Here is a 57,671-nt window from a genome sequence, read left to right as displayed (position 1 = left end):
GATCTGTGATCGTGGTAATTCCCACAAAAAAAGCCTGGTATGAAAACCGGGCTTTTTAAATTTTTTATTCAAAGCCATTCGTAGGTATCATCTGCGACTGGTGTGCCTTGAGTCACATGCATGATCATGGCATGGGCAATACTGCCTTTAAATGGAATTTCCGGCAGCTGATCAAATTTGAAGAATTTCGCGTCGCTAATTTCTTCTTCCTGCAATTGCAGCTCACCACCCGCATATTCTGCTTTAAATGCAATCATCAGATTACTCGGGAAGGGCCACGGCTGACTAGCCAGATACTGAATATTTTTCACTTTCAAGCCGACTTCTTCTAGCGTCTCGCGGCGTACCGCTTCTTCAAGCGTTTCCCCAACTTCGACAAATCCGGCAATCAGGCCATACATCTGGCTTTTGGTATTGCGTGCATTTTTAGCTAGCAAAATTTCATCTTCAGCACGGGTAATCACGGTAATCACACAAGGCTGAACCCTTGGATACTGACGATAATGGCAAACTGGGCAAACCATGGCGTATTCAACAGCATGGGCTTCAGTCGGGGTGCCGCAGTGGCTACAGAACTTGTGATTCCGGCGCCATTCTAATAGTTGCACAGCACGGCTGGCCTGTTCAAATTGCTGAACATTCCAAAACTGTAATAATTGACGGATTGGAACCAGTTGCAAGCCTTCAGGAATTGGCTCATCTGGAAGAAGATCACGGGCAATCACCTGATCACCCGGATTCAGCAGCAAATCGCTTGCCAGAGCTTCAACTTGAGGCAGTTGAAAGTGTTGATCGACCAGCAGCTGTTGCTGCTGGAAAATATAAGCAAGTGATAATTTTTTAGACATTAGGCAACGATTTTCAGTTTCTCACTACTGTCTAATGCTACCTTAAACATGGACTGTAATACAGGCTGTTTGTTCTTTAAGTTGTCGATCATCATGTCGGCACTAGCCAATGCATCCAGCGCATGATGAATTTCTGCCGGTGTTAATGCAACCGACTGTTCAATACGGTTTTTGATAAACAGGGCAGTTGTATTGAATGCAGCTTTCACATGTTCAGCATTCAGGAACAGCATAGCACCGCCAATTTCACAGAACTGGATTGGTACAGGTTCGAGTTTGGCCAGGTCCTGATCCTGCAGATAATCAGTCAGAATCTGGCTAGATAATTCAATCAGTGCCTTGGTTTCATTCAACAAAGCGTTATGTGCTTCGTCCAGACGATCCAGCGAGATATTCATGTTATTCACACGTAGCTGCAAGCGGCTCGAAGTATGATGGCGCTCCAATACACCAATCGAGTTCATCGCGGATAGAATTACATTCATCAATTGTTGGGCAAAAGACTCATCTTTCAGAATATCTGCCTGGCTGAGTGAAGCTGCCTGACGGTTTAAGTCATGATAGGCTTCATTCAGATTCAGAACCTTGAAGATATTGGCCAAGCTATTCAGCTGAGTCTGGAGTTCCTGTGTCTTTTCAGGTGTCATGTGCTGATAGTTGTATTCGATATCATTGCGGATCTGGGTCATTTCCGCAGTCACCAGTTCGCTAATGGTATGCATGGTTTCGAAGTCCGGACCATATAAGTGACGGCTGAACACCTGAAGTTGCATATCTGTCAGTAGATCATCACCAATATTCAGCTGGCTACGGATTTGCTGTGCAGTTGCATCTTCCTGACTGATACATAGGCTTAATACATTTGCCAGATCAGATAGAGAGGCTTTGAAGCTCTCGGCTGAACTAAAGTACTGCGCCATGTTGCGTTCAATACTGATTAAAGTACGTAAACGTGGTTCATTGATGAGCAGGTGATCAATATTATCAAAAGCAACATGCACCAGATGCCAGTATTGCTTGCTTGGATGACTTGCTGAAAGGCCTGCCAGATAAGTACCGACCAGTTTGATCGCTTGCAGGTCCATCTCGCTTTCTTCCTGTTTTAGCAGTTTGTTAAGAGACAGCTTGTACAGGCGTTGCACATATTTGGATTTTTCCAGACCTGGTACTTGGGGTAACTGGAAGTCTGGGGTAATCAGGTCAAGCAAAGGTTCAAGATGCTGACCTTCAGTGGTTAATGGTTTACCAAGCGCAAGTTCCAGACGGTTCAGGGTATCGAGCAGGAACTGCGGAATTTTCACTTCACGTAAGCAGATAAATTCGATATAGCGTTTTAGCATGGTGGTGCCTTCACTCAATGCAATTACATCCTGAGTGTTGACCTGCGCCGGATCCCCCATAATCTTGCGCATCAGTTCTGCTGAATATTGTGCAATTTGTGCCAGATTCGGCATATCAATCAGTGCCAGTACCTGTGCACATTGTTCGAACTGATTTAATGCATCGTCAATGCCAAAAGGTAAAGTCTGATCTTCTACCAAGGTGCTTACTGCTGATTCGACTAACTTGATCGAGTTATCAACCTCATTTTTTATTATCAGTAAAGCTGTTGGATCAAAATGTATAGAGGTTTGGTAAGACATGGATCTGCACCTTTCCTTGAGTATTATCTATATATGAGCCCCGCTTTATCGGACGGGGCCTCTTTGGAATTACTATAACTGAAGAACTGTATTTTAAAAGCGAAATTACTGCTTGAAATTTAGATTTTATTTGGCAAAAAGGCAAGGCGTTCCATGCTTTTCTTCAAATTGTTTGACCCATTTCTCATGTTCGGCAAGTTCTTCATCTGATGGAAGAATCACAGGTAATTCAATTTCGATTTTTACAGTGCCTGAACTGCCGCCTTGTTCTTCGGTATGTGACAGGGCATCCATATCAAAAGAGACTTGTCCACCGGTCATGGTCAGATAAACATCGGACAGAATTTCCGCATCGAGCAAGGCACCGTGGAAGGTACGGTCACGCTGTGGAATTTCATAACGACGCACGAGGGCATCCAGGGAGTTTTTCTGTCCCGGATGCTTGGACTTGGCCATTGCCAGAGTATCGGTCACTTCACAAACTTCAGAAAGCGCGACAAAGCCTGCACGCTTGAACTCCATATCCAGGAAGTTCATATCGAAGGTCGCGTTATGCGCAATAATTTCGGCACCTTGCAGATAGTCAAACAGTACCTGTGAGATTTCTTCAAACAGCGGCTTGTCTTGCAGGAACTCGTCGGTAATACCGTGTACATTCACCGAATCGCCAACCGGTTTTTTCGGATTGATATAAATATGGATTGAGCTGCCGGTAAGTTTCCGGTTAATCATCTCAATCGCACCTACCTCAATGATCCGGTCACCATCCTGATAATAGAAACCGGTGGTTTCAGTATCCAGAATCAATTGACGAGGGCCATGCAGCTCTAAGGTCGGCGGTGTAATCACAATTTGCGGATGTAGTTCGGTTGAATCTGAAGTGACTGAAGTAAACTCATCGGTATTTTCAGTTGTTTCTAAATTTTCAGTCTGTTCCATTTCTTCTTCGGCCATTTCCATGCTCTCTTCGAGTTCTTCTTCACTATCGACAAGATCCAGCCCGAAAGGGTCGTCTAGAAGCCAGTCAGGTTCAGATTTTTTTTTATTTTCAGTGATTGCAGTAACTGATTTGGATTTTTTTAAGGTTTCATCTGCGCCCTGATTGGCCAGTTGATCGGCCATTTCATTGCCAGGATGTCCAGCATGGCCTTTTACCCAGTGCCATTCAATATCGCGGCCTTGGCAGGTGGCATCCAGTTTTTGCCATAGATCTGGATTTTTAACGTCTTTCCAGTTTTTCTTTTTCCAGCCATGAATCCATTCGGTAATGCCTTGTTTGACGTAATTGGAATCGGTATAAATGACCAGCTTGGCATCTTTTGGACAGTACTGAATGCCTTCGATCGCTGCGGTCAGCTCCATGCGATTATTGGTTGTATGATCTTCGCCACCGCAAATTTTGTGTTCCTGCTGTTCGGTAATTATGTACGCACCCCAACCGCCTAAACCCGGGTTGCCGCGACAAGCGCCATCAACATATAGCGTGATAGTGTGAGACATAAATTAAAATCCGATCAAAAAAGAACTTGCTGAAGCGGATATTGTATAACGCAAATACGCTTGATGCGTCTAGATGCACCAGTTTTTTTAATTTCTTGTAACATTTAACGTGAAATCGGGGTAAATTAATGCCTTGTGTCCACGACATGCTTCACTACAATGGCATATCTAAAAAATAAATTTATATACGAATTGTTTGGATTTCTTTATGTATAAACCAACCGCAATTTTGTGGCAGCCTGCATTACCAACATTTTTAAAATTTTCTGTACTTGGAACGGCACTCGCTTCCTTGGGACTGACGGGCTGTTCTTCTACACAAAGTGCGACCCAAAAAGCGTCAAGCAAGCAGGTTGGCTCACAATATCTAGATGCAAGCAGTTTGGATGGGCTGGAAGATTTACTTTCTGCAACGGATATGCGTGCGGTTGAAGGTGACCGTTTACTGATTTTGAAGCATGGTGATATCTGGAAACGGATGACCGTTGGTTTCAAGATGGATCTGAATACCTGGAATCCGCGTATTGATGCACAGCGTGGCTGGTTTATTTCCCGTCAGCCGTATCTGGACCGCCTGAGTGCCCGTGCATCGCGTTATCTCTATTATACGGTGAAAGAAGCAGAGCGCCGTGGCATGCCTACAGAGCTGGCTTTATTACCGATTATTGAAAGTTCTTATGACCCGGCGGCGACCAGTAGTGCAGCAGCGGCAGGTTTATGGCAGTTTATTCCGAGTACCGGCCGTATTTATGGTTTGAAACAAACCTCACTTTACGATGGCCGTCGTGATGTGGTGGAATCGACCCGTGCGGCTTATGAATTCTTGGGTAGCTTATATAACCAGTTTGGTTCGTGGGAATTGGCTTTGGCCTCTTATAATGCCGGTCCAGGCCGTATCCAGCAGGCAATTAACCGTAATAAGGCTGCAGGCTTGCCTACCGATTACTGGTCCTTGAAACTGCCTCAGGAAACCATGAACTATGTACCGCGCTTCCTGGCAGTTGCACAGATTGTGAAAAATCCGGGTACTTATGGCGTGAGTTTGCCACCAATTGCCAACCGTCCTCACTTCCGTGAAGTGACTGTGGGTGCAGCCAATTTAAATGAGATTGCATCGATTACGGGTTTAAGCCGTGCTGAACTGTATCAGCTTAACCCGGGACATCGTGGTGACCGTATTGATCCTGAAAGTCCACGCCGTATTTTGATTCCGGCTGACTTAAGTCCATCGATTGATGAAAAACTGAAAAAACTGCAGTCGAGCTCAAGCGGCTTATGGGCAGGTACTGTCAGTAACTCGCCTAAAACGACCACTACAGTAGCTCCAAAGCCAGCTGTAGCACCAGCATCAACCAGTACCACCATCGTACCTGCCAAGCAGACACCACCGGTGCTTGCCACTACGACTGCTAAGACTGCAACAGCGACCAAAGCTCCAACTACGACAACAACATCTAAACCAACTACGACTACACCAGCAGCAATTTCTACCACGACGACACCAAATTTAACTGCACAAACCACCAAACGGGTCAGCACACCACGTGGTTCCGAAGCACTTGCTGAATTTGCTGCAAAAAGTGAATTGCCTATTCCAAGCGCGCCACGTATTCCGGTTGCTGTGACGCCAGTTGCTTCGGTGAAGCCTATCCAGGTCGAGCCACCAATTACCGCAGCTGAACGTCAGCAAATCCAGAAAGTGGTGTCAGCAGAAGAAATTAATAAAACTGTGGATGAGCTTTTACAACCTGTAGCGACTGCGGCTGAACAGGCACAGGTCATTGAAGAGCTGAAAGCACTGGCACCTGCAGGCACAGAAATTGTTGACCCTTATGATGGCAAGATCAAACTGACTGCAATTCAGACCAGTCAGTCTATTGCCGAGCAGCAGGGTAAGGAGCTGACCAAAGGATTCTCGTATCCGAAAGAAGTCGCTGTAAACACCAGTGCAGATTCAGTTGAAGCTCGACTCAATCAGGGCAAAAACTATGTAAAAACTGATTCAGAAGTCGTGGTTGTGGCACCGAAAGGTAAGCGCAGTACCTATAAGGTTTTACCGGGTGATAACCTGGCATTGATTGCAGCCAAAAATGGCGTGAACTGGCGTGATGTCGCGAAATGGAACCAGATTGATCCAAACTCTACATTATATGTGGGCACCACAATTTATCTCTATGATGCCAAGCCCGTGCAGGAAGCACCGAAAGCTAAAGAGAAACCGGAAAGCTATGTGGTTCAGGCCAATGATTCTTTGACCAGCGTTGCCAGCCAGTTCGGCCTGAGCGTTAAACAGTTGGCTGATTATAATGATCTGAGTACGACCAGCGGTTTATTTGTTGGGCAAAAGCTTTCCCTGAAAGAAAGTGCCAGCAAAGCGAAAGCTGAAGACAGTAAAAAAGCCGAAACTGCCAAAGTTCAGACCAAGTCCTATACCGTTAAACGTGGTGAGTATCTGAAACTGATTGCAGATCGCTACGCATTGTCGAATGCAGAACTTGCTGCACTAACTCCGGGTTTAACTGCGGGTAGCAGTTTGATGGTCGGACAGAAGATTAATGTTCCTCTTAATGAAGTTGAAGAACTGACTGCGAGCAGTAAGAAAACCGAAAAAGTCGAACAGAAGTTTGAGAACGTTAAGGTTGATCATACGCCAACAGAAAACTATCAGGTCAAACGTGGTGAAACCCTGTACAGCATTGCCAATCAAAGTAAATTGACGGTATCTGAACTGGCTGCGTTAAATGGCCTGTCTGCAAACAGCGGCTTACGCATTGGTCAAACCATCAAGATTCCAGCTGGTAGTCAGGTTCCTGACAGTTATACGGTTCAATCGGGTGATACACTGACCGGGATTGCAGCAAAATATAATCTGTCGATGGATCAAATTGCTAACCTGAACAATATTTCCCGTAGTGCCAATCTGCGTGTGGGTCAGCATCTAAAATTATCTGGCAGTCCTGAACCTGTGCAGGAAGTGGTCACCGAGACTCAGGAAAAGAATGTTAAATCAGATACTCACATCGTGAAATCTGGTGAAACCTTAAGCTCGATTGCCCGCCAATATCATCTGCAATTACGTTATCTGGCAGACTTGAATGGTTTGAATACCAATAGCAATGTGCGGATTGGACAGCGTTTAAAAATTAATGAAGATATTCAGATCGCCAAAAAAGAGCCGGTAGTGAAAGTCGCAACAAAATCTGCATCTTCTAAGGCGACAGAATCCTATACGGTAAAATCCGGGGAATCTCTGATTGCGATTGCCAATCGTGTAGGAGTACCCGTTACTGATCTGGCGAGCCTGAACAATCTTAGTCCACGTGCCGGTTTACGTGTGGGCCAAACGCTTCAGCTTCCAAAACTTGTCACTGAATACAAGGTGAAGCGTGGCGATACCTTGATCGGCCTGGCATCCCGTTATGGTATGGCAACCAATGAACTGGCAGAAATGAATGAACTGAAACCCAATACTCAATTGCGTATTGGTGATGTGATTAAGGTTCCAAACTAATTTCTGGATCGTGAAATTGTTTAATCCCGTCCATATCTTATGGATTCTTGCTGCCCCCTGGATCATCAGTTCCAGCGGGGCAGCAGTCATTACGACGCCTTATATTGCACTGCATAGTGTACCCAAATATGCACAGGCTAAATCTCTGCCTTATGCCAATCCGCAAGCGCCCAAAGGTGGTGTCCTGATTCAAGCAGCCGATGGCAGTTTTGATAATCTGAACAGTATGAATGGTAAGGGGAATGTCACTGAAGGGGTTAATTATATTTTTGACAGCCTCATGTCAAAATCCCTGGATGAACCCGGCGTCTATTATCCTTTGCTGGCGGAGAAAGTCAGTTTTGACCCAAAGCAGACCGCTTATATTATTTTCCATTTAAATCCTAAAGCCAGATTCAGTAATGGTCAGCCAGTGACGGCTAAGGATGTGAAATACAGTTTTGATCTGTACCAGACCCAGTCTAATTTCGGCTTGCAGATGTATCTGGCAGATATTAAAAAAACCGAAGTCCTCTCACCTTCAAAAGTTAAGATTAGTTTTAAATCTCGCCATAATCCGGAAATGGCGATGATTGTGACGCAAATGCCGATCTATTCTCAGCAGGAGTGGCAAAAGCGCAACTTCAAGGACATTAACCTGAAACCGATCTTGGGTTCTGGGCCCTATGTGATTGAACGTATTGATGCAGGACGCAGTATTTCCTATAAACGTAATCCGCATTATTGGGGTAAAGACCTGCTGGTCAATCGTGGGCGTTATAATTTTGATCGCATACAGTATCGCTATTATCGTAGTCCGGAAATTAAGTTTGAGGCTTTTAAATCGGGACAGTTTACGCTGCATGAAGAAAAACAGGTCAACCGCTGGGTAAGCGATTATCGGTTTCCTGCGGTACAGCAAGGCCAAATCAAAACCTATCGTTTTCAGCATCACAATCCGATTCCTACACAAAGCCTGATTTTTAATACGCGACGTCAGCCCTTTGCTGATATCCGCTTCCGGCAAGCTTTAACTCTGGCCTATGATTTTGAATGGCTAAATAAAGCCTTGTTTCATGGAGAATATCAGCGTCTGAACAGCTTTTTTACTAATAGTGAACTGGCATCTACAGGCAAGCCGAGTGCTCAGGAGCTGGAAATATTACAGCCAAATTTATCTAAATTGCATCCGGTGCAACGTCAGGCGGTATTACAGGATTGGCATTATCCGCAATCAGATGCCTCCGGATTTAACCGCAAAAATTTATTACAGGCGCGACAAATTTTATTGAATGCCGGTTACCGTTACCAGCAGGGGAAACTGGTGACTGCTCAAGGTCAACCTGTACAGATTGAATTTCTACTGCATCAGGCTGAACAGCAACGTCATCTGATGCCTTATTTACGGCATTTGAAACGTTTAGGAATTCAGGCGCACATTCGGATGGTGGAAACGGCTCAATATTATGAGCGACTAAGAAATTATCAGTTTGATATGATTGTGGATACTATGCCGCAATCGCTGACACCGGGGCAGGAACAGAAACAGTTTTGGGGCAGTCAGGCGGCACGTCAGCCTGGCAATTATAATTATGCCGGTATTCAAAATCCGGTGATTGATCGGGTGATTGATCAGGTAGTTCAGGCACAAAGCCGGGAGCAGCTGATTTATAGTACCCGAGCTTTAGATCGTTTGTTACGGGCTGGTTATTATCATATTCCGACCTATGGTACGGGTGAATACTGGTATGCTTACTGGAATATGTATCGGCAGCCCAACATCAAGCCCAAGCTTTCAGCGGGTATTGATTACTGGTGGGTGGATACAGCTAAAGCCAGACAAGTGGCACCGTACTTAAAATATCGCTAGGTTTTCAGCTTCGGGGAGTGCCATGAGCACTTATATCGTCAAACGTTTGCTTCTTATGATTCCGACATTATTGATGGTTTTACTGATCAATTTTGTGGTGATTCAGCTTGCACCGGGTGGTCCAGTGGAACAGGCTATCTATCAGTCACAGCATGCAAATAATTTGGCGATCGGTGGCTTGCAATATCAGGGACAGCAAGGCCTGACCCCTGAAATGCTGGAACAGATCAAGATTCAATATGGATTTGATCAGCCGGTTCATTTACGGTTCTGGGAAATGTTAAAAAGCTATGCTCAGTTTGATTTGGGCCAGAGCTTTTTTAAAGGCCAAGCTGTGACTGAACTGATCTGGGAAAAACTGCCAGTTTCACTGTCTCTAGGTTTCTGGAGTACCTTGCTCATTTATCTGGTCTCTATTCCTCTTGGCATCCAGAAAGCCAAAAAGCATGGCAGTCTGTTTGATCAAACTACGTCTTTGCTGCTGGCTGTGGGCTATGCCATTCCAGCCTTTATCTTTGCCATTTTGCTGATTGTATTTTTTGCAGGTGGTTCCTATCTGCAATGGTTTCCTTTACAAGGCTTAAGCTCGGAAAATTTTGCTGAATTATCCTTTTTTGAGAAAATTCAGGATTATTTCTGGCATATGGCTTTACCATTGCTGGCGATGGTGCTCGGCGGTTTTGCACGGCTGACTTATCTGGTGAAATTTTCCTTTATGGAAGAACTCAGTAAACACTATGTACTGGCAGCAAAAGCGAAGGGATTACAGGACAGAGCAGTGCTTTACCGGCATGTACTGCGCAATGCTGTACTGGTGTTGATCGCTGGATTGCCAGAAGCTTTGCTCGGTATTTTATTTGTCGGAAACCTTTTTATTGAAATCATCTTTAATCTGGATGGTCTGGGCATGCTGGGATTTGAAGCGATTCTGCAGCGGGATTATCCGGTCATTTTTGGAACCTTGTTTATTTTTACCTTATTGGGTTTAGTGTTGCGTTTGATCAGTGATGTGCTGTATCGGGTGATTGATCCCCGGATTCATTTTGATTCACGAGGGTCAAAATAATGTCACCAATGCTACGCGCCAGCCTGCAACGTTTTAAAAATAATAAAACCGGACTTGCCTGCTTCATTGCCTTTATCATTATTTTTATCTTGTCACTTGGTGCTGAGCTGATCGCTAACGATAAGCCTTTACTGGTCAAGTATGAGGATTCCTATTATGTGCCAGTAATAAAGTCATATCCTGAAACGACTTTCGGAGGTGTCTTTGAAACTGAAGCCGAGTATCAGGATCCTGCGGTACAGCAGTTGATTAATGCCAAAGGCTGGGCAATCTGGCCGGTGATCCGCTTCGGCTATGACACACCCAATTTGGCACTCGATATTCCAGTACCTTCACCTCCAAGCGGGCAAAACTGGCTGGGGACCGATGATCAAGGACGTGATGTGCTAGCACGGATTTTATATGGTCTGCGTATTTCCTTGCTGTTTGGCTTTGCACTGACTTTGCTGTCGGCAGGATTAGGTGTGCTGGTCGGTGCAGTTCAAGGCTATTATGGTGGCTGGATTGACCTGATCGGACAACGTGCACTTGAGGTCTGGAGCAGCCTGCCGATGCTGTTTATGGTGATGATTCTGGTCAGCGTATTTAGTCCAAATATTTACTGGCTATTTGTAATCATGCTATTTTTTGGCTGGACGACACTGGTGTCGATGGTGCGCGCCGAATTTTTACGGGCCAGAAATCTGGAATATGTCTGGGCAGCGAGAAGCATTGGAGCAGGGCATGGTCGAATCATGTTCAGGCATATTTTACCCAATGTAATGAGTTCCAGCCTGTCACAACTACCTTTTATGCTGACCGCCAACATCAGCGCACTAACTGCACTGGACTTTTTAGGTTATGGTTTGCCGCCTGAAACCGCTTCTCTAGGTGAATTATTGCTACAGGGCAAAAATAACTTGAATGCGCCGTGGTTGGCCTTATCCGGTTTTCTGACTTTAGCCATTGTCTTGTCTTTACTCATCTATATCGGTGAAGCCATCCGAGATGCCTTCGATCCTAAAATTTAAAATGATTTTTTAAGACTGACTTAATATCTACAAATAAAATTTGTATCCATTTGACAATATGAATTGTCAATTATGGCAAGTTAGGTTATAACACATACAAAATAAGATAAACATTTCAGGAAAGTACATGACACAATTGGCCGATTCCATCCAGATCCGTAATACCCAATTTAAAAACCGTATCATTAAAGGTGCCATGAGTGAGGCATTGGCCAATGATGCAGGCCAACCCAATCAGGCCCATTTAAATTTATATGAAGCTTGGGCCAAAGGTGGTTTAGGCTGTGCGATTACGGGTAATGTCATGGTGGATTTTCGTGCCAAGAATGAACCGGGTGTGGTCGTGGTAGAAACTGAACGTGATCTGGAAAAGTTAAAAGCTTGGGCGAATGTCGGCAAACGTCATGGCATGGTGCAACTGGTACAGTTGTCTCATCCTGGACGTCAGTGCCCGAAAGGCTTGAATAAAGAAACCGTAGCGCCTTCAGCTGTGCCTTTTAGTCCGGCACTGGCGATGAGTTTCGGTACGCCACGTGAACTGCGTGAAGATGAAATTTTAGATATTATCCAGCGCTTTGCGACTTCAGCTGCCATTTGTGAAAAGGCGGGATTTGAAGGCGTCCAGTTACATGGTGCACATGGTTATCTAATTAGCCAGTTTTTATCGCCCCTGACCAATAAACGTCAAGACCAGTGGGGTGGCAGTATTGAAAACCGCAGCCGATTTTTGCTAGAAGCCTATAAGGCGGTACGTGCAGCAACTTCAGAGAATTTTATCATTTCAGTGAAATTAAACTCGGCAGACTTTCAGCGCGGTGGCATTAGTGAAGAAGACGTTATTTATGTCTTTAAGGCGATGGATGCAGTCGGGATCGATATGATTGAAGTTTCTGGCGGAACCTATGAAGCACCCGCAATGGCCGGAGTAAAAGCAGAGAAACGTAAAGCATCAACGGTTGCCCGCGAAGCCTATTTCCTCGATTTTGCCGAAAAGATCCGTCAGGAAGTTAATTGTTATTTAATGGTGACGGGGGGCTTTCGTACCGCAGTGGGTATGAATGCAGCCCTTGACAGCGGCGCATGTGATTTTGTCGGTATTGCACGTCCATTTGCGGTCGAGCCTGATCTGGGTAACCGTCTGGTGGCTGGACAGGATGTACGTTATGCAGTTGAGAAAATTAAAACTGGTATTCCAATGATCGATAAGATGGCGATTATGGAAATCATCTGGTATGCCGCGCAATTTAAAGAAATTGCCAAAGGTAATCGACCAAATCCAAAACTGTCGCCTTTAAAGGTATTTTTAAATTACGTAAAAGGCAATGTGAAGGCTGTGATTAAAGGTCAGATCAATTCACGTAAATCGGCTTAATTTGCATAATGCATTGAAGCAAAAACAGGGCATATTTAATGCCCTGTTTTTTATGAATGATCTTTCTAAGAATAAGTCATGGCTTGAGTCTGAAAAGGGAAGAGCAACTGAGAAAGCTGACGTGTTGCCCACAAGCCCACTTCCTGATGATGCATATGCGGTGCCACGTAAGGAATCAATAAATCAATCTTTTGTTCGGCAGCAGCGCAGCGATTCAGACGGCTTTTCAGCTGATGGATCTGTTGCTGGTCAATACGGTTCAATACCGGTTCCATCTGGTTATGAACTTGAGATCTGCTACGTGATGACAGACGAGCAGCAAAAGTCTCACCTTGAATCCAGTCTTTAATAATCTGTTTTTCAGTCGCATTAAATACACCAAACATTTTGCCATCTGGATCATCAATCATTTTCCAGAACCGGCTTTGTTCTACAGGTGCATCTTTTACAATCCAGCCTTTTTCAATCATGACTTTCAAGAAGTCTGCAATCTGTGCCGGATCGGATAACCACTCATTAATGGTCTTGCCACTAAACTGGCATTTCTGGTTATGGATATATTGTCCAATCAGCGCTTTGTTCTGAAATACTTTCAAAGCCAGTTTTTCAGTATCCAGTTGCTTGATGATCTGGGAAGAACTTTTACCAATGTCATTCAGCACATAACCTTTTTTAATCAGGTCTAGATACTGGGCAGGATCTTCAGCGAGTGCATACTGATCTAAATACGCTTGCAGCGATTTTTGTGCATGACCGTTGTGAGCATTATCAATGGTAATGTGTACATTGAAATAATGTGGATCAATACCGAGTTCAGACAGCTCATAATTGGTAATTAACAGATGTAATGGCAGCTGCTCATAACCCAGATTGAAACCAATTACTAACGGCAGATATTCTGGCGGCGCATAGGCCAAAGCCAGCTGCACGGCTGCTTGTTCATAATAGCTGGCATCCAGTTGCTCAGCATAGCTGTTCAGCTCATAATGATTCAGCAAGTCCTGATACATGGTGACATGATTGGCACGGGTATGACCCATGCCTAGTTCTTCTAGATAGATATAAATCAGGTCTTTGGTTTCCGGACGATTCCAGTTTTGCACAGTTGAATACAGCCATGAGCCGTCTACCAGTTTTACAGGTGCGACTTTGGCCAGGAACTCAAATGCATGTGACACAGTCGGGAAGTATTCACGTCCTTGCTGCTGTCTACGCCGCTCTACATAAGACTGGAAAATTGCGCAGGTTTGGTGGTGCTGTTCCAGAAAATGTTGCTCTACATGTCTGGGTTGATCCAGCCATTCCAATCCAGCCACATCAACTTGCTGGATTAAATCTCTTAAATAGTTCTCAGCCTGTTCGGTCTTTACTGCCGTCGAAATCTGTTGATCTTGAAAGAAGTTGACCCAATCTTTAAAGTTATTAAATTGATGATTATGATTTTTAATAGATGATTCAGGCGAACTTAACTTTGTACTGACGAACATAATCTGATCCTTGCAGATATATTATGCTTTCTACCTTAACGGCATGCTTATACCACGGGTGTTGATTTTTTGTTCGGATTTATAGTGCGATTGCTGTAAATGAAAATGAATAGATAACGAGTTGAAGAGAAATGTAAAAGAATAAGATTTTTGAATGAATTATTTATAAACAAATAAAATTACAATCGAGAAAATTTGATCAAATGTTAAAAACAGGAATGAAGGAACAAGCAAAAAAACAAGCAATAAAAAAGCCCAAGTCATCATGCTTGGGCTTTTTTATGAAAAGTTAATTAAATTAACTTTCTCGAATATGGCGTCCCTACGGGGATTCGAACCCCGGTTACCGCCGTGAAAGGGCGATGTCCTAGGCCTCTAGACGATAGGGACAGTGTAGAAGTGGTATTTTAAACCAGAACTTTTGATTTGAAGTAATGGCGTCCCTACGGGGATTCGAACCCCGGTTACCGCCGTGAAAGGGCGATGTCCTAGGCCTCTAGACGATAGGGACTTAATAAAATATTACTTCTGAAATTGGCGTCCCTACGGGGATTCGAACCCCGGTTACCGCCGTGAAAGGGCGATGTCCTAGGCCTCTAGACGATAGGGACGTTTCAGAGGTGGGCGTATATTAGGGTGAAAACAGGGGGGTGTCAAACGCTTTTCCAGAGTTTTTTGGAAATTTTCTTTTGAGTGCATAAATTTAAAACAATATTGGCAGAATACTTGAAAAATGTGGGATTTAGGCCGGATTTTTAAGCAATTCCAGAATAGCTTCAACGACCTGAGGATGCAGTAAATAGCCGGTAATGTCATGTGGACGGTGAATATGGGTACGAATGCCATGATTGATGATTTCAGGTTCAAACTTGAATGGCGGTTCGGTAAGCGGAATGGCGGTGAGATAATCATCCGTTGAATAGAAATTGATCCAGTCACCTTTAATTGCCTTAGGTCGTACCACCGGCTGTGCCAGGCTGGATTGAATCACCTGAAAGGCTAATGGCGAACCTAAAGTAATAAAACGCTGTACATTCAGTTCAGGGTGCTGGATGAGATGATTATAGGCAATCACACTTCCTAAAGAATGGGCAATGACAATGCAGGGTTTGCGACCACTCAATTGTCGGGCAATCCGTTCATGCACTTTCCTCATGAAATCAGGGTTATCGAGATAAAGATAAGTTTCAATCAGAAATCTCTGCAACAGAGTGCGATGCAGAGTGGGAAAATAATTGAGTAATAAGGCAAAATCCCGAAGCGCCACATTCCTGCCGAGGGCGGTAAAATAATTGAATTTCTGCCTGAAATCCATGGTGTCACTTGAACTGGGTTGGGCGAAATCGGTAATTGTGGGCCTACGCCAACCAGGACGTGGAACAGGGGCGGGAAGCTGAGGTTGAGTAGGCTTGCGAAAAGGAAAGCTAGGCCATTCCTGGGGCATCAGGGTGCCAGCTTCTAGAATATTGCGGACGTTATAACGTGAAAGCAGATCGCCATAAAATGGAATACGAATGTGACGTTTTAAATAACTAAATCTGGCATCTTGTTGATGTTTACGCATCCCTTTTTGAAGTATATGTAGCCAGCGCTGCCGGATGGAGGCAGCGCTATGATGTTGCTGATTCATTCCATGAATAAAAATAACTTTCATCGACACCCCACTGAGTTCGATAGAATTATATTTACAGTATAGAAAATATTAACGTAGCAAAAGCAGCGCTTTTTGTGGTGTTAATGTGTAAATTATCTTTGATAAAACAATAATTAACAGACATATGTATATTTATAAAAGAGTCATAAATAAACCAGAAAATGAGTAGGTATGGATAAAGAATTTTACTCAGCAGAAAAATAGTGCATAGGAAATATTAAAATTAAATCTGTAAATTAAGATGCTTTTTAGAGTAATTCTAGCAAGGCTTTGATGACTTCCGGATGCTGGACATAGCCATCAATATCATGCGGATGATAAATCGAAGTACGAATCTCCCGATTGATAATTGCCGGCTGAAACTGAAAAGGCGGTTCTGATAATGGAAAGGCAGTCAGAAAGTCATCGCTGCAATAAAAATTAATCCAGTCACCTTTAATAGCTTCTGGTCGATGAACAGGCTGTGGCAAATGTTCCTGAATGACCCGGAAAGCCATTGGTGATCCCATGCTGATAAAACGCTGTACATTTAGTTTTGGGTGTAGAAGCAGATAATGATAGGCGATCACACTTCCTAAGGAATGAGCTATCAGGATACAGGGTTGATCGCTATGCAGCTGCTGGCCAATTCGCTGATGCACCTGCTGCATGAATGTGAAATTTGCCAGATAAGAATAGGTTTCAATCAGAAATTTTTTGATCAGCGTATCATGCAGGCGAGGGAAATGATTCAGTAAGATCACAAAATCCCGTAATAGAGTATTCCGGCTCAAAGTACTAATAAACTTCAGCTTCTGGTTAAAGGTCATGGCATCCTCAACCTTTAGCTCGGGAATTTCACAAATTTCAGATGAATATTGATTGAGATGGGGTGGTGGCTGGGATTTAACTGGAGACTGGAAAGGAAAGCGAGGCCAGTCTTGCGGCATCAAGGTGCTGGCATTTAGCACATTATGTAAATGATGACGGGACAGTAAGTCGCCATAGAAAGGGATACGGATATGCCGTTTGAGGTAGGCAAAACGTGCTTGTTGATGTGACTGTTCCAGACCATGTTTTAGCAGACTCAGCCAGCGTTGACGCAGGGACGCAGAGCTGAATTTCTGCTTATTCATGCCATGAATATAAATAATTTTCATCGACACACCACGCTGGCTGCCTAGAACATTTTCAGTATAAATAAAAAAGAGCAGCCGAAGCTGCTCTTTTAGTCATTTTAATGTTTAAGCATTTTTGTGATAGAACTTATAGTAGCTGGCATAACACAGTGCGATAAACAGCAAGCAGCCAAAGAAACTGATACGCATGCTCGGATCAAACACCATACTGATACAGGTAATCAGACAGAACAGAAAACCCAGAATCGGTACGATCGGGAATAATGGCGCAGCAAAATCAAGATCCTTCGCTGTTTTACCCTGTTTGTACCATTCGCGGCGGAAGTTGAACATGCTCAGACAGATGCTCATCCAGACCACTACCATGGTAAATGCTGCAATACCTAACAAGTTAGTAAAGATGGTTTCCGGTGCGAACTGTTCAGACAGCAAACCAGGCATACCGCCAATCATGGTGACAATGACTGCAATATAAGGTACACCACGCGCATTTAAGCGGGAAAATACCGCTGGTAACTGTTTGCTGTAAGACAATGACCACATCATACGGGATGCAGCGAATAGACCTGAGTTAGCAGCAGACAGTAGTGCTGTGATAATCACAAAACGGATAATATCTTCGGCATAAGAAATACCGATGTGCTGGAATACTGTCACGAAAGGACTACTACTGACACCTTCAGCTGCCAGACCTGCTTCCTGATGCGGAAGAAGGGAGGTCACCACAATAATCGTACCTACAAAGAAAATCAGTAAGCGGAAAATTGCAGTATTAATCGCTTTCGGTACATTTTTGGCCGGATCTTTTGTTTCACCCGCAGCCACACCAATCAATTCAGTTCCAGAGAAAGCAAAGTTTACAATCAGCATGGTTGTGAAGATTGGGAACAGACCTTCGGGGAACCAGCCTTGAGCTGTCAGGTTACTGAACAGCGGGGCAGCTTCCTGTCCTTGATAGCTTACTACACCAAAGATAGCGAGTAGGCCAAGCAGGATAAAGGTTACGACAGTAACGACTTTCACCAGTGCCAGCCAGAACTCGGACTCTGCAAACCAGCGAGTGGAAATCATATTCAGTGCGAATACGAAAGCACCAAAAATCAGTGTCCACATCCACATGGAGCTATTCGGGAACCATTCCTGCATTAATAAAGCTGCAGCGGTAAATTCAGTTCCCAAGGTCACTGACCAGGTCAGCCAGTATAGCCAGGTAATGGTGTAGCCAGTCCCTGGTCCAATATAGCGTTTGGCATAGGCGCCAAATGAGCCAGATTCGGGCATATGAACGGCAAGTTCACCCAAACATAGCATAACCATGTAAGCGATGATCCCGCCAAGGAGATAAGCAAGAATGGCACCTACAGGCCCCGTTTGTGCAATGACTTCACCCGAACCTAGAAATAGGCCTGTTCCGATTGCGCCACCAAGCGAAATCATGACCAGATGTCGAGTACTCATAGCGCGTTTTAAAGGCGCAGAATTGCCCTGATGCGTAGCATCATTCGGAGATGAGTGCATAGGAGTCAAAAAATAAAAGAATGAAGCGGGTTATTGTAGTGAAAAACTACAAATCTGCAACGTATTAATATTGATTATGTATAAGACTTGATCGTGTGCGATCAGATAATGGCGTCCCTACGGGGATTCGAACCCCGGTTACCGCCGTGAAAGGGCGATGTCCTAGGCCTCTAGACGATAGGGACGTTGCGAGGTGATGGCTATATTAAGGACTAAGCCGGACTTTGTCAAAAGAGTTTTTACTAAAATGTATTTAACAGTTTAAACATTAGGCAAAACAAAAACTTTATTTTATTAAGATATTATTTTCTGAACGGATTTACCTGATATGAAAAAATAAACCCAATCGGAATTGGGTTTAATAAAGAAATTATTTCAGTTCAAAAGTTTAGAATTTAAGCTTTTTGATGATAAAGCCAATAGTAACTTGCATAACATGCTGCCATAAACAATAAACAGCCAATAAAACCAGAGAGCATTTCAGGGTCAGCTGCCATACTCAGACCGGTTGCAGTACAAGTTACAAAACCTAGAATGGGAACTAAAGGGAACCATGGTGTACGGAATTTTAGTTCAGAGACACTATGACCAGACTTCAGCCATTGGCGACGGAAATTAAACTGGCTCCAGCAGATACTCATCCAGACAATCACCATGGTAAAAGCGGCCACGCCCATTAGGTTTTTAAAGATGACATCTGCACCAAACTGCTCAGAGAGCAGACCAGGCAAACCGCCAATCATGGTGACCCAGACTGCTACATAAGGCACGCCGGATTTACTGACTTTAGCAAACAGTCGCGGTAACTGGTTTTGTGAAGACAATGCCCACATCATACGTGAAGCTGCATAAAGGCCAGAGTTTGCAGTCGACAGCAGTGCAGTGATAATTACGAAACGGATAAAGTCTTCCGCATATGTAATACCCATTTGGGTAAACACGGATACAAACGGACTGCTGCTTAAGCCCCCATGACCACCGACCTGTAAACCCGCATCGGTATAAGTCAGCAGCGAGCTAATCACGATAATGGTCCCGACAAAGAAAATCATTAGACGCCATACCGCAGCATGAATCGCTTTCGGTACATTTTTCTCAGGATTTTCGGTTTCACCGGCAGCGATCCCGATCATCTCGGTACCGTTAAAGGCAAAATTCACGATTAGTAATGTGGTGAATAACGGAATTAAACCATTTGGCAGCCAGCCATGTTCAGTCAGATTGCTGAACAGCGGTGCGGATTCATAACCTTGGAATGGAATAAAGCCAAAGATACAGCCAAAGCCCAGAATAATGAAAATCAGTACAGTCGCAACTTTAACCAGTGACAGCCAGAATTCTGATTCAGCAAAGGTACGGGTTGAGCTTAAATTGGAGAGCAGTACACCTGCAGCAAAGATCAATGTCCATAACCAGATCGAAGTTTGGGGAAACCATTCCTGCATCAGAATCGCAGCGGCAGTAAATTCGGTACCCAAGGTGGCTGACCAGCCGAGCCAGTACATCCAGGACACCATATAGCCTGTACCCGGCCCAATATAATGGGTTGCAAAGGCACCAAAAGAACCAGACACGGGTAAATGTACGGCCAGTTCACCGAGGCAGAGCATGACCATATAGGCGATCAAGCCACCAATAATATAGGCCAGTACTGCGCCCAAAGGTCCAGCTTGTGAAATCACTTCACCGGAACCCATAAACAGGCCGGTACCAATAGCGCCACCAAGGGAAAGCATGATCAGATGACGTGTGCCCATGGCACGTTTTAACGACGGAGTTTGACCCTCAACAGACGAATGCTGTGAAGGTGGAGAGGGAGATTGCATAGCTCAATTAAAAGGAGAGATTTAAAAAAAGTATTTTAGTTTTAATTATGTGAAATATCACATAAATTGGAATTTCCTCATAAAGTTCTTCTTTTAATTTAAAAAATAAATATTTGCAAAGCCTCTTAAAAACTAGTGATCGGGAGTTTGGTATTGCTCAGTCGGTGTTTTTTCAGCAGGCGTAGTTTCTGCTCGGTTCTCAGCAGTTTTATCATCGCGACTGATCACATAAATATAAAGCGCTGAAGGTGCCAGAATAAGTAAAACAAGCAGGATTTTCTTTAGCATGGGAAAATTGATCAAAACCTAACATCAACTTGATTATAGCCTAAGCAAACGAGAAAGGGCACCAAACTCAGTCATGCGAAATTTATAACAATAGTATTGAAAGCAATAATAAGAAAAAGAGTTTTCTTGGAAAAAATGAAAGAAGAAGGGGATAAATAAGATGGCGTCCCTACGGGGATTCGAACCCCGGTTACCGCCGTGAAAGGGCGATGTCCTAGGCCTCTAGACGATAGGGACGTTTAGAAGATGGCGGTATCTTATTGATCCGCCACCAAAGTGTCAAGCAGGTGAGGTGCGAGTTTGTTTAAAATATAGCAAAACAGTTCCGCAGTCTTTTGCGTATCGTATAACGCAGAGTGTGCTTCTTTGCCATCAAACTCAATACCGGCCTGAATACAAGATTTAGCCAGAACCGTTTGACCAAACATCACCGCACTTAAAGTCACGGTATCAAACACAGAAAAACTGTGAAACGGATTCTGGTTTTTGGTTCCGGTACGGGCAATTGCTGCCTGTACAAAGCCCAAATCAAAATGCGCATTGTGACCGACCAAAACGGCATGCGTACAATTTTGCTGACGACGCACTTCATTGACCGATTTAAAAATACGTTTTAACGCGGTTTTTTCATCTTCAGCCATTGCGATCCGCATCGGATTTGACGGGTCAATCCCGATAAATTCCAAAGAGCGGCGATCCAGGTTGGCACCTTCGAAAGGATTGATATGTGCGTGGTAAGCTTCACCGGGCACAAACTGGCCATCTTCATTATAAACAATAGGAATGGCCGCAATTTCTAACAAGGCATCAGTCTGTGCATTAAAGCCTGCTGTTTCAACATCGACAACAACAGGCAAAAATCCACGGAAACGCTGACCAATGACTGGAAGAGTTTCATTTGTCACATTTTTCTCCATTGAATGGTTTTTCCTGCATATAGCGGAACGATTTGTTCACCATCCAAGTAGTCTAGACTTTCAGGAATAACTTGATCTTCTTTGACCAGCGTAATGGTTTTGGTATTACGTGGGAGGCCGTAGAAATCTGCACCAAAGTGGCTGGCAAAACCTTCTAGGCGGTCGATTTTACCTACTTGATCAAAGGCCTGAGCATATAACTCAATTGCAGTCGGAGCACTATAGCATCCTGCGCAGCCACACGCATTTTCTTTGGCATTTTTTGAGTGCGGTGCACTGTCGGTGCCTAAGAAAAATTTAGGATTACCGCTCGTTGCCACTTCAAGCAACGTTTGCTGATGCGTCTGACGTTTTAAAATTGGCAGACAATAGAAGTGCGGCTTGATCCCACCAACCAGCATATCATTACGGTTAAACAGTAAATGCTGTGGGGTAATAGTCGCAGCCACATTACGATCCTGTTCCAGTACGAAATTAGCTGCCTCGCTGGTAGTAATGTGTTCCAGAACCAGTTTCAGTTTCGAGAACTGTTTTAGTAATGGTGCTAAGACTTCATCAAGGAAACGTTTTTCACGGTCAAAAATATCGACATGATTATGCGTCACTTCACCGTGCAGCAATAAAGGCACCTGATGCTCTTCAAGCTGTTCAATGACTGAATATACTTTACGAATGTCGCTTACACCGCTATCCGAGTTGGTGGTTGCGCCAGCAGGGTAAAGTTTAATAGCATTGACATGCTCAGAATCTTTAATCTTTTTGACTTCACTTGGAGAGGTATTATCTGTGAAATACAGCACCATGCGTGGATCAAAATCGCTACCTTCAGGAACATGCGCCATAATACGTTCACGGTAGCTTAATGCTTCTTCCACAGTTTTAACCGGTGGAACAAGGTTCGGCATACAGATGGCGCGGGAAAACTGTTTAGCTAGATCAGGAACGGTGCGTTGCAGAGCGTGACCATCACGCAGGTGGGCATGCCAGTCGTCTGGCTGGAGAAGGGTAATCGTATTCAAGGCGAATTCAATCGGAGAAATAAAACAAATGATAATGCATCTATGCCTAAAATGGTAACGAGAAATATATACAAAATAAGGGATATCTATAAATTAATTTATAAAAGTATGATATTTTAAAATTAATAAAAAAATTACATAAATACTTGGCAATGGAATACAAGTACAATCTAGCAAAATTGCAAGATAAAAAAGAAAAAATAGAAGAATTAATCACACGGCAAAGTCAGCGTGTAGGCTCGGTTTTCCCTCAGAATCTGGAACAGGAGTTCTGGAGCAAAAACCTGGAGCGAGCACGTAAACATGTCGAAAAGTATGTCTGGGCAGGTGTACTGACCTATTTTATTTTTCTGCTGGTCATGATTCCGACCGACTACTGGATTATCGATTCACAATATTTCGTGCAAGATTTTGTGCGCTGCATGCTGGGGCTGATCAATGGTAGTCTCGCTTTACTTGCTTTTTATTTCTTCTCCTGTCTACCTAAAATCAAACGCTTTTTTCCGCAGGCTTCCATGCTGCTGATGTTCTGGATGATAGTCTCGACCTCCTATCTGACCATGTCCATTCAAACAGTAAGCTTGCAACATCAGTCGATGGCGATCATCACGATTATCTACATTCTGGGTTATATTCTGACCGGAGTAAAACCTTTACAGATGTTAATCACGGGGTTATTTGCTGCACTTTGTACGGTCTGGCTGTTATCCGTGTTATCGATCGACTTTAATGCGCTGGTCTTGGGTCGGATTCTAATTGGCAGTAGCCTATTGGGATGTGTGATTAGTTATATGCTTTTTGCCCGTGAGCGCATGATTTTTCTATATACCATGCGGGCTAGAATCAGTGAGAAAATTCAGCGGATTCATACCACAGAATTGTTGCATTTAAGCCAGCATGATGAGCTGACCAAAATCTCTAATCGACGAACTTTCGATGAAACACTGGATATTTTCTTTGAACGTTCTCGCCGTAATCAGCATGCTTTGGCGATTTTGTTTATTGATGTAGATCACTTTAAAAACTATAACGATTTTTATGGACATCAAAAAGGGGACGATGTCATTTCCAGTATTGCCTTTACCATTAAAAATGCGATCCGGCATATGGACTTTGTGGCCCGTTATGGTGGCGAAGAGTTTGTGGTACTGCTTCCGGAAACTGATGCGCATGGTGCTTATGCAGTCGCTTCCAATATCTTTAATGCGATTGAGCGTCTGGAAATTCCGCATGAGAAATCTGGTGTGGCTGATCACATCACCATCAGTTTGGGCATCACTGTGTATCGTGGTGAAGACTTTATTGATAAGGATGTCTTATTGGGAATTGCCGATCAGGCGTTGTATCGGGCCAAACAGCTAGGACGGAATCAGATTTATTATCAGTCGATCCGCACTGCAAATCCAAACAGTGTGAACACCTAAATCGAATCTATAAAAAAACCGCTCAATTGAGCGGTTTTTTTGACGTTAAAACAAACTTATTTGTTTTTGTCTTTTAATTGAGGTACTGCAGAACCTGTACCTACTGCAAGTAAGCCAGAATCTGTATAGATACCCAGTTTTGCACGTGTATCTGTGATGTCCAGGTTACGCATAGTCAACTGACCGATACGATCCGCTGGAGAGAACATAGAATCACCTTTCTCCATAGTCAAACGCTCAGCTTCATAAGTGAGGTTAGGAGATTCAGTGTTCATGATGGTGTAGTCATTACCACGACGCAGTTCTAAAGTCACAGTACCAGTGATAGCTTTAGCTACCCAACGCTGTGCAGTTTCACGAAGCATCAATGCTTGAGAATCGAACCAGCGACCTTGGTACAGAAGACGACCCAAACGAAGACCGTTGATACGGTATTGTTCGATGGTATCTTCGTTATGAATACCAGTGACCAGACGTTCATAAGCGATGTGAAGAAGGGCCATACCCGGAGCTTCGTAGATACCACGAGATTTCGCTTCGATGATACGGTTTTCGATCTGATCTGACATACCTAGACCATGACGGCCACCAATACGGTTTGCTTCAAGAATGAACTCAACTGGATCTTCGATACGTTGACCATTGATTGCAACAGGGAAACCTTCTTCAAAAGTAATCGATACTTCTTCAGGTTTGATTTCAACTTCTTCTTTCCAGAATGCAACGCCCATGATTGGGTCAACGATTTTGATACCGGCATTCAGGTATTCAAGATCTTTGGCTTCGTGAGTCGCACCCAACATGTTTGAGTCAGTTGAGTAAGCTTTCTCTTTTGACATTTTGTAGTCAAAGCCATTGTCGATCAGGAACTGTGACATTTCTGCACGGCCGCCTAGCTCGTCAATGAAGGTCTGGTCTAACCAAGGTTTGTAGATTTTCAGGTTAGGGTTGGTCAACAGACCGTAGCGGTAGAAACGCTCGATGTCGTTACCTTTATAAGTAGAACCGTCACCCCAGATGTTCACGTCATCTTCTTTCATTGCAGTTACCAGCATGGTACCTGTCACTGCACGGCCAAGAGGAGTCGTGTTGAAGTATGGAACACCACCTGTAGAAATATGGAACGCGCCACATTGAATTGCAGCAATACCTTCTAATGCAAGCTGTAAACGGCAGTCGATCAAACGTGCTTTTACTGCGCCATAAGCTTCAGCTTTTTTTGGAATCGCATCGTAATCGTCTTCGTCTGGTTGACCCAAGTTTGCTGTATAAGCATAAGGTTCAGCGCCTTTTTGTTTCATCCACAAAAGAGCTGCAGAAGTATCTAGACCACCAGAAAAGGCAATACCAACTTTTTTGCCTACAGGTACATTCTGTAAGATAGTTGCATTATCAGACATTGTTAATCCTAACGATAGAATAATATAGGCACCACTTATATTGGTGGCCAAGGAGAATTTTGAATGCAGATATTGTAACACCTTTCAAATGGCAAGTTTTCGCAAAAAAAATGCAAAATCTAAAAAATAGACAAAAAAATAAACAATCTAATGCAAAGAGAGCCATCACAAATGGCCTTGAATTAGCCAAATCTGGGGTTTTTAAGCTGGCTAAGACTAAAGTTCTATAGGCTTCATTTTATTTCAACCTTTGCTTCTCTCGACCTGTTAAATACCGGATGTTGCTTAGCTATCACTTATATTGAATTCCATCTTTTAATATAAAAATTGGTCATACCAATTATATTTTAATAAATTAGCTATTGCAGTATTTTAAATATTTCATTAACTTTGGCTGGATAAAAGACCGATATTGGTCTGTTTAATGCTAAATTGGTCATACCAATAAGCTTTTGAACATGTCCTGTAATGAAATAACAAACAAGCATTTCAAGGAGTAGAGAATGCTTCAACAGTGGCAACAAATTTACGATCCAATCGGAAATATCTGGATTTCCAGCGCGATCGCCCTTATTCCAATCGTATTCTTTTTTCTTGCTCTTGCTGTTTTCAGAATGAAGGGCAGTGTAGCGGGAACGATTACTGTGGCTTTGGCATTTCTGGTGTCAATGTTCCTCTACAAAATGCCAGTCACTATGGCATTGGCTTCCATGGTCTATGGGTTCTTCTACGGCTTGTGGCCGATTGCCTGGATTATTATTGGCGCCGTATTCCTTTACAAGATTTCAGTGAAGACCGGTCAATTTGACATTATTCGCTCATCGATCCTGTCATTAACCGAAGACCAGCGTTTACAAATGTTATTGGTCGGCTTCGCTTTTGGTACTTTTCTGGAAGGTGCTGCAGGCTTTGGCGCACCGGTTGCAATTACTGCAGCGTTATTAGTAGGTCTTGGATTTAAACCACTGTATGCCGCGGGTTTATGTCTGATTGTGAACACTGCACCTGTGGCTTTTGGTGCGATGGGAATTCCGATTATTGTCGCTGGTCAGGTATCAGGCGTAGACACCATGGAAATCAGCCAGATGGTAGGACGTCAGTTGCCAATCATGGTACCCATTGTACTGGTATGGATTATGGCAATCATGGATGGCTGGCGTGGTGTGAAAGAAACCTGGCCTGCAATTTTAGTCGGTGGTGGTTCTTTTGCCCTGGCGCAGTTCCTGACTGCTAACTATGTGGGTCCTGAATTACCCGATATCACTGCAGCAATTGCATCTTTGGTGAGCTTAACGGTATTACTCAAGTTCTGGCAGCCAAAACATATTTTCCGTTTTGATAATGAACAACAGGTCGATAGCAACATTGCTTTGGCAAGCCAGCAAAAATATAGCATCGGTCAAATTATTAAAGCATGGTCGCCATTTGCGGTACTGACTGCCATGGTAACTTTATGGAGCATCAAACCATTTAAAGATCTGTTTGCCAAAGATGGGGCTTTAAGTGATTTAGTAATTTCCATTAAAGTGCCTTTCCTGCATCAAATGATCCAAAAGTTGCCGCCGGTGGTCGCTGAAGCGAAAGATTACGACGCGATCTATAAATTTGACTGGTTATCGGCGACGGGTACAGCGATCATGATCGCTGCAATCATCACCATCATTTACCTGAAAATGAAACCGAAAGAAGCTGTAGCGACCTTTGCTGAAACGGTAAATGAGCTGAAAACACCGATTTACTCAATTGGTATGGTATTGGCATTTGCTTTTATTGCCAATTACTCAGGCTTATCGGCAACCTTGGCATTAGCCCTGGCACATACAGGACAAGCGTTTACATTCTTCTCGCCATTCCTGGGTTGGGTCGGTGTATTCCTGACAGGGTCTGATACTTCAGCAAACGCATTGTTCTCGGCTTTACAGGCAACCACGGCTCAGCAGATCGGTGTACCTGAAGTATTGCTGGTGGCTGCGAATACCAGCGGTGGTGTAACCGGTAAAATGATTTCACCACAATCGATTGCAATTGCCTGTGCCGCAGTGGGTCTCGTCGGTAAAGAATCGGATTTATTCCGCTTTACCGTAAAACACAGTATCACCTTCACGGTGATGATCGGTATCATTATCACCTTACAAGCTTATGTGTTCCCATGGATGATTCCATAACACCATACTGAGGGCGGTGCAATGAAAGTCTCTGATAAAGTCGTACAAAGTCTGCGTAATCTGATTGAAAAAAATCATATGCAGGTCGGGGACCGTTTGCCCGCAGAACGTAAATTATGTGAACAGTTAGGTGTGTCGCGCTCTTCGTTGCGAGAAGCACTGCAACATCTGGTTAGCCAAGGCATGCTAGTGAGCCGTGTCGGTGCCGGTACTTATTTGCAGGAACTGCCGAATCACTGGTCACAGCATCATATTGTGCAGCCTTTAAGTGACCTGATGGATGTCGATCCTGAATACCGTTTTGATGTTCAGGAGTCTCGTCTGATTCTGGAAGGCGGTACAGCCTGGTATGCCGCACAGCGCGCCACACCCGATGATATAAAAAAAATCAGACAGTGTTACGACCAGATTGCACACTATCAGCTGTTGGGTGATGACGATGAGGCAGCTCGCGCGGATGCCCGTTTTCATCTTGCCATTGCCGAGGCATCGCATAATGTGGTGCTGATCCAGTTGATGCGCAGTCTGTTCGACCTGTTGCAATTTAATGTGGTACTCGGACGACGCAAAGTCTATTCCGAGGCCCACCGTTTTGATCAGTTGCAGGACCAGCACTTTAAGGTGATGGCTGCAATTGAGCGTCAAGATCCAGAAGCTGCACGTCAGGCAGTTTGTGGACACATTGAGTTTGTCATTCAGCAAGTACGCACGATTGATGAGGATGAAGCCCGTCAGCAGCGTATGAGCCGATTAAACAGGATCTAAATTATGATTATCTCTTCTGCAAATGATTACCGTGAAGCCGCACGACGTCGTCTTCCACCATTCCTGTTTCATTATATTGATGGTGGGGCTTATGCAGAATACACGCTGAAGCGCAATGTAGAAGATTTATCAAAAGTAGCGCTGCGTCAACGTGTCTTGAATGACATGTCAGCGCTAAATCTGGAAACTAAATTATTTGATGAAACCCTGTCGATGCCGGTGGCCTTGTCACCTGTAGGCTTGACCGGTATGTATGCACGCCGTGGAGAAGTACAGGCAGCAGTTGCGGCAGACCAAAAAGGGATTCCATTCACTTTGTCGACGGTATCTGTGTGTCCAATTGAAGAAGTGGCACCAGCGATCCAGCGCCCAATGTGGTTTCAGCTCTATGTCCTGCGTGACCGTGGCTTTATGAAAAATGCCTTGGAACGTGCCAAAGCTGCGGGTTGTTCAACGCTGGTCTTTACCGTGGATATGCCAGTGCCGGGTGCACGTTACCGTGATGCGCATTCTGGCATGAGTGGACCAAATGCAGCGATGCGCCGTTATATGCAATCTTGCATGCATCCGCATTGGGCCTGGAATGTCGGCTTAATGGGTCGTCCACACGACTTGGGTAATATCTCGAAATACCTCGGTAAACCGACAGGCCTTGAAGATTATATCGGCTGGTTGGGTGCCAATTTTGATCCGTCTATTTCCTGGAAAGATCTGGAATGGATCCGTGACTATTGGGATGGTCCGATGGTGATCAAAGGGATTCTGGATCCTGAAGATGCTAAAGATGCTGTACGTTTCGGTGCGGATGGCATTGTAGTATCCAACCATGGTGGTCGTCAGTTAGATGGTGTGTTATCTACCACACGTGCCTTGCCACCAATTGCTGATGCGGTAAAAGGTGAACTGAAAATCCTGGTCGACTCTGGTATCCGTAATGGTCTGGATGTGGTGCGTATGCTGGCAATGGGTGCGGACACCTGTATGCTCGGTCGGGCCTTCGTTTATGCATTGGGTGCTGCAGGCGGGGCTGGTGTCAGTAACCTTCTTGATCTGATCGACAAGGAAATGCGTGTTGCCATGACCTTAACAGGTGCCAAGACCATTGCTGACATTACACAGGATTGTCTAGTAAGGCTCGATCGCGAAATTTCACAATAAAACTAATCAGGATGACCACTCTAAATCGTGGTCATCCTAAAGTAATTCGGAACAACAGAATTGCTGCTATTTCATCTATTCAAGATTAAAAATCCAAAACATGCTTATGGCTGATTTTATAAAAAGATAGCCATAAAAATGAAACGGGGCTCTACTATGCAAAACTCATTTGACGCTACTGCGACCTTAAACAATCTGGTCGCTGTGGTCGGCCAGCGACATGTATTGACGGACGATCACGATACTCATCTGTATCGGCAGGGCCGGCGTTATGGTTCAGGTGAGGTGTTTGCGGTCGTCACTCCAGGTTCATTACTGGAACAATGGCAAGTATTGCAAATTGCTGTTGCAGCAGACTGTATCGTGATTATGCAGGCAGCCAATACCGGTTTAACTGGTGGTTCAACGCCGTTTGGTGAATATGACCGTCCAGTGATTGTGATGAGTACTCGCCGTCTGGCAGGTATTCAGGTGATCCAGGAGGGCAAACAGGTTGTCTGTTTGCCGGGTGCAACACTTGATGCACTGGAAAAGCAGCTGGCACCATTTAACCGTGAACCGCATTCGGTGATTGGTTCATCCTGTATCGGTGCTTCGGTGTTGGGTGGTGTGTGCAATAACTCCGGTGGAGCCTTGGTTCGCCGTGGGCCGGCCTATACTGAACTGGCATTGTATGCGCGTGTCAATGAACATGGCGAACTGGAGCTGGTGAATCATCTCGGTATCCATCTGGGTCATAGTCCGGAAGAGATTCTGAAAAATCTGGAGCAGAAACAATATAATGAGCAGGATATCCAGCAGCAGGAACATCGCTGTGCTTCCGATCATCGTTATAGTCAGGATGTGCGTCAGGTCGATGCTGATACTCCGGCACGTTTCAATGCAGATCCAAGCCGTCTGTTTGAAGTCTCTGGTTCTGCGGGCAAGGTGTGTGTTTTTGCAGTACGACTGGATACTTTTGAAAAAATCCCAAGCCAAGTGTTCTATGTCGGCACTAACTCGCAGGATGACCTGACGGAAATCCGTCGTTTTTTGCTCAAAGATCTGCCGCGTCTGCCGATTGCTGGAGAATATATTCACCGTGTGGCTTATGACATCGGTGCGGAATACGGCAAAGACACTTTTATGTTCATTGAAAAATTTGGTACTGCCAAAGTGCCTGCCGCATTTGCCATGAAAGACAAGGTTGATGGGATATTGCAGAAAATGGGGCTACGTGGTTTAAGCGACAAAATTTTGCAAATGATCAGTAAAATGCTGCCATCACATTTGCCAAAACGCATGAACGAATACCGTGATCTGTATGAGCATCATCTGATTCTCAGAATTGAAAATCAGGATGTGGCACAGGTACAGGCATTCTTTGAAGGCTACTTTAAGGCTCATCCTGGCGGGAACTATTTTCTCTGCACCGAAGACGAAGGACGTAAGGCATTTCTGCACCGTTTTGCCGTAGCTGGTGCAGCAATTCGTTACCGTGATACCCATTTAAGTGAAGTGGAAGATATTGTGGCGCTGGATATTGCGCTGCGTAGGAATGAGCGCCAATGGGTAGAAACCTTGCCACAGGAGATGGAAGAGCAGATCTTACATAAACTTTATTATGGTCACTTCCTGTGCCATGTATTTCATCAGGATTACATTGTAAAAAAAGGGGTTAATCCGCTGAAAATGGAACATGCCATGTGGAAGCTGCTGGATGATCGTGGTGCGGAATATCCAGCTGAACATAATGTAGGGCATCTCTACATTGCCAAACCGGCGTTAAAAAACCATTACCAGAAGCTGGACCCGACCAATAGTTTTAATGTTGGTATTGGGCATAGCTCAAAGCTGAAATACTGGAAATAAGCAGAAAAACTGAGAATAACAACAATAACATTATGATCTGGCCTATCTCATGCAGTGCTCGCACTGCATTTTTTTATCTATAAAACATTGGAAAAATACAGGTTGTACGAATGTTGCAATAGATCGAAAAATTGCTGATTTAAATCCAGTCTTGGGTTTTAATATGCCAGGTAGAGATCATGATCTGGTCCTGATACGATAAAACCAACAATAACAAGTTTTTAGGAGTCTCTTATGAATTCAAGTATCACCCCGCCACAGCTACCACGACTGCATGAGCGTAATCAGACTTTGTCTGTATTGCATGGCATTTATGCCGGCCTGTTGATCTTTAGTGGCGCAGTTTTTCTTTATCTTGAATCTCAGCAAAGAACCGCTTCAACCATCAGTCTGGGACTTGTCATTTTATTAATGCTGGTATTGATCTATTTCAATATTCAGGCAGCTCTGAAAGTTAAGAAAGGTCAGGGCGAGGGACGTACACTTTCCCGAGTTATGGCGGTGCTGATGCTGTTGAGTTTTCCTGTAGGAACAGTACTGGGGGCAATTGCATTATGGAAAAGCTCGGCGAAACAGTGGGAGGCCTGAGTTGACCTGAGAAAGCAATAATTTTGTGAAAATGCCATAAACAAAAATAAAAAACACGCTAGAGTAATATGCAACAAGTTGCAAAGCCATCATCAAAGGGAATAGCCATGACAACGACTCGTTATGCGAATATTTTAAAACCGCTTCATCTGGGATTTACCACGATTAAAAACCGGGTGGTGATGGGATCAATGCATACGGGCTTGGAAGATCGTTTTTATAATTATCCTAAACTGGCCGCTTATTTTGGTGAACGTGCCAAAGGTGGTGTGGGTCTCCTGATTACTGGCGGGATTTCACCGAATCGTCAGGGCTGGTTATTGCCTGCTGGCGGAACCATGAATACCTTGGGCGATGTTGCACCGCATCGACTGGTTACGCATGCCGTGCATAAGCATGGGGCCAAGATTCTGTTGCAGATTTTGCATGCCGGACGTTATGGCTATCAGCCTTTTGTGGTATCTGCCAGTCCGATCAAATCGCCAATTTCACCTTTTAAACCACGTCAGATGTCTGAAAACCAGATTCTGGATACGATTCAGGACTATGTTAAAACTGCAAAACTGGCTAAAAAAGCCGGCTATGACGGCGTGGAAATTATGGGCTCGGAAGGGTATTTGATTAACCAGTTCTTAAGCCGCCATGTCAATCAGCGTACTGATCGCTGGGGTGGAGAAATTGAAAACCGCATGCGTTTTGCGGTAGAGATTGTTAAAGCAATCCGTGCTGAAATTGGTGAAAAATTTATTATCTGTTTCCGCTTATCCTTGCTAGATCTGGTACATGATGGCAATACCATGCAGGAAGTGATTACCGTCGCTAAAGCATTAGAGAAGGCTGGAATAACTTTGCTGAATACCGGTATTGGCTGGCATGAAGCGCGTATTCCGACAATTGTCACTTCTGTTCCTCGTGCTGCATTTGTAGATTACACCGCAGAAGTCAAAAAGCATGTTGCTGTTCCAGTTATTGCATCGAACCGGATCAATATGCCAGAAACGGCTGAAGCGATTTTGGCATCGGGTCAGGCAGATATGGTGCAAATGGCACGCCCGTTATTGGCAGATGCATTCTGGGTGAATAAGACAGCAACCAATCGTGTTGATGAAATTAATACCTGTATCGCCTGTAACCAGGCCTGTCTGGATCATACCTTTAAAAATAAGCGCGCTACCTGTCTGGTGAATCCACGTGCCGGCTATGAAACCGAACTGGTTTATGTCAAAACCAAAAAACCTAAAGGCATCGCCGTGGTAGGTGGTGGGGTGGCAGGCCTATCCGCAGCTACAGTCGCTGCCAGCCGCGGTCATGATGTGACTTTGTTTGAAGCCACTAATGAAGTGGGTGGACAATTTAATCTGGCCAAAGTGATTCCAGGCAAAGAAGAATTTCACGAAACCATTCGTTATTTCAAAGTACAACTGGAAAAAACCGGGGTAGATGTCCGTTTAAATACCCGAGTAAATCGGGAACAACTGGAACGCGAAGGTTTTGATGAAGTCATTGTTGCTACGGGCGTTGTTCCGCGTGAATTGAAAATTGCCGGTAGTGATGCACCTCAAGTCCTGTCTTATGCTGAAGTATTGCGCGGTGCACCAGTAGGAGATCGTGTCGCTGTCATTGGTGCCGGAGGAATCGGTTTTGATGTATCAGAATTTTTATTAAAGCCACCGCATCAGCCACAACCGCAACCTGTAGATGAATGGAAACGGGAATGGGGTGTAGATCTGCATGCAAATTATGTAAGTGAAGGCGGACTGCAGCCCGCACAAGTCGAGCCACCTGTACGTGAAATTTATCTATTACAACGTAAAACTACTGCTTTAGGAGCAGGCTTAGGTAAAACCACGGGCTGGGTTCATCGTGCCCAATTAAAAAAACATGGCGTACGCATGTTACGCGGTGTGCACTATAAATCGATCACGGATGAAGGTTTGTGGATTGAAGTGGATGGACATGATCAGTTGCTGCGTGTAGATACGGTCGTCGTTTGTGCTGGTCAGGAGTCAGTCAAAAATGTCATGCCTTCAGAAGGACAAAAGACTTTAGCGAATTACCATATTATTGGTGGAGCAAAGCTGGCTGCTGAGCTGGATGCCAAGCGTGCAATTCGCGAAGGGGCAGAATTGGCAGCAAAATTGTAAGGATTTGATGAAACTATATGCAGTTGATGAGATTCACTGTAATTTTCACTTGTCAGTCACCTAAAAGCTCCGTATTATTGCGCACATGGAAGCGTGGCAGAGCGGTTTAATGCACCGGTCTTGAAAACCGACGAGGGCTTATACCCCTCCGTGAGTTCGAATCTCACCGCTTCCGCCAGATACGAAAAACCCCGATTATTGATCGGGGTTTTTTTATTATCTAAGTTTTATTTATTCGGAAATTGTCTAATTTTTAAGATGTAGATAGATAACAAGCTAATTGATCTAATTTCCTAAATATTTTCTTATTAAAAAGTGAATAAATAAAAACGAATGCATATATAGCTTTAATTTCTAATATTTAATCTCAATCAATGAGCTTAAACCTAAATTAAAAAAGTATGATCTAAACTTTTATCTGACAAGAGGATATAAAAATTTAGAGCTTATTTTATTGCCGTTATCAGTTTATTAAATAGAACATTTTTCATTATTAATTCGCTGAATGACTGAAACAGCTGAAAGTCGACTAAGATAGTAGGATAATTTTTTGTTCTTTTCGGCTTTCATTTATGTCGAATCTTAAAGTGCGAGTTAAAAATGGCAACTGAACCTCTGAATCCTAAACGTCCACTTTATATTCCCTACGCAGGCACTGCATTACTTGAACTCCCATTGCTGAATAAAGGCTCAGCTTTCTCTGTAGAAGAACGTATTCATTTTAATTTACATGGACTTTTGCCCCAAGCGATCGAATCGATTGAGGAACAAAGTCAGCGTTCGTATCAACAATACTGCTCATTCAATGATGCAATCAATAAGCATATTTACCTACGTAACATCCAGGACACCAACGAGACGCTTTTCTATCACCTGATCGAAAATCACTTAAGCGAAATGATGCCGATCATTTATACGCCAACGGTAGGAGAAGCATGTCAGCATTTTTCCGAGATTTATCGCCGTCATCGCGGGGTTTTTATTTCTTATCCAGATCGGGATCATATTGAGCACATCCTGCATAACGTGAATCGAAGAAATGTCAAAGTGATTGTAATTACGGATGGAGAGCGCATTCTTGGTTTAGGTGATCAAGGCATTGGCGGAATGGGCATTCCGATTGGAAAGCTAGCTTTATATACGGCCTGCGGAGGCATTAGTCCGGCCTATACCTTGCCAATTACCTTAGATGTAGGCACGAACAATGAGCAGTTGCTGAATGATCCGATTTATATGGGATGGCGTCAGCCTCGTATCACTGGTGATGAGTATTATGAATTTGTCGAAATGGTGATACAGGCGATTCAGCAAAGATGGCCAGATGCACTGATCCAATTTGAAGATTTTGCCCAGCACAATGCCATGCCTTTACTGGAAAAATATCGTGATCGAGTATGTTGCTTCAATGACGATATTCAGGGTACGGCAGCTGTGGCAGTAGGCAGTCTGATTGCAGCTTCCTATGCGTCAAACAAACAATTAAAAGATCAGACTGTTGCCTTTCTGGGAGCAGGTTCAGCCGGTTGTGGGATCGCTGAACAGATTGTGGCAAAAATGGTGGCGGAAGGCCTGACTGATGCAGAAGCCCGTAAGCGGGTCTTTATGGTGGACCGCTTCGGCCTTATTACTCAAAACCAGCCAAATCTATTAAATTTCCAGAGAAAACTGGCTCAAGAACCAGAAAATATTGCTGAATGGGGAAATGCCGAAGAGATTATTTCTCTATTGGATGTCATCAAATATGCAAAACCCACAGTACTGATTGGGGTATCTGGACAGCCGGGATTATTTAGTAAAGAAGTAATCACGACCATGGCTGAAAATTGTGAACATCCGATCATCTTTCCTTTATCGAATCCTACTTCTCGCGTAGAAGCTGTTCCAGCCGATATTATTCAATGGACCAATGGGAAAGCTCTGATTGCTACAGGTAGCCCATTTGCACCCGTTAATTATCAGGAACACATTTATACTATTTCTCAATGTAATAACTCTTATATTTTCCCGGGAATTGGACTAGGCGTGATTGCTTCAGGCGCTACACGAGTCACGGATAATATGCTGATGGCATCAAGTAATGCCTTAGCAGAATGCTCTCCAAAACTTCAAGACCCAACCGCCAATTTGTTGCCAGATCTGGATCAGATTCAGCATATTTCCAAGATTATTGCTCTAAGGGTTGCACAAGCTGCGGTTGAGGATGGCGTCGCTCCAAAAGTTGGTTCTGAGGTGCTGCAGAAAGCCATAGATGCGAATTTCTGGATACCGGAATACCGGGAATATAAGCGTGTGACCTTTTAATATTATTAGGGAAAGGGCAGTCTAAAATTAAGTAAAGCAGAGCGATGACATTGTTATTTCTCTGCTTCTTTGTTTGCAGGAAACGAAAGTACACTAAAATGTAAAAGTTTAACTCACTGAAGCAATATGGATTTATTTTATCAAGTCGTTGAAATTAAATAAAATATAATGAAAATTCTGTAAATAATAAAATAATATTTATAAAGTAATTAAATATATATATAAGAAAACTTGATTATTTTAAATCTTCCTGTATACTGGCCTTAACTAGAAAAAAGTCTTGTTGCAAAAAATCTTCCTTAAGTATCGTCGTTTTATTCATAATCCTTCGTTTTATCCAGATTTTAAGTTCCATTCTTTATTATTTTCAAAGTTACAACTGGTCATTCAGATGACTAAAAATTATTAAAAATTAGTAGGTTTTATTATGTCAAACTCAAATATTGTTAAAGGTACTGTAAAGTGGTTCAACGAAACTAAAGGTTTCGGTTTTATTCAACAAGAATCTGGTCCAGATGTTTTTGCTCATTTCAGTGAAATTGCTAGTTCAGGTTTTAAAACCTTAATGGAAGGCCAGCAAGTTGAATTCAGCGTAGTTCAAGGTCAAAAAGGCCCAAATGCTGTAAATATTACTGCGCTATAAGTCTGTAGAATAAAAAAGCACGCATCAGTGCTTTTTTATTGTTTTAAATAAAAGTTAAAAAGCTTTTTCCAGATTGGAAGAAGTATAAAAATAGGATACAAGTTGTTAAAAATTAATGAATTAATTGCAAAATCTAAAAATGGTACAGAAATTATTGTTTCTTTGATTCCCTTGAATAAAATGCAAAATACACGTCAAGGTTTTAAGGAAATTGAAGTAGGTAAAAGAGTGCTGCTTCAATCAGGAATCGAAGTTGACCTGAATCTAGATGGTCGTACATTTTATACATCTTTAAATCAATTATTTAAATTAAATCATAAAGTTATTTAATATTTAAATTATATATTGGCTAACCAATTTCTAGCCGATCTCTCTCATAATCATTATTAAAGGTTTATTTATGCTTAAGCAAAATATCAGTGTGAAAGATCAATTCGGTGTTCAATACGTGATTCAGGCTACTGTTGACCCTGATTTTGTTCATACCCAATCGGATTCTAACGTTAAACATATTACGGTTGAAGGTGAAAATATTCGCCCAAGTTTTGAAATGTTTTTTCAAAGCACTATCAGCGGCAAAATTTTCAAAATTATTTAATGGTCATATAACATGACCAAAAGTGCATATAAAAAATCCTGGTATCTTGCCAGGATTTTGTCTTTGAAATTATTCACTTCTTAATTAAACCTATTCATCGTCTTATAAATAAACCCTGAATTAATAAGCATATTTTAGTTCACACTTAAATCGACTTAGCCATCATTTCAGTGATCTATATTTTATATCTTCTACTACTTATGCTTTTAGGTATAAAACTATCATGAATCTATAAAAAATCTAATACACATCAAATCAGAAAGCCAATCAGAGTTAAAACCCGTCAAGGTTATTATAAGTTTCGTTGGTATGAACTTAAGTCATATAAATGACTGAGGATATACAGCAGGTTTAAGATGGTGAGCAAGGGCAGTTCAGTTTTGGTTTTGCTAGGACATTCAGAAGCTAAGTATTTAATCTTTTATTTTTGAATATTTAATACTCAATAGATGATCATAAAGTCAGGAGTTTACTCTATGAATAAATGTATAAAATTACTCGCCAAAAAAAAATTAAGTATTACTTTTCTAGAGAGTGCATCAGCAGGTTACCTGGCTTACCGATTTTCCCAAAATAAATATTCTGGCGATATTCTATATGGCGGACTGGTCTGTTATGACATGGGTGTCAAAGAGAATATTTTAAAAATCAAACCTGAATTTATTAAACAATATACGCCGGAATCTATGGAAGTCACACAGGAAATGGTCAGAAAAGCCAAGAAAATGTTTTATTCTGATATTTATATTGCCTGTACAGGACTCTTAAAAAGAGGCGGGACAGAAACCAAAGAAAAGCCAGTAGGAACTTTTTTCTATGTAATTTCTTATAAAGATGAGCTTTATAGTTTCCGCTTTCTTTGCAGAGGAAAACCGAGAGAGAAATTAAAAAAACTGGCGAGAAATATCAATCTGAGCTTAATTGAAATCCTTGAAGGCAGTCGGGACAAGAAAAATAAGTAAATCGCTATTTATTTAGCTCTTGATAGTCGCTCATACACTGATCATGAAAATGCTCTGTTATAAAAAATCCCAGCCAAAGCCGGGATTTTTTATATTTGATCGATCAATTAATAAGGATAATTAGGGACAGGGCCGTTTGCTGGAATGGTGAGCCATTGTCCTGTTGCCAAGCGATTTGAACCGCCATCCGGTTGTGCATAGAAATACAAAGGTGCGGTCGGCAGATTAAGCATGGCGACTGAAGCATGGGCGGTTGCAGTTACAGGCAAGCCATAAAGTGCATAAAAATCTTTTAGGTCATAGCCCATGATTTTTGAACTGAGTACATAAATCAGGTCAGGGCGGCTCATGTTTTTCACATTAAATGCAGCTAGTCCCAGTTTATTCTTATCTGCTTGAGATGCTTTACTTAAATCAATCTGATTATACAAACGCTGTGAAGTATTCAGTAAGCGTATGAACTCAAATACACCCTGAAGATCAGGTCGCGATTTACCTTGATGTAAACGGGTATAGTTCATGGCCATCTGGATATGGAAGGCCTGCATCGTTACATGATAGCCATCTTGCCATAAGCGTTTTTCCATGGCGGCACGTTGTACCTCACCTGACAGACCAAGACTCCGTGTATCCTTAATATTGGCATATAAGGTTGGGTGGCGGAAGTTGCTGCCATTACTGTCCTGAGCATATAGATGATATTTACGCATCATGCTTAGGCCTGCCAGAATGTTGTTATTACATTCCACTACGCAACCAATAGTTTTTCCGGTTTCAGTGGAAGGGAATACTATGGTTAAGACATCCTGAACAGTATTATGTCCCAGTTCATGCACCCAGCCCCAACCGGTATCAATGCCAGTTGAACCATCTGATGGATTTCCTGAGCACAGGAAGCCACAGGTCGCAATCCAGCCTACAAAATGCTGCACATTCGGTGCACGGAACTGTGCCGATACAATCCCAGCCTAATTCATTACAACGCTGTGCCGTACTGCTATCCAGCGGCATGTTGTTATAACCGTTGGCAATGTGGTTACTGTCAAAGATTACACCCTTAACCTGATCCACATAGGTACGTGCTGATCGATCACTAATGGCTTTTAAAGCATAGTCATTGGTCTGCTGGATTTCACCACCAACAAATTTAAAAGTGTTCCAGCCGAAGTTTCTACTTTGCAGGATGCTGGTGGCCTCGCTAATATCCGCTTCAGTGATCGTTTGAGTAAAATCATAATGCGCATATTTTGCTGCGCCTTTGATTTTTAAAGTCATCACAGAGCCTGCTTTGGCATTGCTGTAATTCAACATCAATGGTCCACCGAACGGGCTGATAAAATCATTACTTTGGCCGGCATCTAATTTCACGGCGAAACTATTGGGACGGCGAGGACGTTTATAGCCGGCATCATCAAAGGGATTGCCCCAGGCACGTAAATAGCTGGTCTGGACTGAAAGCTGCGCACCTTGAGCATCAACAATCTCAATACTGACAGGCTTGCCCGGAATGCTGGCACGACCAATTGCGGTAATTCCGCTGCCTTGCGGAATGGTCACGGTAATGGTTTCAGCTTGCGCACTGACAGCCATGTTTTGTGCAGATGCTGGCATATAATCGCCGGCACCATTTGGATTCACCAATGTGGTTTTGCGTTTATAGTCCGTCCAGGAGTCGCTGGCATACGTACGCATAAAAGTCAGAGCATCACTATTTTTCGACAGTCCGCTGTAATTCACGCCTGGACGCCAGAGATCTGCCAATAACACCAAAGCTTTTAGAATCTGATTATTATTTTTTGTGCTGAATGCAGTGATTCCCTGTGCATTTAAATTTTGTAAATTGGTAGAAGCTTTATTGATGGTTTGAATCAACGGATTATTGGCATTTAAATCACCTAGACGTGCCGCACTTGGTGACTTGAAATATTCCAGCATTTGGATCGTACTATCAATATCATTCACTTTATTCCATTGATCGGTGATGGAACGTCCTGAAGACATGAGTAAAGTATCTTGGCCACGCCAGTAATTATTATTGGTTTCAATCTTCAATGCCGAAAAGATTTTTTCCATCGGTGTAGTGACGTTATAACCCATTGCCTGGAAATATATTGGCTTACCTGCCTCCAGATATTCCTGAATCAAGCTGGATTCAAAATTATTGGCGCCGATATTACTGCCTAAAATCATCAGGTCAGCATCTTTCCAGCAGGTATTGGTTTGATCCAGTACATTACATTGTAGAAAGGTAACTTTAACCCCTAAATGCTGGGCAAAATAATTCTCTATCATGCTCAGGTTGGTTTGTGCCAGACCATTTACGGTAAGTTTTAGTTCTTGTTTAGGCTGTGCTTGTGTTTTCCCAGTTAATAGCCAGCGAAAACCATTGTTGAGCACGGGTGCAAAATCTACCATGTCAGGATTATTCGCTGAGATCCCCCCAAGCATATTCTGGCCAAAAGCCAGCGCACGGCCTTTACCGATTTGTGATGCGACTCCCAAACCACAGCCTTTATTCGCCTGCTGACTTAAATTCCAGCCGCAGGCTTGATCTGAAACTGCGATTGGTAAAGCTGCGCTTAAATCATAAGGATAAAGATTAATCGAAGCAGTTGGCGTAAATTGCAGTTGAGGTTGCAAAACTTTGCCATTCGAACTGGTATAGAGTGAGGTAATTAAACCCTTTTGTCATGTTTGTTGTTGCTTGGCGAGCTGCAGGGCCCAGTCTAGCAATGTAGCGGAATCTTGCTGAATCAAAGGTCGGGCATCACCTGTACTCAATGCCTTATTAATCCGGGTGGTCGTTGGCGTTTGTGGATTTAAAGGTGGTGTACTGCCATCAGGTGTTTCTATAGGTGAGGGGGATGATTCCTCGTTATCAGATGGATGAGTTGTTGATGGTGGATTAACAGCAGAATCTGGTGTTTCTGCAGGAGAAGATGTTCCGCTACTACCACCTCCACCACAGGCAATCAGACTCATCGATAACGATAAGGTCAGTAAGGCTGTTTTCAACCTCAAATAATTTCTTTCCACAATTTTCCCCAAGGTATAACCAAAAAGACGACATTATTTTTAAAGTTGTCGTAAATATCAGATGAGAATTATAGAAGTAAGTGGCGGTAAAATAGAACTAATATTTAATTTAAGTATATGTTTTTAATGATAAATAATTATTGAAAATAATCTTAAATGTGATGTGGGTTGATTTAATTTTTATTTGTTTTAATTAGGCCGCAGTTTAAAAATGGCCTCAACCCGAGCTGAAATTTCATGTTCCATCAGTTTTGACTTTGAACTTGAGCAGAGCCAGCGCAATTCTTTCTACATGTTGATAAGCAGGTTGCTCTAACTCTTCACCAAAAATATCCGGATCAATTTCCTCATAAGACCAGTTAATATTTTGATGCTGTTTCATTAAATCTTCCAGATGCTGCAAGAAGCGATTGCCATCCTGACAAATAGTGACGCCAGTATATAAAAATAGACGTCCATTTGAGCTGAGTCGCTGCAAACCCTGTTTGATAATCTTAAAAGACAATTCATTGCCATCCAGTTCATTGCCTCCATGACGGTATTGCCGTTGATCTGGATCAATTAAATAAGGAGGATTGGCAAAAATCAGATCGAACTGGCCTTCAAGATCAGAAAATAAATTACTTTGTACAGGATGAATCGTATCAAAACCTGAAAAGTCGATATTAATCTGGCTATAGAGAAGGGCTTTCGGATTCAGATCTGCGACAAAGATTTCCTTATGATCTGGAAAATGTTTAGCTATATGAATTGCAGCAGCAGAAGTGCCACAGCATATTTCAGCCGAGCGTTTAAAAGAATTGGCCTGGCAAGATAAATACTGCTTTAAATGATAGGCAAAACGGTAAGTATCAGGACCAAAAAAAACAGCGTCCTGTTGGGTAGTTGGAAAGGCTGAATGAATAAATAATTCGTCTTCAAGTGAAGCAACTCTGATCAGACTTTTATATGTATTATCCTGAACTTCCAAAAGCTGATGTTCTAACAATAATGAAAAAAGAACAGGATCAAGATCGGTAATTGTAAATTCCAGATTCCAGCCAAAGATATCCTGTAAGGTTTTATATTTATTTTTTTCGCTTCTTTTGCGATCCAGAATCCGTTGATGGGAAAGTGGCGTAATAGCGGTAAACTGATATTGCTGCTGTTTTAAAAAGTCTAATAAAAAGTGCAGAGCTTGTTGCTGGCTATTTTGAATTTCTAAAATCTGGTTCATTAGATGTGCTCTTCGGTTTATTCAGAATAAATGAAAAGGTGCATACACCTGTTTAATCTATACAAGATAATGACCAGAACAGCCATTCGCTATATTGATTCAATCAAAATGGATCAGCTCAATCTTCGCCCAAAATTTACTGTTGTTCGGTAAAAAACTGATGTGAATTGGTTTAATTTGTATAGTGGTATATTGAAGCCCAAATCCTTATAAAGAATGAATCACTTTTATTTTTATATGTTTTCTATAAAAATGCCGACTGATCAAAATGATGAGTCGGCATAGACTGAATATAAATAGAAGTTTTAATGAGTAGCTTCTGGTAAATCAAACCAGATCACCTGAGCATCTTCAATTGCTTTAATTTCTGCGTCATCCATAAAGGCAATCGCACCACCAGCTTCAACTGTATATTCCGAAATTTGTACTGAACCAGAAATCACATGTACATAATTGATATGCTGAGTCGCTTTGATGTCCAGACTTTGGCCTTTATGGATCACTGCGGTTTTGACTTCTGCATTTTGACGAATGTGCATGGGTGCATTGTTATTCGGTCCACAGATTAAATGCCATTGATTCGGTTCCTCTTTTGCATCCAGACGAATTTGCTGATAATTCGGCTGAGCATCACGTTCATTCGGAATGATCCAGATTTGCAGGAGATGTACCTGTTCATCACCCTGGTTCATTTCACTATGACGTACACCGGTTCCAGCACTCATCAGTTGCCATTCACCTGCTGCAATACCGCCATGATTGCCCATACTGTCCTGATGAGTAATCGTACCTTTCAATACACAGGTCAGAATTTCCATATTGTCATGCGGATGGGTACCAAAGCCCTGATGTGCATCAATCCGATCATCATTAATGACACGTAAGGCACTCACGCCCATATAGTTCGGGTTGTACCAGTTTCCAAATGAGAAGCTGTGTTTAGACTCCAGCCAGCCCATTTTTACATGACCACGATTTTCACTTGGATGCAGAAAAGCTTTCATGGATTTATCTCACTTTAATTTTTAACTTGAGATCATCATACCGTTGTTTTAATTCTTAAAAAATCATAAACAGGCGACAGATCATTGCATTTTTGCAACGATACAAAAGGATGTAGGTATAAAAAAGCCCACTCGTAAGTGGGCTTAGGTATTTAAATAAAGATTATTCAAGGAAACGGACAGTTACACCTGATTTCACTTTACGGCCTAAATCATTTGCATCCCAGTTAGTCAGACGGATACAACCATGTGACGCAGTTTTAGAGATTGCAGATGGATTTGGTGTACCGTGAATACCAAATGATTTTTTGCTTAAACCGATCCAGATATTACCTACAGGACCGTTTGGACCAGGTGGTAAAGAAAGTGGTTTCTTGTTATTGCCTTGAACAAAGTTAGATGGTGAGTAGCTATACCATGGGTTTTTCGCTACGCCAGTCACTTTATAAGTTCCTGTTGGCGATGGAGTACTTGAACTACCAATCGTTGCCGGGAAAGAAGCGATCATCTGGTTGCGGCTATTGAACAGATAAAGCTGCTTGGCACCTTTATGCGCCACAATCAAATGAATGTCTTCAGGAACTTCATTGCGGATATTAGCAACGATCAGCTTTTCCCCAGCTTTTTTGAAGGTAGCTTTTGGATTTAACTTTTTCAAAAAGTCTTCATCCATATGGAATTTTTCACCCAGCATTTCAGTTACGCGAGTGTAATATAGACCTTTCATTTTTGCCTGTAAGGCATAGTCAGAAGGAATAGACTCGGCATAAGGACCTTTCAGGTCTTCTTCAGTGATGGTGTATTCAACAAAAGCAGGCTTAGAACCCTGTTTAGCCAATAGGGCATCCCAAGTTTCCTGAGTCAACGTACCTGTTGGTTTAATGCCATTCATTTGCTGGAAAGATGCGATCGCTTTCAAGGTATTTTTACCGCTAGTACCGTCAATCGCACCTGGAGAAGCATGGGCATTGTTCAACATGACATGCGCACGTGCATATACCGGAAATTGGCCTTTACCAATATCTTCATACCAGCTTGCATTATTAAGACCATCTAAAGTCCAAGATGCTTTCGCAGCAGCAGAATTCGTCGGTGCTTTAGTCGTGGTTGGAGCAGCACCGATATCGGCAGTCTGGTCTTCAGTATCTTGTAATACATCTAATGCTTCAGAAGCTTTCTTCAGATCTTGTTGTTCTTGAGCACTAATTCGAGTTTCTGCTTGTGCTGCCGAAGCTTCAGTCGCTAAAGGATCAATCGGATCCTGTACCGCAACATCAGTGACAACTTGGGGGTTTAATGGTTGTTCAGCAGTAGACGCAGCGAAAACAGTACCTGCGAAAATGCAACCTAGACTCACAGCGAGCATTGTGCGAACGAACATGTAACTCAACCTTAAAAATATTTCGTTAACTATGTGAAAAAACACTATAAGTATTACAGAAAAAATGTGGAGATGCAGTAGTTCTTTTGTGTAATTCCTCACATTTGATCACTTAACATGATCGGTTTTTAAAGTCATGAGAAGTTATTCAAAATGCAGTCATTTTGTTATGATGTGAGCAATATCAAAGATAGATAGGAAAGTGAATGACGACCTTAAAAAATGATCGTTTTCTGCGCGCATTGTTACGTGAACCTGTAGATACTACCCCTGTATGGATGATGCGTCAGGCAGGCCGTTATTTACCAGAATATCGAGAAACACGTGCCAAAGCAGGGGATTTCCTTTCTCTTTGCAAAAATACTGAATTTGCCTGTGAAGTGACTTTGCAGCCTTTACGCCGTTATGAGCTGGATGCAGCCATTTTATTTTCTGACATTCTGACTGTACCAGATGCTTTAGGTCTGGGTCTTTATTTTGAAGCAGGTGAAGGTCCGAAATTCCACAAAACTGTGCGGACTGAACAGGATGTGGCTAATTTACCCAAATTTAATGCCAAGTCTGACCTTGATTATGTAATGAATGCAGTATCGACTATTCGTTCGGCTTTGGGGGGGCAAGTACCATTGATCGGCTTCTCCGGCAGCCCGTGGACCTTGGCGACGTATATGGTTGAAGGGGGTTCGAGTAAAGATTTCCGCTTCACTAAAAACATGATGTACGCACAGCCAGAAGTTCTGCATGCTTTATTAGAACGTTTAGCAGATGCTGTGACTGAATATCTGAATGCCCAGATCGATGCCGGTGCTCAGGCAGTGCAGATTTTCGATAGTTGGGGCGGTGCACTTGCGCATCGTGAATATATTGAATTTTCACTCAATTATATGCAGAAAATTGTGGCAGGTTTGCAACGTGAAAAAGATGGCCGCAAGATTCCAGTGATTCTGTTTACCAAAGGTGGTGGCCAATGGCTAGAGCCTATGGTCGCGACCGGTGCAGATGCTTTTGGTCTGGACTGGACCACGCCGCTCAATGTTGCACGCCAGACTGTTGCAGGTCGTGCTGCGCTACAAGGCAACCTGGATCCGGCAACTTTATATGGCACTCCGGACGCGATTGCTAAAGCGACCAAGTTGATGCTGGATGATGCCTATGCCAACGGTGAAAAAACCGGTTATGTAGCCAACTTAGGTCATGGCATTACCCAGTGGGTGGATCCAGCCAATCCTAAAGTATTTATTGATACCGTACATGAGTACAGCGCTAAATATCTTTAGGATGTAAGCCTTGATCGACTTTTTTAAATCAGGGTTTGAATTTACCTATAAGGCAGCTTCGGCTGCCTTATTTGGGATTCTGCTCCTGTTTGCTTTTGCACAAACCGCATCAATGGGTAGTGAACTTTTTTATGGTTTCTACCGCTATGACTATCTATTATTTTTCGCTTTACTGATTCAGGTGGTATTGCTCTATACTAAACTGGAATCCTGGGCCGAAGCCAAAGTAATTGCCTTGTTCCATATCATGGCGATGGTCATGGAAATTTTCCTGACCCATCCGGCAATTGCATCCTGGCAATATCCACAACCTGCAATTTTTAAAATACTGACTGTGCCTTTATTTGCCGGCTTTATGTATTCGGCTGTCGGCAGTTTTTTTGCACGTTCCTTACGCTTATATCAAGTCTCATTTGAAAAATTGCCGCGCTTTAGCCATATGCTGGCTTTGGCAGTACTGTCCTACATCAACTTTATGAGTAAATTCTTCATTCCCGACTATCGTTTGCTGTTATTTGTCTGGAGTGTAGTGATGTTCTGGAAAACCAGAATCCGGTTTCAGTTGAATCAGCATGCTTTTCAGCTGCCGATGTTACCTGTCCTGTTGATTTTGGCTTTCATTATCTGGGTGGCTGAGAACATCAGTACCTTTTATCAGATCTGGCTATATCCAAGCCAGGTAGAAAAATGGCACATGGTCGGTTGGGGCAAGCTCGGTTCCTGGTATTTACTTTTATTGCTCAGTCTGGTGCTGGTATTAAAGATTCTAGGACAGCGTAATTCTCAAGGTAACTGGAGCCTAAAAACCCGGTAAAATTATTCTGTTTATCTTTATGTAAATTGGACATTTTTTTCATTGCGCCAAATTAGACTTCCCGCTACTCTCCTGAATGTGTAATGAAGATTACATCATTAGCGTAATAACAAAAGATGCATGAGAATAACCGGAGAATAAGTATGTTAAAAAAGATTATGCTCGCTGTGGTATTGGCAACGGGTTCTGGTATGGCGATGGCGGATAGAGATGTAGGTTGTGGTATTGGTAGTCAGGTATGGGCAGGCCAGTCAGGCATTATTCCTAAGCTGCTTGCAGGTACAACAAACGTGCTGTTTACTAACCAGTGGCTAGGTATTACTTTCGGTACTTTAGGATGTAGCCAGGGCGGTACAGTAACGGCTCAAGTTGTGACTTTTACCAATGAAAATGCTGAGGCATTGGCACGTGATATGGCCGTAGGTGAAGGTGAAAGCCTGAATGTACTGGCTGAACTGCTAAATATCAAGGCAGAAGACAAAGCGCGTTTCTTCACTGTATCTAAGCAGAATTTCTCTGAAATCTATTCAGAAGAAAACCAGAATACTTTACAAGTGTTAAGTACTCTACAAACAGTCATGGCTAAAGATGAAGTATTAAAAGCTTATATCTAAGTATCGCTGTAAAAACCCTGCTGTCCTGGCAGGGTTTTCTTATAAATAAAAACTGAAAAGAACCGTTGACTGAATGAAATATGCTTTTTTGCTCTCAGCCTTGCTGTGGAGTCCCCTAAGTTTTGCATCCGAAATTTCTCCAGATATTCAAGCTTATCTAGAACAAGCCACACAAAAAAAATTGCACCAGACTGCGACCTGGAAGCGTTTGATGTATGCCAATGCTGAAGGAAAAAGTGAAGTCAGCTATCCTGGTTATTTCCTGGCAAAGCAGGGCAAGACAGACCTGCAACTTGAATTAGAGCAAAATATACAGGCATTGTTTGAGCCCGCAGAACCCAATCAGTCTGTACGATGTAAATTCCCGGCACGTAGTCAGTGGTTAATGCAACAGCTGAATATTTCTGAACAGCAACTGCCTGAAGCGAGTTGTCCGGATTTTGAGCGCTGGATGAATGAAGTCAAGCCTTATCAGGCGACCCTGATTTATGCCACCGATTATATGGGCAATCCCAGCTCCATGTTTGGTCATACTTTGCTGCGTCTGGATCCCAAAGACCAGCAGCAACTGAATCTGGTTTCTTATGCGGTCAATTATGCTGCCACAGTCGACAGCAATGATAACTGGTCCTTTGCCTGGAAAGGACTGACCGGCCAATATCCGGGGGAATATTCCTTGATGCCGTATTACCGCAAAGTCAAGGAATATGGTGACTTTGAAAGCCGTGATTTATGGGAATATGAACTTAATCTGACGCCTGAAGAAACCGGATTTCTGGTGAAGCATCTCTGGGAAATGCAGCAGGTAAGTTTTCCTTATTATTTCATTAATGATAACTGTGCCTATCGTCTATTAGGGCTTTTTGATCTGGTACGTCCTGAACTGAACTTGCAGCAGCAATTCGATACCGCCGCGATTCCGGTCGAAACTTTAAAAGTTGTGGAACAGCAGGGACTAATCAGGAAGAAAATTTACCGTCCGGCACTGGAAACTCAATTGCTGGCTCAAGCCCGGCAACATGGAAAGTCCTTGGCAAAAACTGCGCATCAGGTAGCGTATGTAGAAACCTCTGAAATGGAAGCCATGCTGCAACATTATCCGGTTGAAGATCAGGCCAAGATTCTGGAAATGGCCTACGACCATTTATATCTGGATTTTCTTCGCCAAGAAGTAGATGAATCTTTTGCCCAGCCGCGCTTTCGCAAATTATTGGGCTTAAGAAGTCAGTTGGCGATAGACAAACAGCGTCAGCAGCCAGAGCGTCCAAAAATAGATCCGGTTCAAAGCCATCATGCCCGAAATATCGTTCTTGAAACTGGGCAAGTACAAGGTGAGACTTTTGTGCAGCTCGGTCATCGTCAGGCTTATCACGACCTCATGGATCCGCAAGGTGGGCTGCGTACTGGAACCCAATTATTATTCTTGGATGGTGCATTGCAGTACCGTGATGACCGCGTGAAGCTGGAGCACCTGGATCTACTTACAGTGAATTCCTATAACCCGATCAATGCATTTAAAGCGCCGTTATCTTGGGGCTTTAATTTAGGCTGGAAACAGGAAGCACTGGATCAGCATGGCCAGTTTAGTACCGAGCAGCAGCATGGTGTAGCCAATTTCCAGGTTCAGGGTGGCTATAGCTGGGCAAATGAAGCACGTGAACATCTCTGCTATGTGCAGCTACAAAATCATGTACAGGCCGGAAAAGCGCTAGACAAAGGATGGCGTATCGGTATGGGGCCAACAGTGGGTTGCCAGAATATCTGGACGGATCAGATCAATAGTCTGGTACAGGTCGAACTGCCATATTGGGAAGATTCTCATCAGTGGCAACTGAAGTTGAAAAGCCAGTTGCAATATGCATGGAATGCACAAAATGCCATTCGGGCGGGCTGGGAATATCAGCAACAGGAATCGAAAGACTGGGATAAATGGAGTTTGGGTTTAGTCCATTATTTTTAATTTGGCTAACATAACCTCGAATATTGAGTAAATGAAGTTTATAGATCAAATGACTTGTATTTGAATGTTTAAAATAAATTCATGTTCGGAGACTTCTACCGATATTATCAAAGATTGTATTCAATAATGGGGTTAAAATGCCTGAATATTGTTGTATTTATCACATAATATCACTGCTAATCGCAAAGTATCGGGAAAAGTTATATGAATAATGAGTGTATGGCTATGCTGGCGGAGCAGTGGAAGCTGATCTGTCAAAATTATTCATCGGATGATTTGCTACACGCATTTCAGTTTATTCAAGACCACTCTTTGGTACTGGTAGAAGAATTCTATAAAAATATGCTTCTGGAAGAAGAAGCATCTCAATATTTTACTGATGAGCTGATTCAGCAGCGTTTACGAGATACTTTACATCAATGGCTTTCAGAAAGTTTTAGTGTGGCGCTGAATAAGCGTTATGCAGAGGCCGTGCAAAAACAGAATATCGTTGGACATGTGCATGCGCGGGTCGGGATTCCATCCTGGCTGATTATGCGCGGTGTACGAGAAATTCAGCGCAAAATGTTTGAATTGCTGAGTTTAAATCCGCAGCCGCACATGCTTACTACCTGTAGCTATATTGTACAAATCATGGGATTTGCCACAGAAATTATGTGTCGTTCCTATGAGGCGAAGTCAGTTCAGAATCAGGAAATGAAGCACAGTTACCGGGTATTTTCTGCAATGCAGGATGTCGCGGTACAAAAAGATAAACAGCGCAGTTCATTGCTGGATTGGGAAAATGAGCTGATGTTCAAGGTCTTTTCTGGAACTACAGGCATTAGACATCAAATGCTGTCCAAGTCAGAATTTGGCTTATGGTTTATTCATAAGGCGTCTTATGCCTTTACCGGTTCCGATCAGGTCGATTTAATTATCGAGCGAATTTATCAGATTGATACGCTAAATCAGGCAGTGCTGGAATGTACTGAAAAAGATCAGATGCTGAATCTGATTCAAAGTATTCGTGACTTAAACCGTGAAATACAGCACCTGGTCGATCAATTATTCCAGGTAGCAGATTACATCGAATCTGGAAATGACTCTCTAACCCAGTTATTGAATCGCCGTTATTTAAATACCATTATTTCGCGTGAAATCAACTTCTCTCGTGATAACCAGACACCATTATCCTTGCTAGCGATTGATGCCGATTTCTTCAAAGCCATTAATGATAAATATGGTCATGCAGCCGGAGATCTGGCCTTAAAATTTATTGCTGATGCCTTACAGAAATACATTCAAGGCAGTGACTATGCATTCCGTGTCGGTGGGGAAGAATTCCTGCTGCTGCTGGTGGATTCCGATGAAAGACGTGCACTAAATATTGCTGAAAATATCCGTAAATATGTAGAGCATGGCTTGATCAGTACGGCTCAAGGACAGCAATTCAGACTCACAGTTAGTATTGGCTGTGCGTTATTTGATGGTCATCCGGATTACCAAAGATTCCTGGATGCCGCAGATGCTGCACTGTATATGGCTAAAAATACAGGGCGTAACCGGGTCTATCTAGCGCAGCCTTCTCAAATTCAGGGCGCACAAAAAGCATCTGTCTAATTTGAAATTTGCTGCTGAATTGCAGCCTGAAATTGCTGTTTCTGCCGCACATATTCGGGATGGACTTTGGCTTTATCCCATTTTTGTTTAAATATTTTCGCTGCAGCAGCTTTAACCGGATCTTCAGAACTGCGCGGCAATTCTTCACGCCCATGCGCACCACTTAAACCCTTTTTATCATCTGGAACTGGCCCATCATATTTTTTACCGCCTTTATGATTGGCATAACGTCGGGCGCGGGTATAACCCATTTGTAAAAACTTGCGTGCCATATCGGCCCCGACAAAATCTTCCTGTTTTAAATATTCCAGAAACAGGGTATAAATTTTTTCACTACTGGCTTGGGCTTTTTCCGCATCTGCAAAACGCCAGTGAGGCAGGATTTCCGACTTATAAGGTTCCACTAAAAGCACGCCTTGCTCACCGCGTCCGATCCGGTATAAGTCTGGACGTTTACGGAAATCAATTTTCTTAAAATCCAGACTATAGTCAAAACTGTTTGAATGAACACGTGAAGGGCGTTTAGGCGGATCAGGCTGCTTTTTACTCATAGCTGTTTCCAGAAGTTATATACTTGGATCATGCAGCCTTCTAAATAAAAGGTCTGTATTTAAACATGGCAGGAAATGTAGTCAGGAAATTAATTATGCAGCATCAATTTGTTTATTTTTAAAACTAGGGAAGTTAAGTTAATGAGACAACTTTTTGAAAAGAATGTAGGGATAAAATTTTAGGAAATTGAGTGAATACGTAGAAAAGTTAAGGAATTGATCGCAAAATTCCTTAACTAATAAAGATATGAAATTCGTACTTATGTTTTAACTTTCTACCATGACATAATATTTTTTAACGGCTTCAACCACTTCAAAAGTGCCAACAAAACCGGGTGGAATAATGCCGGCTTCACCTGCCTTGATTTCAACAAAGGATTGTCCCTGAGCATCATGTAAACGGACGATCCCCTTGATTACCTGAAAGAATTCCTGTTTATTCTCGGCAAATACAATATTCCAGGCACCCACTTCACATTGCCAGATTCCGCAATCCATATTGGGATGTTGATAGGCACTCTGGGTCAGGCGTTTAGGATTACCTTTAACCAGCCGGTCTGGACGTGGATAATCGATACTTTCTTCAGCCTGGCCTAAACCTTGACCCGCAATCCAAATAGATGACATTTTCATAACCTCATCGTGTAAAAAAGCCCCAATATTAATTGAGGCTTTCATGTATGAATCTATATTAATAACTTTCTGGTACAGCACCTAAAAACTCACGGCGGACTTCTTTATCGGTTTTAAAGTCACCGATAAATGACACCGTACGCGTAGTCGATTCCTGTTTGCCAACACCACGCATCATCATACACATATGTGCTGAATCAATCATCACAGCCACACCACGTGCATTGGTGACTTCAGCAACCGCTTCTGCGATTTGCTGGGTCAGATTTTCCTGAATCTGCAAACGACGGGCAAACATTTCAGTAATACGGGCAAATTTAGACAGCCCCAATACTTTGCCTTCAGGTAAATAGGCGATATGTACACGGCCATAAAATGGCAATAAATGATGTTCGCAAAGTGAATAGAATTCGATATTTTTCACCAAAACCATTTCACGGTTATCTGATGGAAAAACCGCACTATTGGTCACTTCTTCCAGAGTCTGGCTATAACCTGAGGTTAAATACGAAAACGCTTTCGCAGCACGCACGGGCGTATCTTTGAGACCAGGGCGATTGAGATCTTCACCAACGGCAGTAAGAATGTTTGCGTAAGATTGCTGCATAGTCATATGACGTATTCACTTAAACTGAGAATGAACAAGGACGGCATTGTAGCAGAAATCTTTTACAATGCCTTGTTTTGGGGGTAAATCCGCTTACTGTTTAAACTTTGGATTTTTTTCTGCACGTTTTAGCAAAACTAAAACTGCACCAGTGCCACCCTGTTTTTCAGGAGCACTGACAAAGGCCAGAACATCACGGTGCTGACGTAGCCAGCCGTTGACATAAGTTTTTAAAATCGCTTCTGGCCCTTTGCCATGTACGATCTTGATCACGTTCTGGTTTTCATCTTTGGCGATCTGGATAATCTGAAGCACAGCCTGACGTGCTTCTTCGACCGTACAACCATGCAGGTCGACAGCTTCAAACCAGCGCAGATTGCCTGCTTTTAAATCTTCAAAAACCTTATGCTGCAAGGTCGCAATGCGGTAGCTTAAGCTCGCCTGACTGCCAACCGGATTGAGCATGGCTTGTGTATCAGACAACACGGTTTCATCGGTATGCATGGGACCTTCGGCAGCAGCACGCTTGGCCAAAGTTTGTGCATCAATTTTTTTCTTGGGAGATTTTTCAATTTTCGCGATATTGCCGGCATTAATTTTTTGTACGCCTTGCATTTGCTTGCGAAATAGATCGAGACCTTCCGCCTGTTCCTGCTCCGCTGTTTTCACGACAGGGGCAACAGGTTCAGCCTTAGGCTGAGGATGACTAATTTGCTTTTTAAGATCTTTGAGTAAATTGTACTGATCTTTAGAAAGCGAAGAATCGTGTTTGCTCATAATCTGGAAACGGGGGAGATACTGAATTTGGTAAATTATAGTCTTAAATGACTGAAAGGAGAAATGAATTGCACTAAATACAACATATCCCAAACCCAGCATTAATTTCTCAATAGTTTTCTAAGATTGTATAGCTTGATGAACTTTAAATAGAAAATAATTCATGAATATTCTCCTTTTATCATCTTAACAGTTGCCTCGATGGAACATCTCTCTTTAAATATAAATCAATCAAACCTGGAAAATAAAAAAATGAGTTATTCAGGCAGTTGTTTGTGTGGCGATGTCCAGTTCAAAGTAAATACGAATATTCAGGCCATGTATCATTGTCACTGCAGTTTATGTCGTAAACAGAGTGGTACGGCCGCAAATGCAGCAACTTTAGTTCATCAGCAATATTTTGAATGGACCTCAGAACAGACTTCAATTTCCTGCTATCAAAAAGAGACCGGATTTCGTTCTCATTTTTGTCAACACTGTGGCTCGCCTGTACCGAATCAGGTAGGTACAATTGCATTGATCTGGATTCCTTTAGGGCTTCTGGATCAAGCACCCAAAATTCAGCACAGACTGAGTTTTTGTCTGAACTCGAAGGTGGATTGGGCAGATGAAATCAAGGCGGATGAGTCCTATTCTGAACTGCCAGAATTTGAAAAATTAATCTCTTATTTTGATCATTCAACTCAGTATTAAATGAATTTGGTTAATAGAAATAAAAAAAAGCCCCATGCTAGATGGGGCTTTTTTTATACTTAATATTTTAAACCGATTCAGGCTCACCGAATAAATCAAGGAAAGCATGATCTGGGCGTGGCTGTTTCATGAAACTTTCACCGACCAGGAAAGCATGAATATCATGTTCCTGCATCATCGCAACATCAGCAGGGGTTGCGATACCGCTTTCAGTGACCAGCAGGCGTGAAGGATCCAGTAATCTTTTTAAACGTAGTGATGTATTCAGGTCGACATCAAAAGTTTTTAAATTACGGTTGTTCACACCCAGCAGACAACGATCAGAAAGTTTTAAAGCACGTCCTAATTCTTCTTCATCATGCACTTCAACCAGTACATCCAGATTATGCTCAAATGCGGTTTTAGACATTTCCTCTAACTGCTGATCAGACAGACAGGCCACGATCAGCAAGATACAGTCTGCATGTAGTGCACGCGCTTCAATCACGCCATAAGGATCGATCAGGAAGTCTTTACGCAACGCAGGCAAGTCACAGTGCGAACGGGCGATCTGAATATTTTCATCAGCACCCTGAAAAAAATCCACATCAGTCAGTACAGATAAACAGGCAGCGCCGGCATCCTGATATTGCGCCGCAATTTCTGCAGGATTGAAGTTTTCACGAATCACGCCTTTGGACGGAGAAGCCTTTTTAATTTCAGCGATTACACCCGGACGTTTAGACATTAAAGATTGAGCAAAACCACGTACAGGTGTCGCGCCTTGAGCTAACTCTTCTATATCCTTATAGCTTTTCTGCTTCAAACGAAGAGCGAACTCTTCTTTCTTACGATCAACAATTTTACCCAAAATTGTATTTGCAATATCAACCATGATTCAAATTCCTGACCGTATTAAGCTTCATATTGTTTGATGGTTTTGGTGAATTCAGACAGCACGCTCATTTTTTCCAGTGCCTGGCCACCATAAATAATATCGTGTGCCAATGCCACACCTTGCTTATAGCTTGAAGTCAGGCCTGATACATAAATACCAGCACCGGCATTTAGGGCAATCATATTGGCAGCCTTATGACCGATCTCAGATTTCTTCTTGCCTAAGGCATCTTTAATCAGAGCCAGACTTTCTGCTGAACTTTCAATAATTAAACCAGTTAAGGTTTGCGATTCAATATCGACCTGTTCAGGAATGATTTCCCATTCAGTGATTTCACCGTTTTTCAGCTCAGCCACATGGGTAGAAGAAGCCAGACTGATTTCATCTAAGCCATCACGTGAATGTACGACCATCACATGTTCAGCACCGAGCTGTTTCATGACTTCTGCAATCGGGCGGCAAAGTTCATTGGAAAATACCCCGATGACCAAACGTTTTACACCGGCCGGATTCGTAAGCGGGCCGAGCAGGTTGAAAATACTGCGAATACCCAGCTCTTTACGTGGACCAATCGCATATTTCATGGCTTTGTGATGATTCGGTGCGAATAGGAAGCCCACACCGATATCACGGATACAGCGTTCGGTTTGCTGCATATTCAAATCAAGATTAATGCCTGCCTGTTCCAGCAGGTCAGAAGAGCCTGATTTGGTGGAAACACCGCGGTTACCATGCTTGGCAATGGTTGCACCAGCTGCTGCAATTACAAAAGCTGAAGCGGTAGATACGTTAAACAGGTTTTGTCCATCACCGCCTGTACCGACGATATCCACTAGATGAGGAACATCACTGACATCGATTTTGGTTGCTAGTTCACGCATGACACGTGCTGCAGCGGTAATCTCGTCAATACTTTCGCCTTTCAGGCGTAGACCCATGAGTAGAGCACCGATCTGAGCATCGGTTGCTTCGCCAGACATGATGGTACGCATCACGTCTTCCATTTGTTCCTGAGTCAGGTGAATGTTTTTAGTAATATTACTTAAAGCTTGTTGAATATTCATGACTTGCGTTTTGCCCATTATGCGTAAATTTCAAGAAAGTTTTTAAAGATCTGATGACCATGCTGGCTCAGGATTGATTCCGGATGGAACTGCACACCTTCAATCGGTAGTGTCTTATGTTTAATCCCCATGATTTCTTCCATAGAGCCATCTTCTTCATTGGTCCAGCAGGTCACTTCCAGGCATTCTGGTAAAGTGGCCTGATCAATCACCAGCGAGTGGTAACGCGTTGCAGAGAAAGGATTCGGCAGGTTGCTAAAAATGCCTTTGTCGCTGTGATACATATCAGACAAGCGACCATGCATGACGCGTTTGGCACGAATAATATCGCCGCCAAAAGCCTGACCAATACTTTGATGCCCCAGACAAACACCGAGCAGGGGAATCTTACCGCCAAAATGCTGAATGGCAGGAATCGAAATTCCCGCTTCACTTGGCGAACATGGACCAGGACCAATCACCAGATACTTAGGTTGCCATCGCTCAATATCCTCCAATGTCACGGCATCATTGCGGACTACTTTTACTTCTTGATTCAGTTCGCCAAAATACTGGACGATGTTATAAGTAAAGGAGTCATAGTTGTCGATCATTAGAAGCATGAGCTTAACCTATTGAAATTATTGCACTTAACTGTGCTAAAGTGATCCAGATTGAGCTTTATCGGGACTTGTTGCAAGTCTAGGGAATACACGACTAAATCGTTGATTTCATTGTGTGAAAATAAAGCACGCCTCATCATAGCAAAAAATAGCCACATCGGGCGCAATAATTTTTCAATTTTCAGCCGGGTGAGTACCTCCCAGCCTTTTAAATAGACCTCTTTCATAAATCATTTTTTGCTCAGTTCCAAGTTGTAGATTCCAGCGATTAAATTGAATCTCAAACCAAGCCTTTTACCTCTATTTCGATAACGCTCAGCAAGGATTTTGAAGGTTTT

49 protein-coding genes, 6 tRNA genes and 1 pseudogene are annotated in these 57,671 nt (G+C 42.9%); 25 read left to right on the top strand and 31 right to left on the bottom strand.

Annotation, left to right across the window (positions count from 1 at the left end; genetic code table 11):
- Window positions 1–68 precede the first annotated feature (68 nt).
- The 3 genes from nudC to dnaQ all read right to left on the bottom strand — a co-directional run bounded on the left by nudC (window position 69) and on the right by dnaQ (window position 3,991).
- Window positions 69–848 carry an NAD(+) diphosphatase gene (gene nudC, locus FTV31_RS07220; RefSeq protein WP_180013931.1) on the bottom strand — a complete coding sequence of 260 codons (780 nt, stop codon included), beginning with the start codon at window positions 846–848 and terminating at the stop codon, window positions 69–71.
- Complete coding sequence (locus FTV31_RS07215) at window positions 848–2,491, bottom strand: chemotaxis protein (RefSeq protein ID WP_180013929.1); 1,644 nt, start codon at window positions 2,489–2,491, stop codon at window positions 848–850. Before FTV31_RS07215 ends, nudC begins: the two co-directional genes overlap by 1 nt.
- A 126-nt stretch (window positions 2,492–2,617) precedes the next feature.
- On the bottom strand, window positions 2,618–3,991 hold the full coding sequence (gene dnaQ / locus FTV31_RS07210; protein ID WP_180013927.1) for a DNA polymerase III subunit epsilon: 1,374 nt from the start codon (window positions 3,989–3,991) through the stop codon (window positions 2,618–2,620).
- A gap of 208 nt (window positions 3,992–4,199) precedes the next feature.
- On the opposite strand from dnaQ, the gene FTV31_RS07205 reads away from it, so the two are divergent.
- From FTV31_RS07205 to FTV31_RS07185, 5 genes are all read left to right on the top strand, one after another.
- Complete coding sequence (locus FTV31_RS07205) at window positions 4,200–7,502, top strand: LysM peptidoglycan-binding domain-containing protein (RefSeq protein ID WP_180013925.1); 3,303 nt, start codon at window positions 4,200–4,202, stop codon at window positions 7,500–7,502.
- 16 nt (window positions 7,503–7,518) lie between these two features.
- Window positions 7,519–9,351: an extracellular solute-binding protein gene (locus tag FTV31_RS07200; protein ID WP_180013923.1), complete on the top strand. Its 1,833-nt coding sequence runs from the start codon at window positions 7,519–7,521 to the stop codon at window positions 9,349–9,351.
- A gap of 22 nt (window positions 9,352–9,373) precedes the next feature.
- Window positions 9,374–10,417, top strand: coding sequence for an ABC transporter permease subunit (locus FTV31_RS07195; protein WP_180013921.1), 1,044 nt, complete (start codon window positions 9,374–9,376; stop codon window positions 10,415–10,417).
- Entirely contained in the window at window positions 10,417–11,427 is a 1,011-nt protein-coding gene (locus FTV31_RS07190) for an ABC transporter permease (RefSeq protein ID WP_180013919.1), read from the top strand. The genes FTV31_RS07195 and FTV31_RS07190 overlap by 1 nt, the downstream gene beginning before the upstream one ends.
- A 127-nt stretch (window positions 11,428–11,554) precedes the next feature.
- On the top strand, window positions 11,555–12,799 hold the full coding sequence (locus FTV31_RS07185; protein ID WP_180013917.1) for an NADH:flavin oxidoreductase/NADH oxidase family protein: 1,245 nt from the start codon (window positions 11,555–11,557) through the stop codon (window positions 12,797–12,799).
- Between the two features lie 65 nt (window positions 12,800–12,864).
- Here FTV31_RS07185 and FTV31_RS07180 read toward each other — a convergent pair whose 3' ends face one another.
- The 13 genes from FTV31_RS07180 to pyrC all read right to left on the bottom strand — a co-directional run bounded on the left by FTV31_RS07180 (window position 12,865) and on the right by pyrC (window position 22,626).
- Entirely contained in the window at window positions 12,865–14,286 is a 1,422-nt protein-coding gene (locus FTV31_RS07180; protein ID WP_125278935.1) for an iron-containing redox enzyme family protein, read from the bottom strand.
- A gap of 314 nt (window positions 14,287–14,600) precedes the next feature.
- Window positions 14,601–14,676, bottom strand: a tRNA-Glu gene (locus tag FTV31_RS07175).
- A gap of 45 nt (window positions 14,677–14,721) precedes the next feature.
- Window positions 14,722–14,797 (bottom strand) — tRNA-Glu (locus tag FTV31_RS07170).
- Window positions 14,798–14,821: 24 nt separating this feature from the next.
- Window positions 14,822–14,897 (bottom strand) — tRNA-Glu (locus FTV31_RS07165).
- Between the two features lie 131 nt (window positions 14,898–15,028).
- On the bottom strand, window positions 15,029–15,940 hold the full coding sequence (locus FTV31_RS07160) for an alpha/beta hydrolase (RefSeq protein ID WP_180013915.1): 912 nt from the start codon (window positions 15,938–15,940) through the stop codon (window positions 15,029–15,031).
- 248 nt (window positions 15,941–16,188) lie between these two features.
- Window positions 16,189–17,079, bottom strand: coding sequence for an alpha/beta fold hydrolase (locus FTV31_RS07155; protein ID WP_180013912.1), 891 nt, complete (start codon window positions 17,077–17,079; stop codon window positions 16,189–16,191).
- Between the two features lie 84 nt (window positions 17,080–17,163).
- Complete coding sequence (locus tag FTV31_RS07150) at window positions 17,164–18,576, bottom strand: amino acid permease (RefSeq protein WP_180013910.1); 1,413 nt, start codon at window positions 18,574–18,576, stop codon at window positions 17,164–17,166.
- Between the two features lie 109 nt (window positions 18,577–18,685).
- Window positions 18,686–18,761 (bottom strand) — tRNA-Glu (locus FTV31_RS07145).
- A gap of 210 nt (window positions 18,762–18,971) precedes the next feature.
- Complete coding sequence (locus FTV31_RS07140) at window positions 18,972–20,402, bottom strand: amino acid permease (RefSeq protein ID WP_180013908.1); 1,431 nt, start codon at window positions 20,400–20,402, stop codon at window positions 18,972–18,974.
- Window positions 20,403–20,534: 132 nt separating this feature from the next.
- Entirely contained in the window at window positions 20,535–20,690 is a 156-nt protein-coding gene (locus tag FTV31_RS07135; protein WP_004782839.1) for a hypothetical protein, read from the bottom strand.
- A gap of 161 nt (window positions 20,691–20,851) precedes the next feature.
- Window positions 20,852–20,927: transfer RNA gene (locus FTV31_RS07130), tRNA-Glu, on the bottom strand.
- A 20-nt stretch (window positions 20,928–20,947) separates the two neighbouring features.
- Entirely contained in the window at window positions 20,948–21,607 is a 660-nt protein-coding gene (rnt, locus tag FTV31_RS07125; protein WP_034704922.1) for a ribonuclease T, read from the bottom strand.
- Entirely contained in the window at window positions 21,592–22,626 is a 1,035-nt protein-coding gene (gene pyrC, locus FTV31_RS07120; protein WP_180013906.1) for a dihydroorotase, read from the bottom strand. The genes rnt and pyrC overlap by 16 nt, the downstream gene beginning before the upstream one ends.
- Before the next feature lie 152 nt (window positions 22,627–22,778).
- On the opposite strand from pyrC, the gene FTV31_RS07115 reads away from it, so the two are divergent.
- A complete protein-coding gene (locus FTV31_RS07115; protein WP_180013904.1) occupies window positions 22,779–24,050 on the top strand; it encodes a GGDEF domain-containing protein in 1,272 nt (423 codons plus the stop codon).
- Between the two features lie 56 nt (window positions 24,051–24,106).
- Here FTV31_RS07115 and argG read toward each other — a convergent pair whose 3' ends face one another.
- Window positions 24,107–25,450, bottom strand: coding sequence for an argininosuccinate synthase (gene argG / locus FTV31_RS07110; RefSeq protein WP_005234795.1), 1,344 nt, complete (start codon window positions 25,448–25,450; stop codon window positions 24,107–24,109).
- A gap of 59 nt (window positions 25,451–25,509) precedes the next feature.
- On the opposite strand from argG, the gene FTV31_RS07105 reads away from it, so the two are divergent.
- From FTV31_RS07105 to FTV31_RS07045, 13 genes are all read left to right on the top strand, one after another.
- Window positions 25,510–25,680 carry a hypothetical protein gene (locus FTV31_RS07105; RefSeq protein WP_155858011.1) on the top strand — a complete coding sequence of 57 codons (171 nt, stop codon included), beginning with the start codon at window positions 25,510–25,512 and terminating at the stop codon, window positions 25,678–25,680.
- Between the two features lie 273 nt (window positions 25,681–25,953).
- Window positions 25,954–27,615, top strand: a complete 1,662-nt coding sequence (lldP, locus tag FTV31_RS07100) for an L-lactate permease (protein ID WP_180013902.1) — start codon at window positions 25,954–25,956, stop codon at window positions 27,613–27,615.
- Between the two features lie 21 nt (window positions 27,616–27,636).
- Window positions 27,637–28,380: a transcriptional regulator LldR gene (gene lldR, locus FTV31_RS07095; protein ID WP_004810656.1), complete on the top strand. Its 744-nt coding sequence runs from the start codon at window positions 27,637–27,639 to the stop codon at window positions 28,378–28,380.
- A gap of 3 nt (window positions 28,381–28,383) precedes the next feature.
- Window positions 28,384–29,538, top strand: a complete 1,155-nt coding sequence (gene lldD / locus FTV31_RS07090) for an FMN-dependent L-lactate dehydrogenase LldD (RefSeq protein ID WP_048881570.1) — start codon at window positions 28,384–28,386, stop codon at window positions 29,536–29,538.
- 156 nt (window positions 29,539–29,694) lie between these two features.
- On the top strand, window positions 29,695–31,389 hold the full coding sequence (gene dld / locus FTV31_RS07085) for a D-lactate dehydrogenase (RefSeq protein ID WP_180013900.1): 1,695 nt from the start codon (window positions 29,695–29,697) through the stop codon (window positions 31,387–31,389).
- A gap of 234 nt (window positions 31,390–31,623) precedes the next feature.
- The gene (locus FTV31_RS07080) at window positions 31,624–31,977 is read left to right on the top strand and encodes a hypothetical protein (RefSeq protein WP_004893699.1); all 354 of its coding nucleotides are present in this window, start codon (window positions 31,624–31,626) and stop codon (window positions 31,975–31,977) included.
- Between the two features lie 107 nt (window positions 31,978–32,084).
- Window positions 32,085–34,121, top strand: coding sequence for an NADPH-dependent 2,4-dienoyl-CoA reductase (locus FTV31_RS07075; RefSeq protein WP_180013898.1), 2,037 nt, complete (start codon window positions 32,085–32,087; stop codon window positions 34,119–34,121).
- Window positions 34,122–34,208: 87 nt separating this feature from the next.
- Window positions 34,209–34,299, top strand: a tRNA-Ser gene (locus FTV31_RS07070).
- A 422-nt stretch (window positions 34,300–34,721) separates the two neighbouring features.
- Window positions 34,722–36,422, top strand: coding sequence for an NAD-dependent malic enzyme (locus FTV31_RS07065; RefSeq protein ID WP_180013896.1), 1,701 nt, complete (start codon window positions 34,722–34,724; stop codon window positions 36,420–36,422).
- 427 nt (window positions 36,423–36,849) lie between these two features.
- Window positions 36,850–37,065, top strand: coding sequence for a cold-shock protein (locus tag FTV31_RS07060; RefSeq protein WP_004782814.1), 216 nt, complete (start codon window positions 36,850–36,852; stop codon window positions 37,063–37,065).
- 102 nt (window positions 37,066–37,167) lie between these two features.
- Complete coding sequence (locus FTV31_RS07055; protein WP_004782813.1) at window positions 37,168–37,395, top strand: hypothetical protein; 228 nt, start codon at window positions 37,168–37,170, stop codon at window positions 37,393–37,395.
- A gap of 70 nt (window positions 37,396–37,465) precedes the next feature.
- Complete coding sequence (locus FTV31_RS07050) at window positions 37,466–37,663, top strand: hypothetical protein (RefSeq protein WP_004782812.1); 198 nt, start codon at window positions 37,466–37,468, stop codon at window positions 37,661–37,663.
- Between the two features lie 476 nt (window positions 37,664–38,139).
- Window positions 38,140–38,625 (top strand): CinA family protein, encoded by a 486-nt coding sequence (locus FTV31_RS07045; protein WP_125278923.1) that lies wholly within the window; start codon window positions 38,140–38,142, stop codon window positions 38,623–38,625.
- A gap of 107 nt (window positions 38,626–38,732) precedes the next feature.
- On the opposite strand, the gene FTV31_RS17295 is transcribed toward FTV31_RS07045, so the two are convergent.
- From FTV31_RS17295 to FTV31_RS07025, 6 genes are all read right to left on the bottom strand, one after another.
- Window positions 38,733–39,557: an ImpA family metalloprotease gene (locus FTV31_RS17295; RefSeq protein WP_373686979.1), complete on the bottom strand. Its 825-nt coding sequence runs from the start codon at window positions 39,555–39,557 to the stop codon at window positions 38,733–38,735.
- Window positions 39,478–41,265 (bottom strand): ImpA family metalloprotease, encoded by a 1,788-nt coding sequence (locus FTV31_RS17290; RefSeq protein WP_257227168.1) that lies wholly within the window; start codon window positions 41,263–41,265, stop codon window positions 39,478–39,480. The genes FTV31_RS17295 and FTV31_RS17290 overlap by 80 nt, the downstream gene beginning before the upstream one ends.
- A 48-nt stretch (window positions 41,266–41,313) precedes the next feature.
- A complete protein-coding gene (locus FTV31_RS17285) occupies window positions 41,314–41,646 on the bottom strand; it encodes a hypothetical protein (RefSeq protein ID WP_257227167.1) in 333 nt (110 codons plus the stop codon).
- Between the two features lie 250 nt (window positions 41,647–41,896).
- Window positions 41,897–42,877: a class I SAM-dependent methyltransferase gene (locus FTV31_RS07035; protein WP_180013894.1), complete on the bottom strand. Its 981-nt coding sequence runs from the start codon at window positions 42,875–42,877 to the stop codon at window positions 41,897–41,899.
- A gap of 305 nt (window positions 42,878–43,182) precedes the next feature.
- Window positions 43,183–43,881, bottom strand: coding sequence for a pirin-like bicupin family protein (locus FTV31_RS07030; RefSeq protein ID WP_180013892.1), 699 nt, complete (start codon window positions 43,879–43,881; stop codon window positions 43,183–43,185).
- A gap of 163 nt (window positions 43,882–44,044) precedes the next feature.
- Window positions 44,045–45,262 carry a L,D-transpeptidase family protein gene (locus tag FTV31_RS07025; protein WP_180013890.1) on the bottom strand — a complete coding sequence of 406 codons (1,218 nt, stop codon included), beginning with the start codon at window positions 45,260–45,262 and terminating at the stop codon, window positions 44,045–44,047.
- Between the two features lie 206 nt (window positions 45,263–45,468).
- On the opposite strand from FTV31_RS07025, the gene hemE reads away from it, so the two are divergent.
- The 5 genes from hemE (at window position 45,469) to FTV31_RS07000 (ending at window position 51,529) form a co-directional block, all read left to right on the top strand.
- Entirely contained in the window at window positions 45,469–46,539 is a 1,071-nt protein-coding gene (gene hemE, locus FTV31_RS07020; RefSeq protein WP_179992059.1) for a uroporphyrinogen decarboxylase, read from the top strand.
- A gap of 10 nt (window positions 46,540–46,549) precedes the next feature.
- Complete coding sequence (locus FTV31_RS07015) at window positions 46,550–47,353, top strand: DUF817 family protein (protein ID WP_180013888.1); 804 nt, start codon at window positions 46,550–46,552, stop codon at window positions 47,351–47,353.
- 143 nt (window positions 47,354–47,496) lie between these two features.
- Window positions 47,497–47,967, top strand: coding sequence for a DUF3015 family protein (locus FTV31_RS07010; protein ID WP_004782788.1), 471 nt, complete (start codon window positions 47,497–47,499; stop codon window positions 47,965–47,967).
- 73 nt (window positions 47,968–48,040) lie between these two features.
- Window positions 48,041–49,927, top strand: coding sequence for a DUF4105 domain-containing protein (locus FTV31_RS07005; RefSeq protein WP_180013886.1), 1,887 nt, complete (start codon window positions 48,041–48,043; stop codon window positions 49,925–49,927).
- Between the two features lie 204 nt (window positions 49,928–50,131).
- On the top strand, window positions 50,132–51,529 hold the full coding sequence (locus FTV31_RS07000) for a diguanylate cyclase (RefSeq protein ID WP_180013884.1): 1,398 nt from the start codon (window positions 50,132–50,134) through the stop codon (window positions 51,527–51,529).
- Here FTV31_RS07000 and FTV31_RS06995 read toward each other — a convergent pair.
- From FTV31_RS06995 to FTV31_RS06980, 4 genes are all read right to left on the bottom strand, one after another.
- On the bottom strand, window positions 51,526–52,080 hold the full coding sequence (locus FTV31_RS06995; RefSeq protein ID WP_180013882.1) for a DUF4385 domain-containing protein: 555 nt from the start codon (window positions 52,078–52,080) through the stop codon (window positions 51,526–51,528). The genes FTV31_RS07000 and FTV31_RS06995 overlap by 4 nt on opposite strands.
- Window positions 52,081–52,347: 267 nt before the next feature.
- The gene (locus tag FTV31_RS06990; RefSeq protein ID WP_180013880.1) at window positions 52,348–52,707 is read right to left on the bottom strand and encodes a cupin domain-containing protein; all 360 of its coding nucleotides are present in this window, start codon (window positions 52,705–52,707) and stop codon (window positions 52,348–52,350) included.
- Between the two features lie 64 nt (window positions 52,708–52,771).
- Window positions 52,772–53,320 carry a GTP cyclohydrolase I FolE gene (folE, locus tag FTV31_RS06985; protein WP_171064799.1) on the bottom strand — a complete coding sequence of 183 codons (549 nt, stop codon included), beginning with the start codon at window positions 53,318–53,320 and terminating at the stop codon, window positions 52,772–52,774.
- A gap of 93 nt (window positions 53,321–53,413) precedes the next feature.
- Window positions 53,414–54,097 (bottom strand): Smr/MutS family protein, encoded by a 684-nt coding sequence (locus FTV31_RS06980; RefSeq protein WP_180013878.1) that lies wholly within the window; start codon window positions 54,095–54,097, stop codon window positions 53,414–53,416.
- 252 nt (window positions 54,098–54,349) lie between these two features.
- Between FTV31_RS06980 and FTV31_RS06975 the strand changes: the two genes are divergently transcribed.
- Window positions 54,350–54,790: a GFA family protein gene (locus FTV31_RS06975; RefSeq protein WP_159124403.1), complete on the top strand. Its 441-nt coding sequence runs from the start codon at window positions 54,350–54,352 to the stop codon at window positions 54,788–54,790.
- Between the two features lie 67 nt (window positions 54,791–54,857).
- Here FTV31_RS06975 and trpC read toward each other — a convergent pair whose 3' ends face one another.
- The 4 genes and pseudogenes from trpC to FTV31_RS06955 form a co-directional block, all read right to left on the bottom strand.
- Window positions 54,858–55,664, bottom strand: coding sequence for an indole-3-glycerol phosphate synthase TrpC (gene trpC, locus FTV31_RS06970; protein WP_180013876.1), 807 nt, complete (start codon window positions 55,662–55,664; stop codon window positions 54,858–54,860).
- A gap of 20 nt (window positions 55,665–55,684) precedes the next feature.
- Window positions 55,685–56,731, bottom strand: a complete 1,047-nt coding sequence (trpD, locus tag FTV31_RS06965; RefSeq protein WP_034590018.1) for an anthranilate phosphoribosyltransferase — start codon at window positions 56,729–56,731, stop codon at window positions 55,685–55,687.
- A gap of 17 nt (window positions 56,732–56,748) precedes the next feature.
- Entirely contained in the window at window positions 56,749–57,333 is a 585-nt protein-coding gene (locus FTV31_RS06960) for an aminodeoxychorismate/anthranilate synthase component II (RefSeq protein WP_004782771.1), read from the bottom strand.
- A 230-nt stretch (window positions 57,334–57,563) separates the two neighbouring features.
- A pseudogene (locus tag FTV31_RS06955) lies at window positions 57,564–57,671 on the bottom strand (IS5/IS1182 family transposase); the annotation flags it as partial.

Origin of the sequence: Acinetobacter sp. YH16031 (assembly GCF_013417335.1) — a bacterium.
GTDB lineage: Bacteria > Pseudomonadota > Gammaproteobacteria > Pseudomonadales > Moraxellaceae > Acinetobacter.
This window is presented reverse-complemented; position numbering and strand designations above follow the sequence as displayed.

Bases quoted from the DNA above. Each gene is read 5' to 3' on its own strand.
- nudC (WP_180013931.1), bottom strand. From the start codon at position 848: ATGTCTAAAAAATTATCACTTGCTTATATTTTCCAGCAGCAACAGCTG.
- FTV31_RS07215 (WP_180013929.1), bottom strand. From the start codon at position 2,491: ATGTCTTACCAAACCTCTATACATTTTGATCCAACAGCTTTACTGATA.
- dnaQ (WP_180013927.1), bottom strand. From the start codon at position 3,991: ATGTCTCACACTATCACGCTATATGTTGATGGCGCTTGTCGCGGCAAC.
- FTV31_RS07205 (WP_180013925.1), top strand. From the start codon at position 4,200: ATGTATAAACCAACCGCAATTTTGTGGCAGCCTGCATTACCAACATTT.
- FTV31_RS07195 (WP_180013921.1), top strand. From the start codon at position 9,374: ATGAGCACTTATATCGTCAAACGTTTGCTTCTTATGATTCCGACATTA.
- FTV31_RS07190 (WP_180013919.1), top strand. From the start codon at position 10,417: ATGTCACCAATGCTACGCGCCAGCCTGCAACGTTTTAAAAATAATAAA.
- FTV31_RS07185 (WP_180013917.1), top strand. From the start codon at position 11,555: ATGACACAATTGGCCGATTCCATCCAGATCCGTAATACCCAATTTAAA.
- FTV31_RS07180 (WP_125278935.1), bottom strand. From the start codon at position 14,286: ATGTTCGTCAGTACAAAGTTAAGTTCGCCTGAATCATCTATTAAAAAT.
- FTV31_RS07160 (WP_180013915.1), bottom strand. From the start codon at position 15,940: ATGAAAGTTATTTTTATTCATGGAATGAATCAGCAACATCATAGCGCT.
- FTV31_RS07155 (WP_180013912.1), bottom strand. From the start codon at position 17,079: ATGAAAATTATTTATATTCATGGCATGAATAAGCAGAAATTCAGCTCT.
- FTV31_RS07150 (WP_180013910.1), bottom strand. From the start codon at position 18,576: ATGCACTCATCTCCGAATGATGCTACGCATCAGGGCAATTCTGCGCCT.
- FTV31_RS07140 (WP_180013908.1), bottom strand. From the start codon at position 20,402: ATGCAATCTCCCTCTCCACCTTCACAGCATTCGTCTGTTGAGGGTCAA.
- FTV31_RS07135 (WP_004782839.1), bottom strand. From the start codon at position 20,690: ATGCTAAAGAAAATCCTGCTTGTTTTACTTATTCTGGCACCTTCAGCG.
- rnt (WP_034704922.1), bottom strand. From the start codon at position 21,607: ATGGAGAAAAATGTGACAAATGAAACTCTTCCAGTCATTGGTCAGCGT.
- FTV31_RS07115 (WP_180013904.1), top strand. From the start codon at position 22,779: ATGGAATACAAGTACAATCTAGCAAAATTGCAAGATAAAAAAGAAAAA.
- argG (WP_005234795.1), bottom strand. From the start codon at position 25,450: ATGTCTGATAATGCAACTATCTTACAGAATGTACCTGTAGGCAAAAAA.
- lldP (WP_180013902.1), top strand. From the start codon at position 25,954: ATGCTTCAACAGTGGCAACAAATTTACGATCCAATCGGAAATATCTGG.
- lldR (WP_004810656.1), top strand. From the start codon at position 27,637: ATGAAAGTCTCTGATAAAGTCGTACAAAGTCTGCGTAATCTGATTGAA.
- lldD (WP_048881570.1), top strand. From the start codon at position 28,384: ATGATTATCTCTTCTGCAAATGATTACCGTGAAGCCGCACGACGTCGT.
- dld (WP_180013900.1), top strand. From the start codon at position 29,695: ATGCAAAACTCATTTGACGCTACTGCGACCTTAAACAATCTGGTCGCT.
- FTV31_RS07080 (WP_004893699.1), top strand. From the start codon at position 31,624: ATGAATTCAAGTATCACCCCGCCACAGCTACCACGACTGCATGAGCGT.
- FTV31_RS07075 (WP_180013898.1), top strand. From the start codon at position 32,085: ATGACAACGACTCGTTATGCGAATATTTTAAAACCGCTTCATCTGGGA.
- FTV31_RS07065 (WP_180013896.1), top strand. From the start codon at position 34,722: ATGGCAACTGAACCTCTGAATCCTAAACGTCCACTTTATATTCCCTAC.
- FTV31_RS07060 (WP_004782814.1), top strand. From the start codon at position 36,850: ATGTCAAACTCAAATATTGTTAAAGGTACTGTAAAGTGGTTCAACGAA.
- FTV31_RS07050 (WP_004782812.1), top strand. From the start codon at position 37,466: ATGCTTAAGCAAAATATCAGTGTGAAAGATCAATTCGGTGTTCAATAC.
- FTV31_RS07045 (WP_125278923.1), top strand. From the start codon at position 38,140: ATGAATAAATGTATAAAATTACTCGCCAAAAAAAAATTAAGTATTACT.
- FTV31_RS07035 (WP_180013894.1), bottom strand. From the start codon at position 42,877: ATGAACCAGATTTTAGAAATTCAAAATAGCCAGCAACAAGCTCTGCAC.
- FTV31_RS07030 (WP_180013892.1), bottom strand. From the start codon at position 43,881: ATGAAAGCTTTTCTGCATCCAAGTGAAAATCGTGGTCATGTAAAAATG.
- FTV31_RS07025 (WP_180013890.1), bottom strand. From the start codon at position 45,262: ATGTTCGTTCGCACAATGCTCGCTGTGAGTCTAGGTTGCATTTTCGCA.
- hemE (WP_179992059.1), top strand. From the start codon at position 45,469: ATGACGACCTTAAAAAATGATCGTTTTCTGCGCGCATTGTTACGTGAA.
- FTV31_RS07010 (WP_004782788.1), top strand. From the start codon at position 47,497: ATGTTAAAAAAGATTATGCTCGCTGTGGTATTGGCAACGGGTTCTGGT.
- FTV31_RS07005 (WP_180013886.1), top strand. From the start codon at position 48,041: ATGAAATATGCTTTTTTGCTCTCAGCCTTGCTGTGGAGTCCCCTAAGT.
- FTV31_RS07000 (WP_180013884.1), top strand. From the start codon at position 50,132: ATGAATAATGAGTGTATGGCTATGCTGGCGGAGCAGTGGAAGCTGATC.
- FTV31_RS06995 (WP_180013882.1), bottom strand. From the start codon at position 52,080: ATGAGTAAAAAGCAGCCTGATCCGCCTAAACGCCCTTCACGTGTTCAT.
- FTV31_RS06990 (WP_180013880.1), bottom strand. From the start codon at position 52,707: ATGTCATCTATTTGGATTGCGGGTCAAGGTTTAGGCCAGGCTGAAGAA.
- folE (WP_171064799.1), bottom strand. From the start codon at position 53,320: ATGCAGCAATCTTACGCAAACATTCTTACTGCCGTTGGTGAAGATCTC.
- FTV31_RS06980 (WP_180013878.1), bottom strand. From the start codon at position 54,097: ATGAGCAAACACGATTCTTCGCTTTCTAAAGATCAGTACAATTTACTC.
- FTV31_RS06975 (WP_159124403.1), top strand. From the start codon at position 54,350: ATGAGTTATTCAGGCAGTTGTTTGTGTGGCGATGTCCAGTTCAAAGTA.
- trpC (WP_180013876.1), bottom strand. From the start codon at position 55,664: ATGGTTGATATTGCAAATACAATTTTGGGTAAAATTGTTGATCGTAAG.
- trpD (WP_034590018.1), bottom strand. From the start codon at position 56,731: ATGAATATTCAACAAGCTTTAAGTAATATTACTAAAAACATTCACCTG.
- FTV31_RS06960 (WP_004782771.1), bottom strand. From the start codon at position 57,333: ATGCTTCTAATGATCGACAACTATGACTCCTTTACTTATAACATCGTC.